The sequence below is a fragment of the Gemmatimonas sp. genome, from assembly GCF_036405635.1.
Lineage (GTDB): Bacteria > Gemmatimonadota > Gemmatimonadetes > Gemmatimonadales > Gemmatimonadaceae > Gemmatimonas.
In genome coordinates, this window is record NZ_DASWXE010000185.1 from 1 (window position 1) to 44,397 (window position 44,397).

A 44,397-nucleotide genomic window follows, 5' to 3' on the forward strand; every position below is an offset into this window, starting at 1 on the left:
GTCAAAGCCGACGGTGCCAAGACCCGCACTGGTCTTGTCACAGGTGACGTTGAACTGCTTGGAGCCGTACTTGAGCTTGCCCACGTCGGAGAGCTTCACGAAGCTCGTGCCGGCGTAGTTGGCCTCATAGCCCACGATGCGGTCCACTTCGGTGGCGTGCGCGACGATCTCGTGAATCGTGAGCATCGCGTGCGACGGCGAGAGAATGAGGTCCTTGAGGCCACTCGAACCCAACGGCTTCGCGGTGCACATCTCCACCGCATCGGTCGCCACTTTTTCGGCCTGATCGAGGAAGTCGCTCTTCTCGGCGAACTCCCAGCCGCCAGTGCCCGCCTCACCCGAGTAGTTGCGTGTGCGCGTGACTTCACCGACGCGCGCCGTCACCGAGAATGTGGGCGTGGTGGTGAACAGCTCCTGCTCGATGTACGAGCCTTCGCTGCTGGCGTAGTAGCGCCATTCATAGCCATGGTTGCACGCCACGTTCACCGCAGTCACGCCCTTCACGGCCGCCGCCTTGTCGGCGATGGCCTGCGCCCAGGCCTGCTTGTCCGTGGCCGACACTGATGTGGGATGCTTGAGCATCGGCGTGATGTAGTGCTCCTGATACGGCTTCACTGGCGCGAGCTTCATGTCTGCCTTCTTGGCGATGGCGCTGGCCTTCGCCACTTCGACGGCCACGCGCGTCACGCGACGCAGTTCGTCTTCGGTGAGGATGGGGCTGGATGCAAAGCCCCACACACCGCTGTGGATCACGCGCACACCAAAGCCACCGGGCTGACGCTCGGCGTCGGACGGAATGCCCTGCACGCGGCGCCCACCACCACGCCCACCTGGGCCACCACCGCCGCCACGACCACCACCGAAGCCACCGCCACCGGGACCCGCGGGCGCACCACCGGGACGGATGTTCACCGTGGCACCAGGCAACATGGACGTCATGGTGAAGCGCACATCGGTGTAGCTGCAGCCGGCCATCTTGCCTTCGGCCAACACGATGTCGGCGAGACCCTTGAAGCGGGTTTCGAGCGGACGGCCCTGCGGCGAATCAGCGAGCACCTGACCGAACAAGTCACGCGAATACAGCGTGAGCGCGGCACCGGCTCCGAACTTCTTCAGAAAATCACGACGGGAAGAGCTCATGGGAGGATTCTGTCGAAGAAAAAGTAGGGAGTCGGTCAGACCGCAGGAGAGACGGACGTCATGTAGAACTCTTCGATGCGCACCGGCGGCACCAGCGCCGCATTGCTGCTGTCGAAGGATTCACCGAGCAGCATCGGCACGGGCTTCCCCACGAGCGTGACGTTGTTGTAGCCAACGAGTGGGGACATGTTCCAGCGGAAGTTCTGCACCGGTCCGACGATCTCGCCGTTCTCGATGAGAAAGAGACCATCGCGTGTCATGCCGGTGTTGAGCAGCGGCTGCTCTTGCGACGGCACGCCGCGGATGTACCAGAACGAGGTGACGAGCAGACCGCGTCGCGTCTGCTTGATCATGTCCTCGACGGAGAGGTTGCTGCCTTCCTGCACGAGACTCTGGTTGGTCGTCGCGGCCGCACCGGTACCGAGCGTGCGCAAGACACCGTTCTCCACCCACGTCACCGGTGCCGATGGCTTGTTGTCGGGGCCAAACGTGGACTGGCGCAGCACCTGATTGCCGATGTCGCTCTTCAGCGTGAAGAGATCGCTGAAGATCTTGTCGCCCGGCTTCTTGCCGCGCATGAAGCTGTCGGGGCCACCGATGCCACCGAACATGCCACCGCCACCTCCGCCACCACCACCGCCGCCGCCGCCGCCGCCGCCCGGTGGGCCGCCCGCAGCACCGTCGGGACCACCACCTCGCGCCGCGAAGATACCCGTGACCAGCGACAGGAAGCGCGCATTGGCGCGGGACTCGAGAATGACGGTGTAGCGACCCGGCTCCAGCGCTTTGGCATTGCGGCTGCGCAGCGCCTTGTCTGACGCGCGCTCGGTGAGTGCCTTCACGTCGATCATGCTGAAGTCTTTCACGCCACCGATCGCCGCGAAGCCAGAGCCGCTCCCGTCCGCCATGCGGCATGTGAGCACGAAGCCCATGTCGGCCGAGCGATAGTAGGCGAAGAGGCCCTTGGAGTTGGCGGTGGCATTTGCCAGATCGTTCTTGGGCATGTAGCCCGCGCCCACCACTCCGCGTGATGCGGCAATGTCGATGCTCTCCTTCACCATGCGCCCCCGTTCAGCGGGACCGACGCTCACCATGTTCGGCAGTGCCGAATCGATGGGGATGTAGTCCTGTGCGCCGAGCAGCTCCGGCAGATTCTGCGAGTCCTGCGCCGCCTGCGCGTCGGCCATGGCCTCGGCGATCATCGTCTTGAGACCCGCGTCGGAGGTGTCGCGTGTGCTCGACGTGCCGACCTTTTGTCCGACCCGCACCGTGACGTTCACGTTGAGGTCGAACTGGACGAGGTTGGTGGTGATGGACGAGTTCGCCCATCGGGTGCCGGAACGTTCACCGCCGGTGAACTGCACCTCGACGGCGTCCGCCTTTGCCATGTCGATCACCTTGTCGGTGATGGCCTTCACTTGATCGCGTGTGTACATGCGCGGGTTACGCGGGGAAGAAAGGGAGTGCTGGGACGGGACGAGTCAAAATCAGGGAGAGCCGCGACGCCTACGTAGCCACCATTCCGTCCCAAATGCGAGGGCCAGCGGCACGATCCACCAGCCAATTCGCATGGGGTGCCACGGGGACGGGCGACGGCGATCGCCGATGGCCTGGGTGATGAGTGCGGGCAGGGAGTCGATGCCCTGGCCGGACAACATGCGTCCGCCCCGCGACTTCGCCCAGGCTGCCAATTGTTCGGTGGTGCGGCTGTCGGGGAGTTGCTGGCCATTGTCCACCAGCACCGGCGAGAAGACGGTGTCGCCTTGCCATGTGGCACGCAGGAGCGCGACGGGCGGGTTGGCGCGGGTGAAGGCAGGCCATGTCACGCGCCATGTGCCGGCCACGTTCGTCGGCAGGAGGCGCACCGATACGGTGTCGCCGGCGTGAGTCAGTCGCACCAACGGACGCTCGTTCCCCGATGCGCCGGATGCATTCGTGCGCAAGAGCACCGATCGTGGCCAGGCTTCGTCTGCCGGTGCCGCACTGATTGCGAGCAAGGGCGTGCGTCGGGCGGCCATGTCGGCAATCAGGTCGCGCCAGGTGGCGTCGAAGGTGGAGCGTGCCGCATCACGAAATCGCCACGCGTCGAAGGCGCCGTGCACCAGCAGCGTGCCGCGGCCGTGAGGCACACGCCACGCTACGGTGGATTGTGTACCGACTGAAGCGCCAGCCGATGTCGTGGCGACCGCTTCGGCGTCGTGGGGCATGACCAGCGGCGTGGCCACCGACGTGGCGAGCAGGTGCACCGAATCCATCGCCGTTCCGGGGGCGCCGGCCTGACGCACCACTCGCGGTGCGTTGGACGGCAGCGGTGGCAGCAGGCGCCATTCACGAGCCTGTACGAGCGCATCGAGACCAGTACGTGCGGCGGCGAGTGAACCGCCCGGCGCCAGGTGATCGGGGAGCAGCACAACGGCGACACCGTGAACCGTAAGCAGCCGGTCGAGCGCGTTGACATCGGCGGCGTTCAAGGCATCCGGCGCGCCGACAACCAAGACGTCGGGGAGCGGCGTTTGTCGTTCCACGGCGGCGAGCGATCCCGGGGCCAGCGTGGTGGCGCGGCTGACCTGCCGGGATGTGACAACGCGACTGCTCACACGAAAGCGTGCGTCACGCTCGACGGTGCGTCGCACGAACGTCGACAACCAGGATGGCCGTGGGTCGTACACCAGCACGTGCCACGGTTTGGACTGGATGTGCAGTGCGTGCTGCCAGTGCACAGTATCAGCGCCCTCGACAAGGCGCATGTCGAGCACCTGCGTGCCTTCACGGATTGGCACATAGGGCAAGGATACGCTCGCGCGCGCGCCAGCCGTCAGGCTCACCGACCGCTCGACAACCAGCACGCTGTCGTCACGCACTTCCACACGAACGCGCACCGAGTCGGCGGCATTCGCTGGTGCGATCGTTGCGGCATCGCGGGCCAGCCCGGTCTCCAGCACGATACGACCATCGAGTGTTGCAACATTGGGTGCCCGCCAGCGCTCGACATGCACACCGCGGGTGGTGCCGACGTTCACCACGAACGCAACCGATGTGTCTGCTGTCATTGCCGTAACATTCGTGGGCAGCGCAGCGCCAACGGTCACCTGCGCATCGGCTTCAGGCGCCGGGCCGAAGATCACAGCCGCATGTGGTGCGAGCGCTGCGTGCACGCGACTCAGCTCTGGGGCATACCGACTGCTGTCGGCAGACCATACGGCGACCACTGGTGGCACCGATCGGGTGATCGTGAAGACTGGGTCGATGATGCCCAGGAGAATGATGACGATCGCCACCATCCTCGCCGCCTGTTCGCGCAGGTGCCGGGTCGTGCCGGGTGTATCGATCACGGGGGCGTGCTCCGGTTGCGACTGCGCCCGAGCTCCTGCTGAATGTCGCGCACGAGGCTGGCCTCGTCCGCGGGCCACTGGCGACGGGACAATGTGGTCAGCCAATCCGAAAGGCCCAGCGTCGCCGAATCTAGCGCGGTGCGTGCGGCTCCCGAATTGCCGCCTGCCTGCTGCAACCAGCCCGCGATGCGCTGCGCCCGTGCATTGCTTGCATCCAGCTGCAATACCCGCAGCGCGAGGCTGTTGTACGATGGGCCCGTCGTGCTGTTGCCGCGCGCGCGTACCTGATCGAGCACATCGCGAACGGCCACACGCTGAGTCTCCACCTCGCCGACTGGCGTGGGGCGAGTCTGGCGGGCGATGCTGTCGAGCGATCCGGAAAGGCGCCGTGAGAAGTCGAGCGCCTCCCGCTGCGTGAGCGCCCGCATGAGGAAGCGCTGCCGGGAAAAGGCTTCCTGCAGATTGTTGAGCGCGGTCTTCTCGTGGCGTAGCGCGGTCGCGAGATCCTGATCGCCGAGTGTGAGTGCGGCGCGGCTCATCGCACGAATGGCGGTAAGCAGTGCGGTGCGCCCGCGGTTCACCATGCGACCAGCGGCCAGGTCACCTTCACTCTCCGCCTCGTGTGATTCGTCGAGATCGGCGATGCCGTTTTCATCAGCAATCATCGCCTGTTCGAACTCGCCGCCCATCATGAACACGAACTCGGCGCGTACCCGGCGCTGTTCGGCGGCCAACTGGCGGGACTGTTCTTCGACAGCCGGGCGGGGCAGCGACTTCTGGGCTGCGATCAGGCGTTCCGTCTTGAGAATGACCATCTGCTGGCTGACGGCATACCGGTCTTCATCCGGATCGAGCGCAAAACCCGCTGCGGCGATGCCACCGGCTGCCGCGCGCTCGGCGATGAATGCATCGGATTCGATGGGTGGTACACCCGGCCGTGCATCGGCCACACGCGCGCGGTAGACGACCAGGTCACCCGGCTCGCGCAGTAGTGTGTCGAGCGGCAGCGTACCGGTCGCGCGCCACGCGGTGAGGGCACTGCGCGTGACCTGCAGTGGAATGCGCGCTTCGTCAAAAGTGAAACGTTCACCCGAGCCAGACACCTTGGTGATGTGCAGTTCCAAGGTGCGGAGCCCGATATCATCGCTCGCTTCGATCGTGACCGCGAGCGGTGCGCGCGTGCTGTCCACGATCATGTCGCGCGCCGGTGCCGTGATGCGCGCCGAGGGCGCCGCATCCACCTGCATGGCGATCGCGATGAGACGCGGGTCGGCGGTGTTGCCTGATGAGGCGGGTGAGAGCGCAAGAAAGCCGTCGCGCTGTACGGTTGCCCGCCAGGTGAAGTCACCGCTTGCCGGCCGCGGGACGTGCACTTCACCGGAGTCGGTAGCCACGATCAACGAATTGCCTGTCGCGGCAGCGGTCACGACGATCGTGCTCCCTTCGAGCGCCTCGATGCGCGAGGGGTTGCGCAGTCGCTGCGTGGCGCGGCCGGTATAGGCCGGCGGGATCACGGTGACGTCGACGCGCGAGATGGATGCCGTTCCCGATGCGCGGGCAATGACGTTGCGAACGCTTCGGTCAGGGGCACCTGCGGGAACGGCTCGTGTAGCCACCACCGCCATCACCCACAACACCAGCGACACTGCGATGGCCCGACTCACGGATGTCCACGGAAGCAAGACCGGCACGTCGACCGCGGTGGCCAGCTGCGATGCACGATGGCGCAGGGTGGCATGGGCTTCGGCCGAAGCCAGGCCTGCGGGCTCCTGTTCGTCGGTAGCTTCGAGCGCCGTGAACAGCAGGTTGCGTGATGCGGGGATCAAGCGCTCCATGTCGGCTGCGGCGATGGCGCGTGTACGGCGCGCCCGCACGATCACGTAGCCGACAGCCGCCCCTGCAGCGCCACACAGAGCCGCGCGTAGCAGAGCCCACAGCACCGCGGCGACCGGCCCGGCGTGCGACGTCACCAGCGGCGTGACAATGAGGTGGCGCAGTTCCCACAGCACCGCAACATCCAATCCGATGGCCGCGCCCATGCCGGCGCTCAGCAACGCGCGTCGTGCACTGATGGTGTGCAGTAGCCGTTCAACCGATGCCACAGCCGAGGCGGATCGAGTCATGACCGCCGCCGCATGAGCCACTCCACACCAGCCAGGGCGAGTACGGCCGCCCATACCCAGCGCGCCCACGTCTCCGTGGAATGCCGATCGGTGACTGAGCCGAGGCCGATGGACGGGCCGGATGGCAACGATTGCCACTGTGAGATGGTGGCCGCGCTGTGCAGATCACGGTCGATGCCGTTGTGCGCGCGCAAAGCTCGGATGACCGGATTGTCCGACATCGCCAGCAGTGTGGCGGTGGCCAGCGTGGGTCGTTCTGCGGTCCTGACAATGACCACTGGTTGGCCGCCTTGCACCACACCCACCAGCACGGGCTGGCCCGAGACATCGAAATGCAACGGGAAGTGCAGAGCGGCAGGTGAGTGGCCGGTGCTGTCTGCCGAAGCTCCCGACCATCCATTCACGATAGACGCGATGGTTCGATCACTCGCCACCGCCAGCAGTCGTGCCACGGCGGGGGCGCGGCGGGGCGCTGCGATGGTGTCACCGAACGTGCCAATGTCGCTGACGGAGTTGCTGGTCAGCAGAGGATAGCGGAGACCGTTTGCCACAACCGAACGGTCCACTGACAGCACCACCGCTCCACCCAGGGCGTGCACCGCCGTCACTACCTCGTCGGTCGTACGTGCGTCCAGCCCGGTGATCCACTGCAGCGTATCGCGTGCGACACGGAAGTCGATGACGCCAGGACCCGCACTCGGTGAGGGTGGCTCGTGGATCAGCGTCACCCGCACATCGCCCGGGAGCGCGGCAATGTCGGCGGAATCGAGCGCGCTCACCGGAAAGCTGCTGCGCACAACCAGCGCGCGGGGCGATGGCCGCGTGCGCAACCAGGCCACCGCGCGCGACACTGCGGGGCGCAGGGCAAATGGTTCGGCGAACAACAGCAGCGAGTCACCAGTCTGCGACACATGATCCGTTGCGCCGCCGTTGGTGGAATTCTGCGGTGTCCGACGCTCGGCGATCATCGCGGTGGAAGCCGTCGCGCCGCCCTCAGCGACACCGGTACCGTCACGCGTTGGCGCGCCGCGTTTCACCCACAACGGCTGCGCCAACGCCAGTACCGCAGTGCCGAGTAGCAGCATACGCACGCACAGCAACGGCAGGTCGCTCAGCACCGAACGCCGTGTCGGGCGTAGTGGAGACGCGTCGAGAAAGCGCAGCGACGGGAACTCCACCGTGCGCGGTGGCCGTCGGCTGAAGAGGTGCACCGCAATGGGAATCGCGAGCGCGGCCAGTCCGGCCCAGGCCCACGGATTGAGCCACTGCATCATGCGGCAGTCACCGGCGGCTCAGGGCGGCTCACGGCGCACTGTGTTCATGCCCCGCCGCTCCGCGGGAACGGCGCAGCAGGTAGTCGCGCAACGCCTGTTCCGGTGCGTCGCCACAATCGAACAGGCCGTAGTCGATGCCTTCCTGCTGCGCGAACCGATGACAGCGTCCGAGAAATGCGGTGTGCGCCGCCGCGTAGGTGGCGCGCACTGCCGGCTCCACGAGACGTTCACTGCCCGACTCGAGGTCCCGCACGCTGACCTGCTCATCGAAGGACCAGGTGCGCTCATCAGGCGACAGCAACTGCAGCATGGCCACGTCATGGCCGCGTTGCACCACATGGCGCAACTCCCGCTGGGTCTCGGCTTCCTGATCATAGAAGTCCGACAACACCATGATGAGGCCCCGGCGCTGCAACAACTCCGCCGCGCGACCGATGGCGAGCGGTGGGTCCCACACACCGTTGGCAGTGATGCCGCCGAGTCGTGCCAGCAGCGCGCGCAGGTGCACACGGCCACTGCGTGCCGGCAGGTAGTGCATGGCGGCCTCGCGCGCATTGTCCGGGCGGGACAGCGTCATGAGACCAACGGCATTGCCCTGCTCGATGGCGAGATACGCCAATGCCGCGGCCAGCAGGATGGCGTAACGCAGCTTGGAATTTGCCGCGCCGCTTGGGTGGTCCATCGAGCGGCTGGTGTCGAGCACCAGCATCATGCCGACGTTGGTCGTCTCGCGGGATTGCCGCGTATAGAGGCGGTCGCTGCGCGCGTACACCTTCCAGTCGAGGTGCTTGAGATCATCGCCCGCGCGATACAACCGATGCTGATGAAACTCCGCGCCCGCGCCATTGAACGGACTGCGATGACCACCCACGCGCAGCCCTTCCACGACCACGCGCGCCGCCAGCTCGAGATCATCGATGGCGGTGACGAGCGTCGGTGGGAGACCGGACAGGTGTGTCTCCACTTCGGTCGACCTTACGGACGGACGGCGTCGAGCAACCGGCCGATCACGCGATCGACCGGTACCCCTTCCGCTTCGGCACGGTAGTTCACGAGCAGTCGATGGCGCAGCACGGGCAGTGCCACCTGTGCGATGTCGGCGTGAGACGGCACGACACGGCCATCGAGCAGTGCGGTCGCCTTGGCGCCGAGCAGCAATGCCTGACCCGCGCGAGGGCCGGCGCCCCAGCGCACCCACTCGCGCACCTCCGGCGGGCAGGTGGCATCGGCAGGACGCGTCGCGCGCACCAGTCGCAGCGCATAGTCCACCACGTTGGACGCGGCGGGCATGGCACGCACCAGATGCCTTGCCGACTCGAGCTCTTCGCCACTCGCCACCGGTGTCACCGCAGTGGGCGTGCCTCCCGTGGTATCGGCCAGAATGCGGCGCTCGTCGTCGATGTCCGGATAGTCGATCACCACGTTGAACATGAACCGATCGAGCTGCGCCTCGGGCAGGGGATGGGTCCCTTCCTGCTCGATGGGGTTCTCGGTGGCCAGCACGAACAGTGGGCGCTCGAGCGCATGCCGCACCCCTCCCACCGTCACCTGATACTCCTGCATCGCCTCGAGCAGCGCCGACTGCGTGCGCGGGGGCGTGCGGTTGATCTCGTCGGCGAGGATGACGTTGGCGAACACGGGTCCGGGGATGAACCGCACGTGGCGCTTGCCGGTGGACGGATCTTCCTCGATCACCTCGGTGCCGAGGATGTCGGACGGCATCAGGTCGGGCGTGAACTGGATGCGGCTGAAACGCAGGTGCACCGCGTCGGCGAGCGTCTTGATCAGCAGCGTCTTGGCCAACCCCGGCACCCCGCGCAGGAGACAGTGGCCACCCGCCAGCAGGCACGTCAGCACCTCTCGGCGCACCGCCCGTTGTCCGATGATGACCCGGCCGATTTCCTGGTCGAGCCGATGGGCCAGCGCCACGGCGGATTCGAACTGTGCGTCGGGTGTCGTCATGAGTCCGGCGAGGCGTCTCTGGAGCGTGAGCGGGTCGAAGGCGGTACGACGGCGAAACAGCTACAGCATGGGTACGTGGCGGGAGACGGAAGATACGCCGATGTCTGTCCGATGTCTGGAGGAGCGCCGCGCCGAGTGGTAACGTCGGTGCATGACGAACCGGAATCGCCTCGCCCTGCTGCTGTCCGTGATTTCACTCGCGCTGCTCTGGCCCGGGCTGGTTGAACCCGTCCTGACCATCAAGGCGACGATGGACCTGTTCGGCGTGACGCGGGAGCTCACCAACGAGACACGCAGTGTGGTGGGGGCCATTCGCAGTCTGCACGCCTCGGGCAACGATTTCGTGGCCGGACTGATCCTGCTGTTCAGCGTGCTGGTGCCGCTCACCAAGGCCGCGCTGCTCATCCCGATCCTCGCCCTGCGGGGTTCGCCGTGGTCGTATCGGCTCTTCGTCTTCGTGCGGGCGATCAGCAAATGGTCGATGGCCGACGTGTTTGCCGTCGGTATGCTGATCGCGCTGCTGGTGGCGAAGGGGACCGCCAACCTGTCGGCTATCGCGGGCGTGGGGTTCTACTACTTCACTGCCTACTGTCTGGTGTCCAACGCGGCGTTTCAGTTGCTGCAGATGGAGCGACCGCTCACCGGCGGTCGCTGACTCACACGCCGGCCCACCGTCGATTCAGCGTGGTGCCGGCGTCGCCTTGGCGGGCGTGATGCGAAACTTGGCGATGGGCTTGTTGTCGAGATTCACCATGCCTTCGATGACGCGCGCTGCCGACAAGGTGCCGTCATGCTCCAGCAGGCGATTCTCAGGTGCCGTGACCACGAAGCGCACGCGCTGACCCTCAGTGACCACCTTGCCGATTGGGCCCGAGCCCTGTCCCGGTACCATGGCCACGCCGCCCAGTGCGCCGTTGGTCTGCGTGAAGTTGTAGGTCACCGGTACCACGATGGTGCTGTCGCCCAGCGGAATCGTGGCTGTGCCGGACCAGGCGCCAAGCAACGCCGACGCATCACCAGCCTTGGTTGCACTGCCGGCGATCTTGGCCTGCGATTTGGTTGGCGCTTTCGCCTGGGCCTCGCTGCTGCGCGGTGCGACAACGACGATGGTGGCGAGCAAGGTGGCCAGTACGGTCGAACGGGGCATGCAAAAAACTCCGGGGCAGGGCGTCGAAGCCAATACACGAAAATTGTCCCGCAGTGCCCATGTCGGGAAAGGTCTTGGGACGCATGGCAGCGCGTGCGTGGCGCGTCACATGCGCAGTGGGGCAGATTTCCCTGCATGGCAGAACCGTTCAAGAATTTCATCAGTGCGGAACTCGTGCAGAGTGCCGCCAATCACCTGCAACGCACCGACGCGCGATTCAAGGCGAAGCCGTTTGTGGCGCGAGTGGTCCCTCAACTCGACGCGCTCGAGCTGAAAGCGCGGGCCATGTGTGTGGCCGACGCACTCTCCGATGCGCTGCCGCCGGATTTTGACGATGCGGCCACGCTCCTCGAGCGGGCGCTGGCGCCGGTGGGTGTGCGTGAAGACGCGCCAGCCATGCATCTCGCCAAGACGGGCTTGAGTGGCTGGTTCCTCTGGTCCGTCGGTGAATACGCGGCTCGGCGTGGTGTCGAGCACCCGGAACGAGCGCTGGCGTTCCTGCATGCGCTCACACAGCGCTTCACCGCGGAATTCGCCATCCGTGCGATCATCGTGGCGCATCCCGAGCTCGCGTATCGCACACTGGCCACATGGGCACATGATGACAGCGAGCATGTGCGGCGCCTGGTGAGTGAGGGCACCCGTCCACGATTGCCGTGGGGACTACAACTGCGTGCCCTGATTGCGGACCCGTCACCGTCGTTGCCGTTGCTGGAAGTGTTGCTCGACGACCGCAGCGAGTATGTACGGCGCAGTGTCGCGAATCATCTCAACGACATCGCCAAGGATCATCCGGCGCTGGTGGCGGAGTGGGTGGAACGTCATCTGCCAGGTGCCTCTCACCAACGTCGCGCTCTGCTCAAGCACGCCTGCCGCACGTTGATCAAGAAGGGTGACGCGCGGATCCTCGACGCGTGGGGACTGGGTGCGCGGTTCAAGGGCAGCGCTGTCCTGTCGCTTGCGCCACGTCGCATCACGCTGGGTGGTTCCACACAACTGACGCTGGAACTCACATCGTCGGCGAAGCAGGCGCAGTCGTTGGTGATCGACTACGTGGTGCACCATGTGAAGGCCGATGGCAGCACCTCACCCAAGGTATTCAAGGGGTGGTCGCTGACCCTGCCGCCGCGCGGTGCACGCACGCTCACTCGCAAGCACACCGTGAAGCCGATCACCACCCGTCGCTACTACGCGGGCGTGCACCGCGTGGAGGTACAGATCAACGGGACGGTGGTGGCCGAGGCGGAGTTCAGGCTGTCGCTGTAACGGTGTCGATCAGCTCGGCGTCTCTGCGCGCCAGGGAACGGGCGTGAGCGCCTGCTGCAGTGCGCGCACAAAGGCGGTGGTGCGCGCGCTGCGTCCCTTGCGTGGTCCAACCAGCGCAACGACGGGCGCATCGGGGAGAGTGTAGGCGTCGAGCAGCCGCACGAGGCGACCTGCGCGCAGGTCATCGGCGATGCTCCACTCCGAGCGCACGATGATCCCTTCACCGCTGAGGGCCCATGCGCGCACGACATCGCCGTCATTGCTGGCCAGCACAGGCTCGATGCGCACCTGAACCGCTGGGGCCCCACGTCGACCAAAGCGCCACAGCGTGACGTCCTCGTCGTTCTCCCGGAGCGCTATACAACGATGCGTCAGTAGATCGCGCGGCGCGTCCGGAGTGCCATGGCGTGCGAGGTACGATGGCGCGGCGCAGAGTACCCGATCGTTGGCCGCCAGCGGACGTGTCACGAACGACGATTCCGGCAGCTCACCGATGTGCACCGCCACATCCCAGGAATGGTCGGTGACCTTGCCCCGACGATCGGAGAGCATCAGGTCGATGGTCACCGCCGGATGTTCCTGCTGAAACGACGCGACCACTGGGGCGACGTACGCCCGCCCGAACCCGAAGGGGGCCACCACGCGCAGATGACCGGCCACGGCGCCGCCGCGGGCGGATAGCGTCTCCGTCAGCTCGGCGATGTCATCGGCGAGTGCCCGTCCACGCGATGCGAGCAGTTCCCCTTCGTCGGTGAGGGCGATGTGCCGCCCGCTGCGATCGACCAGGCGCACGCCCAGTCGGCGCTCGAGCTCCTGCAGGCGCTGCGTGACCGCAGAGGGCGTGACATCGAGTTCACGCGCTGCGGCGGCCAGCGACGGGGACCGCGCCACGGTGCTGAAGAAGTCGAGATCGGCGGTGGTGAGCATTCAGGTCAATCTACGTATGCCAGCGCGGATAGTTACGTCGCACCTTCATGGCTCAGCAGTGACAGTGACGCTATGTTGGGAGACCGCCGCTTCGTCCCCTCCGCCCCGGGCTCATGGCCAAAGACCTCATGCTGGACGCGGAACTGAAGCGCCGCGGCGAGCCTTGAGCGGGGTGAGCGACATGCCGCCGTTGCGCGCGCCGTACTTCAGCGTGCCCGATGGCGTGTGGGTGATGGAAAGACCCGCCGACATCCGGGTGATTCTGCGGGACGCGCGTTTCGGCATGCTTGGTGAGACCGCCATCGACCCGGCGGCCGTGGCCGAGGTGGCGGATCAGCCGTTCCGGTGGTGGCAGGCGTCGGCGAGTGCTAGTCTGCTCAACCCCAATGCCGAGGTCATTGATGATCTCGTGAATCAGTTGCGCGCGGCGTCGCAGGCGCTGGCCGCTGCCTTGGACGCCGCTGACCAGCGCGCGATGGGAGACGATCCCGCGGTCATGGACCTGATGGCCACCGTACTGCGCCCGTGGAGCCATGCGGTGGCGGCCCGGTTGCTGGATATCCCGTTGCCGGTGGTGGTGGAGGCCGAGCCGCTTGCCCGGCGGGTCTTCGAGGTGGCGGCACAGGTGGAAGATTCGACCGGCCTTCCTGCCGATGCGACGCCGGCGACGTTGGGGCTGCTGGAGCGCCTGGCTCCGTACCGCCGAGCCGATCGCCCGGGCGACGGGCTGGATATTCAGGCGTGGGTCGCGCTCACCCAGACGCTGCCAGCGCTCATTGCGGCCGGAGTGCTGGGACGATCGCCGGAGGGGGGCCATCGCCGTTGTCCGGCAGGAGCGACCGCTGACGTTCCCACGCGATCGGAGGAGGCGCGTCTGGCCTCCGCGTCTCCGGTGCGGGCGCTCTTCCGCACGGCGCTCACGGAGGTGGCACTGGGCGAGGTCGTCATCGCCCCGGGCGACCGGGTGATGCTCTTGGTGGCGCACGACCCGCAGTTCCTCTTCGGGGACGGCCGCCATCGCTGTGCGGGCGCGTCGCTGGTGCGCACCCTCTTTGGTGCGGCCATGGCCGTGTTCGATGCCTCCCCATTGGTGGCCAAAACCGACGTCATTACAGAAAATGACCATTTCCTCATACAGCGGGTCGATGGTCGGGCGATGCGGACCGTGGGTGTTCTTCCTGTGCAGCTGGCAGGGTCATTGTAAGTCACTTGTAAGCCATTTTCGGACATCCGGCTCTCAAGCCGTCCACAGGAATTCCGACACTGAAGTGAGTAAGCAGTACGCCGGCGCTGACGTCGGCACCGGCATCGCAGCGCGATGCCTTCTTCATCTCGGTTGGTTTTGTTCGTGGAGGTCTGTATGTCGCTTCGTTTGTCCAACCCGCTGGCTGGGCTGCGCGCGTTTCGTTTGTCTGCTGAATTGATCATTGCGGTTTCCTTGGTGCTTCTGATGTTCGACGCCGGTCGCCTGCAGGCGCAGACGTCGGCCAGTGCCAACGTGACGGCCTCGGTGTCGCAGCCTTTGTCGGTCAGCGCCACCAATGGCCTGGCGTTCGGCACCTTGTTCCCGGGCAACAACAAGACAGTGGCCGTCACGGATGCCGCCGCTGCCGCGTTCTCGATCTCCGGCGCTGCCAATGGCAACGTCAGCATGACGTTCAGCATTCCCACGACGATCACGAGCGGTGGCAATTCGCTCACCGTGGATTCCTGGGCCGCACGTCGCAACACGACGAACAGCGCCAGCGCGGGCACGGACTTCACGCCCAGCGCCTCGGCCACCCAGGCGGTGCTGAGCGGCTCGGGTAACCTGTACGTCTTCGTGGGTGCCACCGCGCACCCCGGCAGCTCACAGGCGGCTGGTGCGTACACCGGCACGCTGACGCTCACCGTCGTCTACTTCTAATAGCATCCGACGATGAAGATCCTCGCATTCAATGATCGAGTCCACACCAATGTGTGGCGCGCAGGTGAATGGGTACGCGACGCGATGCGGCTGATGCGGATTGCAGCGGGTGTGGTCGCCTTGGCGGCCACACCGCTGTCCGCGCAGTCGGTGTTGATCGCCCCCACCGCCATCATCATTGATGCGAATCGCCCGTCCACGGCCATCACGCTCGTGAACACCGGCACCGCTCCGGCAGAAGTCTCGCTGTCGTTCACGTTCGGACTGCCGGCGACGGACAGTGTTGGGAACATGCACATCACGCTGGACGAGTCCCCTGCCGACAGCATGCCGTCGGCGGTGGATTTTGTGCATGCATACCCGTCGCGGCTGGTGTTGCCGGCCGGCGGTCGTCAGGTGGTACGCCTGGTGGCCGCTCCGCAGCGCAAACTCGAGGCGAAGGAATACTGGGCTCGCCTCATCGTCACGAGCCGACAGGGTCGGCCGATGGCGGTGGGCACATCGACCGATGCTCCAGCCGATGCGCAGGTGGCGCTGGATCTTGAAGTGCGTTCGGTGCTGGCGGTGTTCTATCGTCCGGCGGGACTCTCCACGGCGCTCGACATGTCGGCGCCGAACACCCGTGTGGCGAATGGTCAGATCGAAACCCGTGTACGGCTGCAGCGCGGTGGCAACGCGGCGTTTGTCGGCTCGGTGTCGGCGGTGCTGCGTGACAGCACCGGCCGCGTGCATGGCAAGAAGGACATTCCCCTCGGCGTGTACTATGATCTCGAGCCGCTGATCACGCTCGGTCTCGCCTCGGTGCCGAAGGGGACTTACGAGCTCGAATTGTCCGCGCGCCCCGAGCGCCCGGATGTGCCGAACGGCATGCTGCTGCCCGCGAAAGTGGTGAAGCAGCGCACCGCGGTGGTGGTTCCCTGATGCCGGTGCTCCATCGCTGGCCCCGTACGCTGGCCTTGGTCAGCAGCCTCGTGCTGCTGCTCGGGCCTGTGCGTGTTGCCAGCGCGCAGACGCAGGTGACGGCCCTGAGCGGGCTGGATTTTGGTGCGATCATCAGTGGCACCACATCCACGATTGCACCGACGGCGGCGCAGGCCATGTCATTCCGCATTCGCGCGAACGTGGGCTTGAGTCTGGGTTTCACCATGACCCTGCCGACGGTGCTTACGCGCGTCGGTGGTGGGGCCACGATGCCGGTGTCGTTCTGCACGACCTGTGCGCGTTATCGGCTCAACAACACCAATCCTGCGGGCGGGGTGACGTTCAATCCCAATGTGGGTGTGCTCGCGTTGGTACTGCTCGTGGCGGGAGATGTATATGTCTGGGTGGGCGGGTCGACGTCGCCGCCACTCAACCAGCCTGCGGGCAACTATACGGGGACGGTCACGTTGACTGTCGCCGCAATCATCTGAGGCCACAGTGCCGGCCGCACGTCGTTCGGGAGTCATGCACCCGGCCAAACTCCTGATGGCAGGGGGGGGGCTCGCCGCGTGCGTGGTTGCCACGCCGGTCAAGGCCCAAGCGCCTGTGGGGGTGCTGGGCACACCGGTCGTCGCGGCGGTTGAGGAGACGGGGAACCGGCGCTACCTCGAGATCGCGCTCGAACTCAGCATCGAAAACGCGCACCGCGCGACCGTGTTGGCCCATCAGCAGTTCGATGGAGTGGTGCTGCTTGACGCCCGTGACATCCTGGCGCATGCCGGATGGCGCCGTACGGTACCTGGTGCGGCCGTCCGCGTGAAGCCGCATGCCAACTCTCCGGCTACCACGCTCTGCCGATCGGCCTTCGATCGCAAGGAGCCGAGCTGCTACGTGCCTGTCGCCACGCTGTCGACGGCGCTCGATGCGATCGTGGAAGTGGATCTTGCCTCGGCGGTGGTTGTCATCCGCGAAGCGAACCATCTACCTGTGGTGCGGCGCGCGAAGCTCCTGCGCGACAGCCGTCTGCCCAAAGCCGGCCGCATCACGTCGGACTCTTCGGCCATTCGCGTCGCCAATGATTCGTCGGCGTCGCAGCCGCCTGCCGCGGTGACGTTCGCGGCCGCACCGCCCATGCTCGTTGCACGCCCGGTGGGCGGTACGCTCGGCGTACTGCAGCTTGACTATCTGGTGTCGGCGCAGCATGGCATGTCGCGCAGCGGCTCGCTGAATGGTGAAGCCTTGCCGGGCGCATGGCAGTTCGGTTCGCTGGTTCGTGCTTCCACGCATATCGTCGGCGGCGACCTCGGTGTCGACGTGCGTCATGACTTGAGTGGTACGCACGTCGACAACACCACTTGGACGTTCCGTCCGCGTCCCGGTAGTTCACGTCCGATGGTCAGCCTGGGGGTGGTCGACGATGCGAGCCCGCAGCCGGTGCGCCTCGATGGTATCACGTTTGGTCGCCCGGTGCGCGAGACCTATCAGCCGCGGATGGTCTCCATCGCGAAGTCGGCGCATCCCGAGTGGAGCTATGTCGGCATGGTCAACGACCAGTTGATCAGCATGCAGCGCCTTGGTGATTCGAGTATGGCGATGGCCATCCCGGTCACCGGTGAGGCCGTGCGCTATGACGTGGTGGGATGGGGCGCCGATGGTCTCGAGCGCCGCTATTCGCGCATGGTGCACGCGCCGGCGGCCCAGCTCGCACGTGGTGATGTCCGCTACCTGGCCTCGGTCGGCCGTTGCACGGCGTCGATCACCCTGTTTGTCGCGGACAGTGCGCCGTGCCAGTGGCGCGCCGCCACCGACTGGCGCTTCGGCATTTTTCCGCGCTTCACCGGACGCGCGGGTACGACGTGGACCGATGGGCGCTGGCAGCCGTACGTGGGTGCCAATGCGCTGGTGGGCTCCTCCATCGTGCTGCAGGCGCTGTTCGGTGTCCCGCATGAAGGCGACGCGCTGTCGCGGTGGCAGGCCACCTGGAATCCGACGCCGTTTCATCTGCTCACCGTGAGCGGCAGCCGCTCGCTTGGACGGACGCTGCATTCGGCGCAGTGGCAGGTGGGCGTGCCGGCCATCGAGCGCCTGTCGCTGATGGGCATGTGGAACCGTGCGAAGGGCACCACGGACCAGCTCGATCTGGGACACCTGGGCCTGGTGGGGCAGGTGGGTGCGTTTCGTACGGAATTCTTCGGTCGCTACACGCGCATGCATCTGGGAACTCCGGGGCGCACGCCCGCCATCGTGATGGCGTGGGATGCGCAGAGCCGCCTGTCCACCCCGCTCGCGATGCAAACGATGGTGATGAACACGCCGTCGATCAGCACGCCGACGGCAACGAGCGCGAACCTGGTGGCGTCGAACAACAACGTCACAACCACGCGTTCGGTGGGTGTGGACGTGAGCGCGGCGCCCAAGTGGATGTCGACCGGCACGACGCAGTGGTGGATGCGCGGTTCGGTGTCCTTGGACAACCGGCAGAATGGCACCACCAGCCAGACCGGGGCCGTGCGCCTCGACCTGCGACTCAACGGTTCGCTGCCGCTGGCCGAGGTCGAGGTGGGTCGGTCATACTCGCAAGCGGAACGCAGTGGTCGGTGGATGGTGATGATCTCCCCACGCCTGCCGCAGGCGCGGTTGACCACCTCGGCTTCGCACAACACCGCCGTGGGTGACGTGAACGGTCAGCGGTGGACCGAGCGCGCGTCGACGATCACACAGATGGCGACGGGTTCGGTTGTGCTGAATGCCCGTGAGCAGAGCGTGCGGGCCACGGCCGACCGCGCGATTCGTGGTGGCGGCCTGCGGATGCGGGTGTACCTGGACCTGGACAACAACGGCCGCTACGACGAGAACGAGCCGGTATTGCCGCAGGTCAGCGTGATCGCCGGCAATCGCCGTGCGGATACCGACGTGTCGGGCCGAGCCGATATCCTCGGGCTGGCGGCCAGTGAGCCGGTCACGGTGCTTGTCGATTCCACCTCGCTGCCGCTGCCGTGCTGGCGCCCCATCTCGCAGCAATGGCTGGTGCAGGTGCCGTCGGCGGGCATTGGTGAGATCGACCTCGGTCTGCGCTACGGCGCTATTGTCGAGGGACAGGTCGTCATGGACCCATCGGGCACTGGTGTACGGCAGGGGCTGCCTTCCCGCCTGCTCGTCGCCAACGTCGAGCGCAATGAACGATTTGAAGTGGACGTGATGAACGATGGCGGCTTCTATCTGCTCGGTCTGCCTGCGGGACGCTATCGTGTGCAGCGCACGGCTGTGCCCGGTGGTGGCAGTGCGCCGTCCGTTTCACAGAGTGGAATATCCGACGAATTGGTCGTCCCCGCGCCACCGGCCGGGCTCGCCGCTCCTTCGATGTGCCAGATCGTGACGACACAGTTGCGTCTTGCATCCGTCCCACTCGCGCCCGCACGTTCCGCACCATAGAGTACCGGCAGGGATGTATTGGGGTCGTACACCCCGTGTGCCCGGTGCTCGAGGTAGGTGCCAATGAAGCGTTTGCTTGCCCTGATGGGAGTTGAGGATTTGGTGGAGATGCGATTGCGCCATCTCCACCGCGTGGCGTTGTTGTCCCTCGCCATCGTCGCAACCATCACGGTGTTTGGCGGTCTGGCGCTGGAGCGGGCGACGGGATGGGTGGCGCACACGCGCGAAGTGATGCGGCACGTGCGCTCGGTGCAGGCGCACTTGTTCGAGCATCAGAAGGTCGTGGTGCCAATGGCACCGCCAACGCCAGCGCCAACACCTGCTGCTTCGGTCGCCACGGCCTCGGTCGCTGCACCGCTCAGTCCGGATCTGTTGGCTGCGCTGGACTCCATGTTGATCCTGACCAAGGACAACCCCGCCCAGTATCGTCGGGCGACGGCAGTGCTCGAAGCCGTGCATCGGTGGAACAACGACATGCACCTGATGGCACGCGAGGGCAGTGCGGCAGCAGCTATCGAAGCGAAGCTGTTGCTGCAGCAGACGCTGCGGGAGTTTCAGGAAGAGGAGAATCGCCTGTATCAGGCGCGTATCTCCGTGGAGCGCCGCTGGCGCATCGCGCTGCTGATCACGATCATCGCGTCGCTGGTCGCGATCTGGTATGCGCTCACGCGATTCGTGCGCACCACCGTGCGTGAGGCGCGCGAGGCCCAGGAAGCGAAAGCCCTGCGTGATCGCACGGCCGACCGCCTCACGGTGCTGATGAACATCTCACCAAATCCGTTTGCCATTATTGGCGTCGAAGATGAATTGGTGTTGGTGAATACCGCGTGGCGCTCGCTCGAGCAGTCCAATGCGGCGGGCAGGGGGCCGCTGGGCAGCCTCGATCCCGGCTTCCACGCACCGCTGCGGGCCCTCATCGACCAGGCCCGCAGCACGCACGAAACCCAACGCATCGAAATCAACGATCCCTCCAACACGGTGGAGGTGTCGGGCATGCGCACGCCGCGTGTCTGGACGGCAACCGCCTACCGGGTGGACCACGGCGCCGATCTCGAGGGCGCGATCTGTCTGACGCTGGCGGATGTCACGTCCATTCGGGCCATCGAGCTGCAGATGCGGCAGACGCAGCGTCTCGAATCCATCGGACGCCTGGCTGGCGGTGTTGCGCACGACTTCAACAACATCCTCACGGCAGTAATCGGGTTTACCGATATGGCCACTGCCGAGGCGGGTGAAGACGGCCGACTGCGCGCCGATCTCAATCAGGTACGCAAGGCCGCTGATCGCGCGTCATTGCTCACCAGACAGCTGCTTTCATTCAGTCGTCAGCAGGTGCTGCACCCCAAGGTGCATGGACTTGGCGATGTCGTGCGCGATCTCGAACTCATGATCCGGCGCCTCATCGGGTCACACATCACGGTTTCGGTGCGCATCGCCCCGGACACGGGCAATGTGCACATCGACCTCGGCCGCATCGAGCAGGTGATTCTCAACCTTGCCATCAACGCGCGCGATGCGATGGGCGCCGGCGGTGGTGCGTTGACGATCGAAGTCGGCAATGCCACGCGCGAAGACCTGTCGGCGGCTCACGAACGCGGCGATACCCCTGCGAGTACCGTCGATGGATCGTTCACGATTCTGCGCGTGCGGGACACCGGCGTCGGCATGACGCCGGACGTGCAGCAACGCATCTTCGAGCCGTTCTTCACCACGAAGCCGGTGGGCCAGGGCACTGGACTCGGGCTTGCCACGGTGCTCAATGTCGTGCGCGAATCCAACGGATTCATCGGCGTGGAAAGTGCGCCCGGGTGGGGAACCACCTTCGAGCTGTTCCTGCCGCGCACCATGGAAGAGCCCGCGGCGATGACGGTCTCCACGGCGGCGCGGCGCATGCAGCGTCAGAGCGGCACCGTGCTGGTGGTGGAAGACGATCGCGACGTGCGCCAACTCACCGAGTATGTGTTGAGCGAGGCGGGCTATACCGTCCACGTGGCGAAGAACGGCGTGGACGCACTGGATATGCTCAAGCGCAAGGGCGACGAGATCGATTTGCTGGTCACTGACCTCGTGATGCCGGGCCTTGGCGGTGTGGACCTCGCCAAGCACGATCTGGTGACGTCACGCAATATCCCGGTGCTGTTCCTCACGGGCTACGCCGCCGACAACACCATGCGCATGACGGTTCTGCCCGCTGACGCGCATGTGATTGCCAAGCCGTTCACGCCGACACAGCTGGTTGAAGCAGTGGCTGCCGCGCTCTAGCGCACAACAATCGGCAGCTTGGGACAGCGATGGAAACGTCCGGCGTTCACGATACGAACGCCAGACGTTTTGTTCAGTTGGCGGTGATTTGCACGCCCACATTGCGGACGCTCACAATCGTCGACTGGGCCGAGACTGACGCGACCTTCTGCCGAATACGGGAAAGCGCCACGTCGAGCACGCTCGTGCCCGGGTCAAAGTCGTATCCCCATACGTCGGCGAGCAGCGTCGACCGTGCGAGCACTTCGCCTGGCCGACTCATGAGTGTCGCCAGCAGCTGATACTCCTTGCCGGTGAGCTGCACCTCTCCGTTCACGCCCGCGAGTCGGCGCGACTGACGGTCGAGCTGCAGGTCACCAACGGCGAGCCGATCGGGCAGCGTGTGCCGTCGCATCACCGCGGCAATGCGGGCGCGAAGCACCGTCGCCGAGACCGGCTTGTGCATGAAGTCGTCGGCACCCGCCATGAGTCCGTTCACGACAGCGTCGTCATCTGTGTAGCCGGACAGCATCAGGATGGCTGCATCGGGAGCCGCGAGCCGCAGCGATTGCACGGCTTCCGTGCCGCGGCCGTCGGGCAGTTCGAAATCGACGATGGCCACCTGGATGGGGACGTTGCCGATCATGGCCAGTGCGGCGCGCACGGAGGTCGCCACATGCACCTGCCAGCCATCCTCGCTGAGCAGTTGCGTGATCCACGCGACCACCGACGGGTCGTCATCAACCACCAGTGCTTCCATTGGCACCGGCTGAGAAGAGGGCAGGACGGGCATGCGATTCGGATTACGGGAGTGCGGCATTGATCACACAACCTGAACAGCAAACAACAGGCCGTTTCTTGCGCTCGCAAGTATCGCCGCCGCACGTATCAGTAGACTGACGGGTTCGCCATATTCCCCGCATGATCGAGACGATCGCCATCAGCGGATACCGGTCTCTGCGCGACATTCGTTTGGGGCTCGGTGCGCTCACCGTCGTCACCGGCGCGAACGGCACCGGAAAGTCGAGTGTGTATCGCGCCCTGCGCCTGATGACGCAGATCGCACATGGCCGGCTGATCAGTTCTCTCGCGGCGGAAGGTGGGCTGTCTTCCACTTTGTGGGCGGGCCCGGAAACCATCGGTGCGGCGGTGCGACGTGGCGACCATCCCGTGCAGGGCACGCGGCGCACGCAGCCGGTGTCACTGAAGCTGGGGTTCGCCGGCGAAGACTATGGCTACGCCATCGACATCGGTCTGCCCAAACCCAGTCAGTCGCTGTTCGCGCGTGATCCCGAGATCAAGGCCGAGTCGATGTGGTTCGGCTTGCGTCCTGGCCGGCACAATGTGATCGCCGAACGGAACGGCCCCAGTGTGCGTGTGCGCAACCGCGAGAACGAGTGGACGCAGGCGCTGACGTCCCTCGCGATGTGGGACAGCATGATGACGCACGCGGGTGACCCGCGCGAAAGTTCTGAGCTCATCGTCCTGCGGGACGCCATGCGCGACTGGCGTTTCTACGACCACTTCGATTGTGGGGCGGACTCGCCGGCGCGCCGCGCGCAGATCGGTACGCGCACACCCGTTCTGGCGTCCGATGGGCGTGATGTCGCTGCGGCCATCGAAACGATCCGTGAACTGGGTGACTATGGGGCACTCGCGGCGGCGATCACCGATGCCTTTCCGGGCGCCTCTCTCGAGGTGGCCACGCGCTCAGGCTATTTCGAGCTGGCGATGCACCAGCATGGTCTGCTGCGGCCATTGGGCATGAGCGAACTGTCCGATGGCACCCTGCGGTTCCTGCTGCTGGCGGCCGCGCTGCTTTCGCCACGCCCGCCGGCGCTGATGGTGCTGAACGAACCGGAGACCAGCCTGCATGGCGAACTGCTGCCGGCCCTGGCGCGACTGATCGCACGGGCGGCTGAGCGGAGTCAGATCATTGTGGTGTCCCACGCGCCGCTCCTCATTGGCGCGCTGGAATCGCACCGGGAGTGTCGCCGGATCACTCTCGTGAAGTCGTTCGGCGAGACGCGGGCCGACGGAGAAACCGAGCCGGCCTGGAGCTGGCCCAGTCGCTGACCGGAAGCGGGCGGAACACTGGGGCGGATGTGGGGTCGCTGGCGGATGGCCGCGTCACCTGCCAGCTTCGCGGGATCGACGTACGCGCCCCACCGGGTCCCACCCCTTACCGTCCCCCCATGCCCTCCATCCCGTACGAACAGCTTTTCGAGAACAGCGCCAAGTGGGCGGCGTCGCTGACCAAGAATGACCCCACGTATTTCGAGCGCCTCGCCTCGGAGCAGAAGCCGGACTACCTGTACATCGGCTGCTCGGATAGCCGTGTGCCGGCGAATGAAATCATGGGCGTCGAACCCGGCGATGTCTTTGTGCACCGCAACATCGCCAACGTGGTCGTGCACACCGACCTCAATGTCGGCTCCGTGATCGAATACGCCGTGGCGCATCTCGGGGTCAAGCACATCATCGTGTGCGGACACTACAACTGCGGTGGTGTGCAGGCCGCGATGCAGCCTCGTGACCTCGGGTTGCTCAATCCGTGGTTGCGCAACATCCGCGATGTGTATCGCATGCACGAGAAGGAGCTCGAGGCCATCCCCGACGAGAAGCGGCGGTACGAGCGTCTCATCGAGTTCAACGTGATCGAGCAGTGCATGAACGTGATCAAGACCGCCGTGGTGCAGCGGTCCTATCTCCATCACGGCGGCCCGATCGTACACGGCTGGGTGTTCGACCTGGCCAAGGGCAAGCTGGTCGACCTGAACATCGACTTCGAGGCGAGCCTCAAGAGCGTGCAGCGGCTTTACAACCTCGGGGCGGAACTGTCATCGACGCACTGAACCGATGCCCCTGCCGCGGGTCAGGAGGCATGTGCCACCACGCGCATCGATCCACTGACCCGCGACAGGCGGTCACCCTGCAGTCGCTGAACCAACGGGGTGTAGCCGTGGGCACGTGCCTGTACGAGCAGACGCGCGCGTGCGGCCGCCACCTCGGCGGTGTTGGCCTGAAACACGTACGCACACTCCGCTGCGAGCCACAACGCGGCATAGGCATCCTGGCTCTCCACGCGCGATAGCGTGGACAGCAGCCGGCTGCGGGTCATGGCGGCAGGCACCCGACGCGACTCGAGACGCAGCTGCAGGGCTTCCACCAGCTCGCGCCCCTGGAACCACGCGAAGCGGTTGTTCAGCATCGCCTCCACACGTTCTGCCAACTGCTCGGCCGCCGGCATCGAATTGAGATCGAGCTCGGCCAGCCCCGCGCCAGCGAGTGCGCCCACCTCGACATCGTGGTGCCCGATGTTGGCCGCCAGCAACGCGCAGGTATCGTAGAGCTCCAGCGCCGCCGCGGCATCGTTCTCGAGACGGGACAGGTGCGCCAGGTTGTACAGCGCCGCCAGACGGTAGCGATCGTGCTTGATCGATTCGAAATCGCGCAAGGCATCGCTGAACCGATGACGAGCCGATTCGGTACGCCCGGTTTTCATGAGCAGCACGCCCAGGTTGAGCGCGGCCACGCCACCCAGGTCGGTGGCGCGCAACTCGCGGGCAAGTTCGCACGCCGTGAGGAACGACACCTCGGCGGCCGGGTGATTGCCCGCACGATCGCACGCCGTGCCGATGTTGATGTGGCACCGCAGCTGGCCATGTCGATCGCCAGCCGACAGTGACAGGTCGAGCGAACGACGATAGTGCGGAATGGCAGCGGCGGGACTTTCCGTGAGCAGCACCGACCCAAGACGCAGGAGCGCTTCGGCCAGCACGGCGGGTTCATCCAATCGTTCTGCCGCGGTCACTGCTTCACGCGCCATGCGGTCTGCCTCGGCGATGGTCCCCGATTGTTGCAGCACCGAAGACATCATGATGCGCAGCGCGACTTCTTCGGCGTGATCGCCGGAGGCCAGCGCTTCGACGTGCAACGCGGTGCAGGCTTCCAGCACCGTCGCGTGATCGACCCCACGCTGCAGGCGCAGGCGTTCGCGCATGCGGCCAGTGGTGAGTGAACGGCCTGCCGCGGCGGTGGCGTGGGCATGCTCACCCAGTGCGCGGTCGCAATGCACCTCGGCCTGCGCGAGTTGTCCAGCAGCTTCGGCGACGGTGGCGAGCCGGAATTCGACATCAGCCTTGTCGGTTGCATCGTTGGCGTGTCGCTGTGCCACGCGATACCACTCGATGGCCATCTCGTACGCGAAGACCCGGTGCGCCTGGTCGCCCGCGACGATGGCGGCACTGAACGCATGCGATGACATGCCAGCCCGGTCGTAGTGTCGCGCCAGTGTGCCGGAATCGGCCGCCTCGCGTGTCGCGACGGCCTGCGCCACACGCGCATGCAGTTGCTGCCGCTTGAGCGGGTTCACTTCGGCCAGCAGCAGTTCCGTCAGCAGACCGTGCGCGAACGCCAGCGTGTGCTGCAGGTGGTCGGTAGTGATGAGCACCGAACTGGAGATGCCCTCGTCGAGCGCCTCGTGCACGGTCGATTCGGGCGCCTCGCACGCGGCGACCAGGACACTGGGGTCGAACTCACGGCCAAGCACCGCGGCCAGCGCGAGAATCTCACGATGCGGTCGCGATAACGACTCCACGCGCTGTGCCAGCAGGTCGCCGATGGCGGCCGGCAACGCCGAGGTGCTGTCGTCACGATACAACCAACCGTCGCTGGTCCACTGCAACCGACCATCGTCCGTCATGGCCCGCAGCAACTGCACGGCGAAGAGGGCGTTGCCTTCACTGCGGGTCATGATCGCGGTGAGCAGCTGCGGCGGTGGCGTCTGCCCGCCAAGCGCATCCTGCAGCCAGTGCGCGAGGTCGGCCTCGGAGAGCCGGCGCAGGCGCAGTGTGGTGCAACGTTCGGAACGGGTGAGACGCCGCACACGGCGCTCGGCCTCAGGCAGCGCACTTTCGGGACGCAGGGTGAGGCCCAGCAGCACGCGATGATCGTTCAGGCGCGCGACGAGATACTCGAGTGCATCCCAGCTGCGTGGGTCGGCCCACTGCAGATCATCGAACATGAGCACCAGCGGCCGTTGTGTCGCCGCCAGCCGCAGGCATTCCTCCAGCTCTTCGTGCAACGCCCGCGCAAAGGCGCGGCCTTCGGTGGCCGGCGTCGGTGTACCCAGTTCGGGCACGAGATGCGCGAGATACGGCCAGTCCCGCTGCGGCAGCAATCCGTTGCGGTGCATGGCCAGCAGGATGTCGCTCCACGGTCCGTACGGCGTGGCCATATCGGTTTCGAGGCAATGACCGATCAGGAAAGCACCACCACGTACGCCGAGGTCCGGTCCGAGCTGCTTGAGCAGCGTCGACTTGCCAACACCGGCTTCGCCCGTGACCAGGACGACGGACGGCTGTCCGCGTGAGGCATCGGCGAAGTGCTCGCGCAAGCGCGCCCGTTCCTGCTCACGACCAACGACAGTCTGCAATACGAGCTGCTGGCGACCACCCTGCAGGCGCGAGGCCGGTACCACCTGATTGCGGCCGGCGCGCTTGGCGCTGTACAGCGCGTTGTCGGCCGCACCAAAGAGGGCATCGAGCGTGATACCATGCTGCGGAGCGCAGGCCACACCCAGTGACACGGTCACCGAGATGGGTACCGGCTGACCGCCGTTGGCGATGCTGGGGAGCAGCACAATGGGCGATGCCGCTACCGTCGCGCGAATGCGCTCTGCGACGCGCGTCGCCTCCTCGAAGCGCACACCCGACAGCAGCACCACGAACTCATCACCCGCGTAGCGGCCCACGAAATCCGACGGACGCACGTTGGTGCGAATGGCCTGCGAGACGTGCTGCAGCACCTGATCGCCCGCCGTGGTGCCAAACTGTTCGTTCACGACGCTCAGGCGGTCGACGTCCAGAATGATCAACGCCACCGGCCGCCCGGTGGTGTGGCGGGCCTCCAGGGTACGCGAAGCCGTTTGACGGAAGGCGCGGCGCAGCGCCACGCCCGTGAGTTCATCCAGTGCGAGCCCAGACGTTTCCACGGCGGCGGGTTGGCCTTCCTGGCGTTCGTCGAGCGGCGCTTCGACAGAGGCGTACGAACGTCGTGCCCATTCCGCTTCGATCTGCTCGAACCACGCAAAGACGGTGGGATCGAACACGGTGCCGACATCCTTGCGCAGGATGGCCATGGTCTCCTCGTGCGTCAGGGCGCGCTTGTAGCTGCGCACCGACGTGAGGGCGTCGTACACATCGGCAATGGTGAGAATGCGCGCGACCAGCGGGATGTCGTTCCCGGCCAGTCCATGCGGATAGCCACGACCATCCCACCGCTCATGGTGCGACTCCACCATCGGGCGCACGTCCCACGGGAACTCGATTTCGTTCAGCATCTCGGCGCCGGCCGTCGTGTGGCCCTTCATGAGCGCCCACTCGGCGTCGTCCAGCTTGCCGGGCTTGTTGAGCACTTCCTCAGGAATCACCAGCTTGCCCACGTCGTGCAGCAGCGCGCCGATGCGGAACCAGAACAACGACGTCTGGTCCATGCCGCTCACCTCCGCGATCGCGCACGCGAGCTCGGCCACGCGCTGGCAGTGACCCTGCGTGTACCGATCCTTGGCTTCAATCGATTCACCCCAGCGCCGCGCGACATGCACGAACTCCTGCTCGAGCTGATCCACGCGCGCGCCGATATCGCGCAGCTCCGATTGGGCGCGGAGGTGCGAGAACAGTCGGTGGGCGCGATTGAGCTGTTGCAGCACATCGCGGTTGCGGCCGGTGCGGCGCGCGAGGGCCGCACGATCGCGCGCGATTTCCGCAAGCAACAGCTTCTCCCCGCGCGCGGTGGCCACTTCCTCAGCCTGCAGCAGGTGCTGTTCGGCCTCGGTGTACTTGCCTGTATTGCTGGCGATCACGCCCAGCAACTTGGTGGACTTGGCGATGGCCGATCCATCACCCAACTGCACGGCGGCGGCCTGCGCAGCGGTCACCGCGCCATGCGCACGCGCGAACTCACCCTGCGCCACCCACAGTTCGGCCAGGTTGATGTCCAGTTGCAGGCGCACATTCACATCGTTCAACGGCTCGCACACGCGCACGCCTTCGAGCAGAGCCTCTTCGGCACCTTCCCAGCGCTTCTGGGCGATGTACAACAGGCCAAGGTTGTTGAGCGCCACGCACACGTCGGTCAACAGCCCGAGCGAACGATAGTCTTCGAGACTCACGCGGTACTGTCGTTCGGCCAGCGCAAAGTCGCCACGGATATTGGCGAGCACCCCAAGGTTCTGCGCCGTCATGGCGGCGAGCTTGGCATCGCCGGCATGCAGCGCACGCTGGCGGGCCAGCAGATACAGACGTTCGGCCTCGTCGAGGTCGCCCGTCTGCCAATGCACCACCGCCTGCACGTTGAACGCATGACCGGCGGCCGCATGATCGTTCCATGCTTCCGCCACCGCCAATGCGGCATCGAGGCATTCGAGTGCCGCGTTGCCATCACCGTCCGCGATGTACGTGCGTGCAATCCAGCGCAGGACATCGCTGCTCTCACGCGCATCTTCGGGACGCGTGAACTGCATCAATGCCGACTCATATGCCTTGCGGGCGGCGAGGCGATGACCGGCTTTCTCCTCGCGCTGCGCCTGAGCAACCAGTTCGTGGAAAGTGCCGTGCGGCAACGACGTTCGGGACGAGTCAGTCATGGATCACCAACGAGGTGTTCAGGCGCTCTGCGAGTGCCGCGGTGAGGAGGATGGTGGCCAGCAGCGCCGCACAGGGCACGGCGAGTGGCCACCAGGCCCTGGCGAGGTCCGGCATTGCATCCTGAATCATTCGGCCCCAACTCACCGCGGGTTCCGGCACTCCAAGTCCCACCACGCCCAGCGCGGCTTCCGCCGCCAGCAGCTCGCCCACCAGAATCACGCCCAGGCCCAGCAGCACCGGCATCAGATGCGGCAGCAGATGGTGCGAGAACGCGCGCATCGGCGATACGCCGAGCGCCTGCGTGGCTTCGCTCCACGGTCTGGTGGATAGCTGCTGCAGCTCTGCGTGGATGACACGGCACACCAACGGTGCAGCGATACAGCCCATGGCGATCGCCAGCGACGTCGGCGACAGCGCGCCGCCAGCAACCGCACCGACGCCCAGCAACACCAGCAGGCGGGGGACACCGCGCAGTGCGTCCGAGACCGTGAGCAGTGCGCTCGCCAGCCATCGTCCGCCGTATTGCACGAGGGCAGCCCACGCCAGTCCGCCGAGCAGCGCGGTGACGGTGCCGAGGAACGCAATCGTCAGTGACGTGCGCGCGCCATGCAACACGCGACTCAACAAATCGCGCGAGGCGCCGTCGGTGCCAAGCCAATGACCGGTGCCCGGCATGCGCAGGGCCTGGTGCACGAGATCGAGCGGCGATGCGGGATCGTGCGGCGCGATCCACGGAGCACCCACCGCCATCACCGTGAGAGCCATGAGCGACAGCACCAGCCAATCGGTGAGCTGTGGCTGGGCACCTCGTGTGGCCACCCTCATGTGGAGGCCTCCGCGGTTTCGCGGTGTGCTCGCGCAGCAACGCGGGGGTCGGCCCACATCAGCAGCAGGTCGGTGCCCACACTCGCGACGGCCAGCAGGGTGGACGTCACCAGCAGCGCGCCCACCACCAGGGGGTAGTCGCGTGTGCCAATACCCTGCACAATCAGACGCCCGAGCCCGGGCCAGCTGAAGATCGTCTCGGCCACGATGGTACCACTCACCAGCGCGGGGAACATCATGCCGATGGTAGTCACGCTGGACGGAAAGGCGACGCGGGCGCCGTAGCGTGCCCACAGACTCGTCGGACCAACACCCCGCGAGATCGCCGCGCGGGTGGCCAGCGACTCGCGGGCTGACTGCGTGGCGATGGCTTGTTGGCGCGCGACCGCAGCAGACCAGGCCAGTGCAAGCGAGCCGGCCGGCAGCACCATATGATGCACGCGGTCGAGCAGCCGGGCCGTCGCGCTGCCAGTGTAGGCAATCAGCGGATCGGACACACCACCAACGGGAAACCACCGCGACTTCACGGCAAACAGCAGCAGCACACCCAGCGCCAGCATGAACTCCGGCAGTACGGTCAATGCCGTGACCGAATGGAATGCTGCACGCACCACGCGATGCTCGGCAAACCAGCCGCGCGCGCTGCCGAGCAGCAGTCCGAACAGCGACGCACCAAGCAGGGCGGGCAGGGCGAGTCGCAGACTCAAAGACGCCGCACGCGCGACCTCCGGCGCAATGGGCCGACCATCTACCAACGACGCCCCAAGGTCGCCTCGCACCACACGCGCGACATAGGACGTGGCTTGCTGGAACAGGGGAGTATCGAGACCATAGCGCGCACGCAAGGCGGCACGTGCTTCCGGAGTACGTCCACGCTGTTCAATGGATTGCGACAGCGGATCACCCGGCAACAGACGCAGCATGACAAAGCCTGCCGTCGTCGCGAGGGCGACGACGAGCAGGCAACGGGCCACACGCTGCGCGAACCAGATCACTGTGCGCCCGCTCCGGTGTTCACCTTCCAGTCCGGGATGCCGGACCACCAGGCGTCGGCACGCAGTGCCGTGGGCTGCACGCGGTCACGCAGTAAGGCCATGTTGCGCGGCTCATACAGCCACACCGCCGGCACATCGCGCACGATCTCGGCGAAGGCGCGGTGGAACAGCGCCCGGCGACGCGTCGGATCGAAGGTGGTTGCAGCGGTGTCGAATGCCGCATCCACGGTGGCGTTGCGATAGCGGCCGAAGTTGCCACCCACGTCGTTGCCGCGCGGCGAGCCCCACACATCGCGCACGGCCATGGGGCTCGGATCGGCATGCCACATGTTGAGCGCGGCCTCGAAGTCTCCGCTGCCAACACGCGCAAAGAATTGCGCGGGTTCGAGCGCGGCGATGCGCATGTCCACACCGCGGGCGCGGTACTGCGCCTGCATGAGCGTGGCCATGCGCTGCCGCGTCGCGCTGGACGCGGGCACGATCACTTCAAAGCGCAGCGGCACACCAGCGCGCGTGCGCAGACCATCGGCACCCCGCGTCCAGCCGAGTGAGTCGAGCGTACGGTCAGCGGCCGTGGTGTCGTAGGCGATTTGTGCCACCGTGGTGTCGGCAGCCGGTACCGCGCGCGTGAAGGGGCCAAGTGCCACCATGCCCAGTTCGCCGAGCACGTTGTGCACCATCGCCTGACGGTCGAGGCTCGCCGAGAGCGCGACGCGCATCGGGTGTGCGGCAAACAGCTGGCGCGTGGCTGCTGAACGCGCGTTGAAATTGAAGGCGAGGTAGGCGTAGTCGAGCGTGTGATACGGCACGAGCGTCAGCCCCTTGGTGGCCACCGCCTGCTCGTAGGCATCCAAACGAATCGCTTCGAGCATGTCAGCTTCGCCGGCGAGGACGCGTAGACTGGCCGCTGTCGCGTCGGGCGTGACATTCCAGATCACACGGGCGATGCCGGGCGCGCCGCGATAGTTGGCGGTGTCGGCCTCGAAGACGAGCAACTGACCACGCGACCAGGTGCCGAAGCGGTAGCGTCCGGAGCCGATGGGATGGCGCGCGAACTCCGACTGCGCGAGCGCTGTACGGGGCGCCTGCGCGAGCAGGTGCTCCGGCATGATCGCGAGATTGTACGCCACCTGAAAGAACTGCTCCGGGTGACGACGGTTCCACCACACTACGGCTGTCGACGAGTCGCGTACCGTGACAGAATCGATGCCGGCAAAGGCTCCAGCGTGTGGTGACGCGACGGCGCTATCTGTATAGAGGGCGTACGAGAACGCCACGTCGCTCGCGCGCACCGGCTGGCCGTCATGCCAGCGTGCTGCCGAGTCGATGGTAAAAGCAATGGAGAGCGAATCGGCCGCCCAGTTCCAGCGCGAGGCGAGCTGCGGAGCGAACCCGCCATCGCCAACGGTTTCGATGGGGCCGGTGGGACGCGCCAGCATATCGAACAGCAGGTCGACGGCCTGCTTGCCCTGGAGCGACGACACGATGGGCGGAATCAAGGCATCGGCGTCCGCGGGCGTGGCGATGGTCAGCACACCGGACGAGCCGCTCGCCTGCTTGGCCGCATCACCGCAGGCAGCCGTGAACACGGCGCCAATGGCCATCGTTGCAAAGAACGCACGACGGCACACGGCTTTCGCGCCATCGGCCGCCCGATGGGCAGGGGGTCTCACTCGAAGCATCGTCGCTTGGGGTCTGGGCGAAAATCGGCCGATGTTGGACGGGCGGCTCTCTGCCGAATCCCGCACCGATTCATCGTCATTCAATGATTTCGGCTGCTGCCCCCGCCGACTTGAGGCCGCATGTCGTTGTCAGGGCACGACCTGCGCATAAAACCGTGCCGAGAAAGTGACACTCGCCCGTCCTGACGAAACGTGCTGGGGGCGTGACGAAGCTCTCAAGTTGGTAAGTCAGCGTGACGAATCTCACCAGCAGGTGGGCCATACCTACCGCATTGACGCGATGTCGCGTCGAAAACTTTTCACTCCAAGGATGGACATGCTTATCGGAACCACCACCTCGCCCAAGGTCAGTTTCTTCCGTCGTGCACGTCGCACGGCAGCAGTGCTCGGCCTGAGCTTGTCCGCTGGTGCGTGCGCAGTCGACGCGCCTTCGGCCCCGGTTGCGCCTGAGACTCAGGCGTCGAACGGGTTGCTCGGTTCCACGCTCGGACTCGTGAATGGACTGCTGTCCAATGTCACGGCACTTCTCCGCATCACGCCGCTCAGTGCGCCGATCACGCGATCGGTCACGGTCAACAACGCGACCGGTGGTGTGCTGCTCGTTCCGGAGACGGGACTGGAAGTGATCATTCCGGCTGGTGCGCTGCCAACGAGTCAGATGACGATCACCGTCAAGGCGCTTGCTGGTCGCGCCGTGGCCTACGACTTCGAGCCGCATGGCACGCAGTTCGTGAAGCCGCTGCAGTTCCGTCAGTCACTTGGGCTGACGCTGTACACGCTGCTCCCGATCAAGCCCGTGCTTGCTGGCGGCTACTTCGCCAACGCCAATCAGGTCAACACCGCGACGGGTCGTTCGACGCTCAACGAGGTGATCAACGCCTCGGTGGTCGGCGGTACGGTGCGTTTTAACATTCAGCACTTCTCCGGCTACATGGTCTCAACGGGACGCTCCTCGGAGCAGTTCGATGAGTTCTGATATGACGCCGGGTTACAATGTGATCGTCGGGTGATTGCCCGCCCGTGAGTGATATAGAACGGGGCGATGCGTCTTGATGGCGCATCGCCCCGCATTGCTTCTGAGCCCTTCAGGCGTGCTTCACGGTGTGCGCAACGCACGTCCCTTGATGAAGACCTGCCGAATGCGCGTGGTGGCTGAAATGTCGATGAGCGGATTGGCGTCGAGCAGCACGAGATCGGCTACGCGACCCGGTGCGACCAGACCGTGCGTTCGACCACGGCCCATCGCGCGCGCGGGGATGATCGTCGCGCTCGCCAATGCCGCACCCGGCGTGAGTCCTGCTTCCACCAGACGGACGAGTTCCTTGTGGACATTGGGCAGCGCATCCGCGTCGTTGCCGATCATGCCATCGGTGCCGGCGAGAATGGGAATGCCGATCGCCTGTGCACGGCGGGTGACGGCAAGGCTCCATGCGCGCATCGCGGGCGCCGTCGTCGGTCGCCCGACAAAGACCTCGAGCGTGGGTTCGAGATAGGTGCCGCGAGTTTTCATCGCCTGCAGCAGTGACTCGATGGCGGGCGCATCGGCCGGCACCTGCTCGTAGGGGCCGTTGGCGCGATTGAAGGAGTCTTCGGGCTTTACTGTGGCCGCACCCTGCCACGACAGGTACGGCACATGGGTGAGGATGTCGACGCCGCCCGCCACCAGTTGTGATGGCCGCGCGGGAAACACGGTCCCATGCGCCACCACGCGCATTCCCTGGCGATGCGCTTCGGCCACCAATCGGTCCGCGAGTGCGCTGTCGATCATCGCGTACAGCTTGAGCACCTCGGCGCCCGACCCTCGCGCTGCGCTGACCGCCCGCACCACATCGGTGGAGGCGGTCACGGCTTGTGCCCACGGCGCGGTGCCAAAGGCAAATCCCACGCTGGCGCCGCGAAAACGCGGGTCCACGAAGAAGTCGGGGCCGGCCATCACCGAGGCGTATGCGATTTCGGGCCCCATCAGCTCGCGGGCCAGCACCGCGCGCGCATACTCACCTGCGGTACGGTTGTCGCCGGCCATGGCGTTCACCATCGTCACACCGCCGCGGGCGGTCTGTATGAGCGCTCTGGTCATGCCGGGCGTCAGGTGCACGTGGTGGTCCACCAGCCCCGGAATCAGATAGCCGCCCTGTCCGGCGACCCGCACGTCCACGGTGTCCGGGAGGCGGTCGGTGAGCGCGCCGACCGACAGGATGCTGTCACCCCGCAGGACGACGCGACGATTCGGCGTGACCGCAAGCTTCTCCACGTCGACGACCTGCACGTCGTCGATCACCGTGATGGGCACGCGACGGGCCGCTGCGCCTCCCTGCGCATGCAGGTTGGTGCCCGCCATGAACGAGACGGGCAACAGCAGGACCGCGGCGAGCAGCTGGCGCATGGAACGGGGGGTGACGGTCGACAGAAGATCCGGGGGATTTCGGGAAGCTACGGGGCCCGTCCAGCAGCGGCCAGCAAGCGTGGCGTGTACGTGGGGTGCTTGCACTCGCCTTCGGCGAAGACCCTATTTGACAGGTTGCGTGACTCGCCGGACTGGTGTGCTGCCGGACGGCTGAACCCCGGAGGATCTCCCGTGTTGCGATCGCTGTCGTTGTCCGCCCTCACATTGGCGGTCTCGTTGCTCCCCGCGTCGTTGCTGGAGGCACAGGCCGCTGCTGGCGGCGCTCGTCCAGCACCACCGCGCCCATTGCCACTCGAAGCCACGCGCAGTTATGCGCTGGACACGCGCGAAGGGACGTGGCTGTCGGTCGATATCAGTCCCGACGGCAAGCAGATCGTGTTCGACATGCTGGGTGATTTGTATCTGATGCCGTTCACCGGTGGTGAAGCCACGCGCATCACCAGCGGACTCGCCTTCGACGCGCAGCCACGCTTCAGCCCCGATGGCAAGTCGGTGGCGTTCATCTCCGATCGACAGGGTGCCGACAACGTGCACACCATCGATCTTGCCACGCGCGAGATCAAGGAGATCACACGCGGCCGCACCAATGTGTATCTCTCGCCCGAGTATTCGCCTGATGGCCAGTACATCGTGGCCAGCAAGGGCGGCTTCCGCGGCTCGCTCCCCACACTGTGGATGTATCACGTGCGTGGTGGCAGCGGTGTGTCGCTGTACACGGCACCGGCGAATGCGGCCCCCGGCACCGCGGTGCAGCAGTCCGGCGCGGCGTTCAGCGCGGATGGGCGTCACCTTTGGTTCACGCAGCGTACGGGCGCGTGGAACTACAACGCACAGTTCCCGCAGTATCAGGTGTGGACGTACGATCGCGAGACGGGCGAACGCGAGATCCAGTCCACACGCTATGGTTCTGCCGTACGGCCCACGCTGAGCCCCGACGGCAAGTGGATGGTCTATGGCTCACGCTATGAGAACAAGACCGGCCTGCGCATCCGCGACCTGACCTCGGGCGACGAGCGCTGGCTGGCGTATCCCACGCAGCGCGATGAAATGGAAACGCGCGCGCCGCTCGATGCACTGCCCGGCATGAGCTTCACGCCGGACTCCAAGGAGATCGTGGCCAGCTACGGCAAGAAGCTGTGGCGTGTGGCCGTGGATGGCAGTGGTCAGGTGGAAATTCCCTTTCACGTGAAGGCCGATGTCGCGGTGGGCCCCGAAGTCTCGTTCACCTATCCGATCTCTGACAGCACGCAGTTCACCGTGCGCCAGATTCGTGATGGTGTGATGTCACCGGACGGCAAGCAACTGGCGTTCATCTCGCTCGACAAGTTGTACGTGATGGACTGGCCGTCTGGCACACCGCGCCGGGTGTCCACGCTGAATGACATCGAAGCCGAGCCGGCGTGGTCGCCCGATGGCCGTTCGCTCGCCTGGGTCACCTGGGCCAACAACGGCGGCCGGTTGTACAAGGCCGCGATGACGGCTGGACGTGCCACCCGCGTGCTGCCGGTGAGCGCGAGCACGGGTGTGTTCCGTCAGCCGGTGTGGTCGCCCAATGGCGCGCGCATTCTCGCGCTGCAGTCCGGAGCGCAGGGACGCCGTGATCAGACGGGTGTAACGGGTACCACGCAGCTCATGTGGTTCTCGGGCAACTCCACCAACGCCAATGGAGAAGCCGGCACGCTCATCGCGCGCACGGGTGGCCGCAGCAAGCCGCATTTCACGCGCGACACCACGCGCATCTATCTCTCGTCCAACAACGGCCTTGTCTCCATCCGCTGGGATGGCACTGACGAACAGCGACATCTCCGCGTGGTCGGTGGTGGTGGTGATGGCGCGGCCGACGATGATCATGCGCACACCGACATGTCGGTGGCCGAACTCGAGCTGCAGCGCACGCCCGAGGAACCCAACTCGCCGGGGCCGCCAGCGCAGCTGGTGATGATCTCGCCCAATGGCGATGTCGCGCTCGCGCAGATCAATCAGGACTTCTACACGGTCACCATCCCGCCGCGTGGTACGCAGGCGACGGTCAACATCGCCGATCCCAACACGGCGAGTTTCCCGGCGCGCAAGCTGACCGACATTGGCGGACAGTTCCCCGCCTGGTCGGCCGACGGCAAGAAGCTGCACTGGTCCATCGGCAATGCGTTCGTGTCCTTCGATGTGGATTCCGCCGCTGCGCGCGATGCCGCCATTGCCATCGCGCGCCGCGACAGCGTGCCCGAGGCTTCGCGTCCGCGCCCGTATGTGCCGCTCGAGCAGCGTATCATCATGCAGGGCACGCGCGACATCCCATCGGCCACGGTGGTGCTGCGTAACGCCAAGCTGGTGACCATGAAGGGCGACGAAGTGATCGCCCGCGGCGACGTGGTGGTGAAGAACAATCGCATCACCGCGATCGGCGCCGCAGGCACGGTGACGGTGCCGTCGGGCGCCACCGAAATGGACCTCGCCGGTGCGACGATCATCCCGGGCTTCGTGGACACCCACGCGCACCTGCGCGCGGAACGTGGCTCCATTCACGAATCGCAGCCCTGGGCCTACCTGGCCAACCTCGCGTTCGGCGTGACCACCACACGCGATCCGCAGACGGCCACCACCGACGTGCTCACGTATCAGGACCTGGTGGAAACGGGGCAGATCATCGGCCCGCGCATCTACTCCACCGGCCCCGGCATCTTCAGCACGGACGTCATTCGCGACCAGGAGCATGCGCGCAGCCTGCTCAAGCGCTACAGCGCCTACTACGACACCAAGACCATCAAGATGTACGTGTCGGGTGTGCGTCAGGTGCGTCAGTGGATCATCACGGCGGCGCGTGAGCAGCAGCTCATGCCCACCACCGAAGGCTCGCTCGACGTGAAGCTCAATCTCACGGAAACACTGGACGGCTATCCGGGGCTCGAGCACTCCATCGGCATCGTGCCGCTGGGCGCAGACATCACCAACTTCCTCGCCTGGTCGAAGCGCACCTACACGCCCACCTTGCTCGTGAACTACGGCGGGCCGTGGGCCGAGAACTACTTCTACACGAAGGAAGATCCATGGGCCAACCCGAAGCTGCAGCGCTTCACGGCCTACGAAGAGCTCGCGCTCAAGACACGGCGTCGCATGGCCAGCATGCCCAACGGCGGTACGGCCGGCGGCTGGTTTCGCGATGATGAGTACATCTTCCCGCAGCTCGCCACCGACGCGGCCAGCGTGCTGCGGGCGGGCGGTCGTATCGGCGTGGGCAGCCACGGTCAGTTGCAGGGCCTCGGCTACCATTGGGAACTCTGGGCCATGGCGAGCGGTGGCCTGACCACGCTCGAAGCGCTGCGTGTGTCCACCATCATCGGTGCCACGGCTATCGGCTTGCAGAACGACCTGGGTTCGCTCGAAGTGGGCAAGCTGGCCGATCTGCTCGTACTCGATCGCGACCCGACCGCGGATATCCGCAACACCAACAGCATCCGCTACGTGATGAAGAACGGTCGTCTCTACGACGGCAACACGCTGGCCGAGCAGTATCCGACCAAGCGAGCGGGTCCGGACGTGCCGAACCGTCCGATCACGCCGAGCACGAAGGCCGGCACGGGCAATTGAGGAACAGCGGGTGCCGGGGAGGTTTTCATGACCTTCCTGGCACCCGGCAATGCTGTCTGCATTGATGCCTTCCCGCGTTGTCGGACATGAATGACGGCTGGACTGCGGATCCTGCGCAATGCAGGGAGAACGTTCTCTCGCGTCTCCCACCCGCTGCGCCATGTCTGCTTCTTTTCGCCTCTCCCTCCTGGCCCGTCGCGTGCGCGCGTTGGCCGGTCTCTCTCTACTCTCGGCGTGTGGAGGCGGAGGCGATGAAACGCCAGTCACGCCACCTCCTCCACCGCAGCCGAGCGGCAGCTTCACACTGTCGGTGCTCGCACCGCTGAGCGTCACGGCGGGGCAGTCGGGTACGGCGACGGTCGTCATCACGCGGGTAAACGGCTTCACGGGCGAAGTCACGGTCGCGGCGCCCTCCACACCGGCCGGCATCACCGCGTCGGTTACGGGATCGCCCACCACACTCACCGGTGTGTCGGTCACGGTGAGTGTGGCGTCGACGGTGGCTGCCGGCAGCTACGCGATTCCCCTGCGCGCTACGGCTACGGGACTTGCTGAGCAGAGTGCCAGCATCGCCGTGACCGTGACTGCCGCACAACCTGCCGCGTTCACCATGACGGTCGACCCGGTGGAGTTCGAGCTACCAGCCGGGAACGGGTGGACCGCGAACGGGATTGTGAGCATCGTGCGTAATGCGGGATTCACCGGTGCGGTGAATGTGTCGGTCACGGGACTGAGTGGTGCGACCGGCGCGGTGGTGGCGACATCGCCATCCAGTATTGCGGCGACAGAAACCGCCAGCAACCTCACGGCACTCACCCTCGAAGGCGCGGCGCCTGGCGTGTACACGGGCACGGTGCGGGCCACCGCAACCGGGTTTGGTGAGCAGACCGCCACAGTGCGCGTGCGCGTTTCGGCGCCAAGCACCGGCACCGTGCGCTGGACCTTCTGCAATGCGAGCCGGGTCCCGCGCTTCTTTGCGGTGCGCGATGGCAGCGGAGCATGGCGGCACATCGTTCCCGCCGGGCCAGCCGCTGCGACCACCGGCAACCCGACCACCTTCTCCTTCACACCTTCGCAATCCACCGCCGGCATTGCCATGGTCAGTCTCGGCGAGAAGACCAGCGCTTCACCCCTCATCCAGGGTTTCCGTTGGGACGTGTTCTACCTGACAGCGCAGGAAGTCGTGGAACAGGCCGCGGCCGAGTGCGTGCGTTGGCCTGATGTCACCACCCGCACGGCAACAGCCACTGTGAGCGGCTATCAGTCGTTCGATGCCATGGTGGGTTCGGCGAGTCGGTTTGCACTGGTGAACACGGGCAGCACCGGGACGGCCAGCACCACGCTGACCGCGAGCAATCTCAAGGCCGGCAGTTTTGATCTGTTTCTCACGCGCTCCTCGTTCACGGGCGGCGTCAACACACCCATTGTGCCGCAGGGCATCATCCTGCGCCGCGCGCTCGACCCGGCCAGTGGCACGGTGTTGCCCGCGCTCAATTTCGGCACCGAAGGTTTTGCGCCCACCGTGAGTACAGTGAGCTATGGCAACACCAACGGTGAGTCGTTCTTTGTTGCGCAGAACTTCCTGACGACCAACGGACTCAATGGTCTGTTCAATGCGGTCGCCTCGTACGCACAAACAGCGCGCCCCTGGTACGGTGTGCCCGCGTCGCGTCTGCAGGCGGGCGACTTGCATCAGATCGTGGCCACCACGAGCACTGCCGCCGCGCGCCGCTCCGTGATCGCGTTTGCCGATCAGGTGTCCACGCGCATGCTCGATTTTGGGCCGGTCTTGCCAACGCCCACCGTGAGTGCGGGAGCTCCCGCTGCACCATGGCTGATTCGCGCCACCGGCACGGTGCCCACGGAGTACAACGCGCGTGCTGCGCTGTACCTGCGCGAGACAATCGCCGATCCGCGCGCCTTCATGATCACGGCGTCGCGTGGGTATCTCGGTGGCGCGGGCACCTACGACCTGGCGATCCCTGATTTGTCGTCGGCCACCGGATTCACGGCGTTCTGGAATGCCCGGCGTGGTGCGGCGCTGCGCTGGACGGTCACGGGTGGAGAGGGCGATCCGGGATCATCGGAGGAAACGTTCTGCATTCAGGTGGGCATCTGCGCCGTGAAGGCGGTGAGTGGCGCGGTGTACAAGTCGGCGCAGGCAACAGGCACGGTGACGGTGCCGTAGCCGGTTCGAGATGAGAGGGCCAGCGGTGGCCACCCTCCCATCCCGGCGGTACAATGGCCACATGACAACACGCCGGGATCATCTGGTCGCGCTGCTGGTTTGCAGCGCAGTCGCAATGACGTTGCTCTGGCCGCTGCTCGGCGGCCAGATCCTCTTCGGCGGTGGCCGATCGGACATGTTCATTGCCGGCTATTCATTCCGGTTGTTCGGTGCCGAGACGTTTCTGCAAACGGGACACATTCCGCAGTGGAATCCATACCTGTTTGGCGGGTTGCCGTACATCGGCGCCATGCATGGCGACATCTTCTATCCCACGGCGTGGCTGCGGTGGATCATGCCCGTCGATCTCGCCATCACGTTCGGCATGGCCGTGCATTTTGTGCTGGCCGGCTGGTTCACGTATCGCTTTGCGCGCGCGCTTGGACTGACATTCAGTGCGGCGCTGCTCGCCGGTGTGGCATATGAACTGACGGGTATTGTGGCGTCGCAGATGAGTCCCGGGCACGACGGCAAGCTGTTTGTCTCGGCGCTCACACCGCTGGCGTTCTGGGTATTACTGCGGGCCATTCGCGAAGAACAGCGGTGGGCTTTCGGTGCGTTCGCGCTGGTGGTGGCTCTCAGTGTGCTCGGGCACTACCACATGGCGTACTTCCTGTTGCTCGCTCTGGGTCTGTGGGCGCTCTATCTCGCGTGTTGGGATCCACAGCGACCGCAAGGCGTTCCGGCGTGGAGGCCGTTGGGGTGGTCCCTGCTGGCCGTCGTGGTCGGTTTCGGTATCACGGCACTGCAGGTGATGCCCTTCCTCGCCTACATCCCGTTCTCCCCTCGCGCTGATGGCGGTCCGGATACGGGATGGCAGTTCGCCACCAGCTACGCGCTGCCGCCCTCCGAGGTCCTGTCGCTGGTCCTTCCGCAATTTCACGGTGTGCTGGACCGCTACTGGGGCAGCAATCCCATCAAGTTCCACACGGAGTATCTGGGCGTGTTGCCTGTTGCACTCGCCGTGTTGGCGTTCGGCGAGCGGAAGCAGCGCCGTCTGGTGATCGCGCTGGTCACGGGTGCCTTGCTCTTTCTGATACTCTCCTTCGGGGGACACACACCCATCTATCGGCTCTTTTATGAGCTGTTGCCGTTGATCAAGAAGATCCGCGCGATGGGGATGGTGTTCTATCTGCCCGCCTTCTTCCTGTGTCTCCTGGCCGGTATCGGAGCGGACCGGTTGCTGGCGAAGCAAGTGAGCATGCGATCCGCATTGGCGTGCGTTGGTGGAATCGCTGTTGTGGCCGCGTTGGGCGCGATGGGTGCCCTGCAAGGGCTTGCCGAATCCCTGGCGCTGACCGAACGGGCAGGGGAGGTCGTCGCCAACGCCGAGGAGCTGCGCAGTGGTTCGTGGCGATTGCTGGGTTTTGCCCTCGCATCAACGGCCGTGTTGTGGGGCATCGTATCAGGGCGCCTCACGCGCAGCACCGCATTGGCCGCGCTCGTGGTCGTGTTGACCGCCGACCTCTGGAGCATCGATCGCGCCTTCTATCGTTTTTCGCCGCGCGCGAAGACGTTGTTCGCGGACGATGCGATCACGACGGAGTTGCGCCGTGCGGCCGCTCCCTATCGGGTGCTGGATGCCGGCGACAGCTACGGCTGGTCTTTGCTCATGGCCTATGGCGTACCCGTGGCTCGCGGCTACCACGGCTTTTCGCTGCAACGATACAATGAGCTTGGTGGGGCGGCAGAAGGCTGGCGCAATCTGTATTCGCCCACCGTGCTCGATCTGCTCGCCGTTCGCTATCTCATCCTTCCGGACACACAGGACGTGTCGGGATTCCGGAAGACGGTGGGACCCATCACCACCACGTTCGGTACACCGGCAGTGCTGTATGAACGGGAATCGCCACCACCGTATGCGCGCGTGGTCTCGGCAATCGCGAAGCTGCCCGAGTCGCAGATCGTGCCCACGCTCGTTGATCCCCGTTTCCCGGTCCGTGAGTTGGCGTTGTTGCCGGACACCTCCACGACCACTGTGCCCGTGGCCACCACTGCGCCATTCCCCGCACCGGTGGTCACTGCGCAGGTGACAGCATGGAGCCCGGGCGAGATGCGCATTACACTGTCCGGCCAGGAAACGACAACCAGCCAGCTGGTGGTGTCGGAGAACTGGTTCCCCGACTGGCATGCCGAGGTGGATGGCAAGGCCATCACGGTGCGACGAGCGGATCACACCTTGTTGGCCGTGGATATCCCACCCGGTGCGACCACGGTACGACTGTGGTTCGAATCGGCCGCCTACGCTCGCGGCAAGATCGTCAGCCTGATCGCCTTGCTCACAGCGATTGGCATGATCGCGCTACCCGTGTTCACCGCGAGACGGCGCGCGGTGCCGCGCACCTAACTGGCGGCGATTCGCTCTGCCAAATCCAACAGCATTTCGTCGTTGCCGCGTGAGGCAATCAACGACAATCCCACGGGGCAGCCGTCGATGGTGCCCATAGGCAACGACACCTGTGGCAAGCCGCCGAGACCGGCGATGCACAGCAACGCCAGTGATCGCTCACGCACCACCACCGTCTCGCTGAGCGGCAGCCCGCGCAGTGGGGCACTGCCTGGTACGGTGGGCAGCACCATCACGGCGTTGTCGGCCAGCAGGGTGTCGAGGCGCTGCTGAATGCGCACACGCGCCGCCGTCATGGTTGCCACTTCTTCGGCGGTCACCTTCGAGGCAGCGTCGAAACGTGGCGCGATCTGCGGCCCAAAGGTGGGCTGCACTTCACGCACCCATGCACCATGTGTCTGCCAGATCTCGGCGAACTGCAGCACGCGGAATACCTCGTACCACGCCGGCAATCCGTCGGGGCTCACGGTGACGGGCTTGAGCGCGCCCACCACACCGCTCACGCGGCTCACCGCCGGCATGAGCGCGTCGTCCACGCCTGGCATGGTGTGCGCAAAGGCATCGGCCGCGTAGAGCAGGGCACCGGGCTCCTGCGCCTGGGCGGGCGTGTCGAACAGCACGCGTCCAAGTCGACCAAGCAGTGCTGCGTCGCGTGCAAACCAGCCACACGTATCGAACATCGGTGCCAACGGACAGGCACCCTGCAACGAGATGCGACCATGCGTGGGGCGAATGCCGTAGATGCCGCAGAAGCTCGCCGGTGCCCGCACGGAGCCACCCGTGTCACTGCCGATCGCAAAGTCCACCAACCCGCCTGCCACCGCGCTCGCTGATCCGCTCGACGATCCACCCGGTACGCGATCCGGCGCGGCCGGATTGATCGGCGTGCCGTAGTGCGCGTTCTCGCCGGTGAGACTGAACGTCATCTCCTCGGTGTGGGTCTTGCCCACCATCGTGGCGCCGGCAGCCAGCAGTCGCGTCAGAACGGGCGTGTGTGCAACTGCTGGTTCGT

At 65.7% G+C, this 44,397-nt stretch carries 30 protein-coding genes; 14 read left to right on the top strand and 16 right to left on the bottom strand.

Annotated elements, in window-relative coordinates:
- The 7 genes from VGE27_RS14695 to VGE27_RS14725 form a co-directional block, all read right to left on the bottom strand.
- A partial coding sequence (locus VGE27_RS14695) for a PmbA/TldA family metallopeptidase (RefSeq protein ID WP_331050422.1) occupies positions 1 to 1,140 on the bottom strand: 1,140 nt, incomplete at its 3' end.
- 35 nt (positions 1,141 to 1,175) lie between these two features.
- A complete protein-coding gene (locus VGE27_RS14700) occupies positions 1,176 to 2,576 on the bottom strand; it encodes a metallopeptidase TldD-related protein (protein ID WP_331050423.1) in 1,401 nt (466 codons plus the stop codon).
- A 51-nt stretch (positions 2,577 to 2,627) separates the two neighbouring features.
- Positions 2,628 to 4,472 (bottom strand): hypothetical protein, encoded by a 1,845-nt coding sequence (locus tag VGE27_RS14705; protein ID WP_331050424.1) that lies wholly within the window; start codon positions 4,470 to 4,472, stop codon positions 2,628 to 2,630.
- Positions 4,469 to 6,595 (bottom strand): hypothetical protein, encoded by a 2,127-nt coding sequence (locus VGE27_RS14710; RefSeq protein ID WP_331050425.1) that lies wholly within the window; start codon positions 6,593 to 6,595, stop codon positions 4,469 to 4,471. Before VGE27_RS14710 ends, VGE27_RS14705 begins: the two co-directional genes overlap by 4 nt.
- Positions 6,592 to 7,869 (bottom strand): BatA domain-containing protein, encoded by a 1,278-nt coding sequence (locus tag VGE27_RS14715; protein WP_331050426.1) that lies wholly within the window; start codon positions 7,867 to 7,869, stop codon positions 6,592 to 6,594. The genes VGE27_RS14710 and VGE27_RS14715 overlap by 4 nt, the downstream gene beginning before the upstream one ends.
- A 28-nt stretch (positions 7,870 to 7,897) precedes the next feature.
- Complete coding sequence (locus tag VGE27_RS14720) at positions 7,898 to 8,833, bottom strand: DUF58 domain-containing protein (RefSeq protein ID WP_331050427.1); 936 nt, start codon at positions 8,831 to 8,833, stop codon at positions 7,898 to 7,900.
- Positions 8,834 to 8,844: 11 nt separating this feature from the next.
- On the bottom strand, positions 8,845 to 9,831 hold the full coding sequence (locus VGE27_RS14725; protein WP_331050428.1) for a MoxR family ATPase: 987 nt from the start codon (positions 9,829 to 9,831) through the stop codon (positions 8,845 to 8,847).
- Between the two features lie 151 nt (positions 9,832 to 9,982).
- On the opposite strand from VGE27_RS14725, the gene VGE27_RS14730 reads away from it, so the two are divergent.
- Entirely contained in the window at positions 9,983 to 10,486 is a 504-nt protein-coding gene (locus tag VGE27_RS14730; protein ID WP_331050429.1) for a paraquat-inducible protein A, read from the top strand.
- Positions 10,487 to 10,510: 24 nt separating this feature from the next.
- Here the strand turns inward: VGE27_RS14730 and VGE27_RS14735 are convergent, their stop codons facing one another.
- On the bottom strand, positions 10,511 to 10,978 hold the full coding sequence (locus VGE27_RS14735; protein ID WP_331050430.1) for a hypothetical protein: 468 nt from the start codon (positions 10,976 to 10,978) through the stop codon (positions 10,511 to 10,513).
- A gap of 135 nt (positions 10,979 to 11,113) precedes the next feature.
- Between VGE27_RS14735 and VGE27_RS14740 the strand changes: the two genes are divergently transcribed.
- Positions 11,114 to 12,244, top strand: a complete 1,131-nt coding sequence (locus tag VGE27_RS14740) for a DNA alkylation repair protein (RefSeq protein ID WP_331050431.1) — start codon at positions 11,114 to 11,116, stop codon at positions 12,242 to 12,244.
- Positions 12,245 to 12,253: 9 nt separating this feature from the next.
- Here the strand turns inward: VGE27_RS14740 and VGE27_RS14745 are convergent, their stop codons facing one another.
- A complete protein-coding gene (locus tag VGE27_RS14745; RefSeq protein ID WP_331050432.1) occupies positions 12,254 to 13,171 on the bottom strand; it encodes a LysR family transcriptional regulator in 918 nt (305 codons plus the stop codon).
- A 172-nt stretch (positions 13,172 to 13,343) separates the two neighbouring features.
- Between VGE27_RS14745 and VGE27_RS14750 the strand changes: the two genes are divergently transcribed.
- The 6 genes from VGE27_RS14750 (at position 13,344) to VGE27_RS14775 (ending at position 21,692) form a co-directional block, all read left to right on the top strand.
- Entirely contained in the window at positions 13,344 to 14,375 is a 1,032-nt protein-coding gene (locus VGE27_RS14750) for a hypothetical protein (protein WP_331050433.1), read from the top strand.
- A 156-nt stretch (positions 14,376 to 14,531) separates the two neighbouring features.
- On the top strand, positions 14,532 to 15,077 hold the full coding sequence (locus VGE27_RS14755; RefSeq protein WP_331050434.1) for a DUF4402 domain-containing protein: 546 nt from the start codon (positions 14,532 to 14,534) through the stop codon (positions 15,075 to 15,077).
- Positions 15,078 to 15,089: 12 nt separating this feature from the next.
- Complete coding sequence (locus VGE27_RS14760; RefSeq protein ID WP_331050435.1) at positions 15,090 to 15,998, top strand: hypothetical protein; 909 nt, start codon at positions 15,090 to 15,092, stop codon at positions 15,996 to 15,998.
- A complete protein-coding gene (locus VGE27_RS14765; RefSeq protein ID WP_331050436.1) occupies positions 15,998 to 16,489 on the top strand; it encodes a DUF4402 domain-containing protein in 492 nt (163 codons plus the stop codon). Before VGE27_RS14760 ends, VGE27_RS14765 begins: the two co-directional genes overlap by 1 nt.
- A gap of 55 nt (positions 16,490 to 16,544) precedes the next feature.
- A complete protein-coding gene (locus VGE27_RS14770; RefSeq protein ID WP_331050437.1) occupies positions 16,545 to 19,430 on the top strand; it encodes a hypothetical protein in 2,886 nt (961 codons plus the stop codon).
- 63 nt (positions 19,431 to 19,493) lie between these two features.
- The gene (locus VGE27_RS14775; RefSeq protein WP_331050438.1) at positions 19,494 to 21,692 is read left to right on the top strand and encodes a response regulator; all 2,199 of its coding nucleotides are present in this window, start codon (positions 19,494 to 19,496) and stop codon (positions 21,690 to 21,692) included.
- A gap of 73 nt (positions 21,693 to 21,765) precedes the next feature.
- On the opposite strand, the gene VGE27_RS14780 is transcribed toward VGE27_RS14775, so the two are convergent.
- Positions 21,766 to 22,464 (bottom strand): response regulator transcription factor, encoded by a 699-nt coding sequence (locus VGE27_RS14780; RefSeq protein WP_331050439.1) that lies wholly within the window; start codon positions 22,462 to 22,464, stop codon positions 21,766 to 21,768.
- A gap of 128 nt (positions 22,465 to 22,592) precedes the next feature.
- Here VGE27_RS14780 and VGE27_RS14785 point away from each other — a divergent pair, with 128 nt between their 5' ends.
- Together VGE27_RS14785 and VGE27_RS14790 are read left to right on the top strand one after the other, a co-directional pair.
- Positions 22,593 to 23,747 carry an AAA family ATPase gene (locus VGE27_RS14785; RefSeq protein ID WP_331050440.1) on the top strand — a complete coding sequence of 385 codons (1,155 nt, stop codon included), beginning with the start codon at positions 22,593 to 22,595 and terminating at the stop codon, positions 23,745 to 23,747.
- Between the two features lie 119 nt (positions 23,748 to 23,866).
- Positions 23,867 to 24,526: a carbonic anhydrase gene (locus tag VGE27_RS14790; protein ID WP_331050441.1), complete on the top strand. Its 660-nt coding sequence runs from the start codon at positions 23,867 to 23,869 to the stop codon at positions 24,524 to 24,526.
- A 20-nt stretch (positions 24,527 to 24,546) separates the two neighbouring features.
- On the opposite strand, the gene VGE27_RS14795 is transcribed toward VGE27_RS14790, so the two are convergent.
- Genes VGE27_RS14795 through VGE27_RS14810 form a run of 4 tightly spaced genes read right to left on the bottom strand, consistent with a single transcriptional unit; the run spans position 24,547 to position 32,813 of the window.
- Complete coding sequence (locus VGE27_RS14795) at positions 24,547 to 29,319, bottom strand: diguanylate cyclase (protein ID WP_331050442.1); 4,773 nt, start codon at positions 29,317 to 29,319, stop codon at positions 24,547 to 24,549.
- Entirely contained in the window at positions 29,312 to 30,145 is an 834-nt protein-coding gene (locus VGE27_RS14800) for an ABC transporter permease (protein ID WP_331050443.1), read from the bottom strand. Before VGE27_RS14800 ends, VGE27_RS14795 begins: the two co-directional genes overlap by 8 nt.
- Positions 30,142 to 31,140, bottom strand: coding sequence for an ABC transporter permease (locus VGE27_RS14805; RefSeq protein ID WP_331050444.1), 999 nt, complete (start codon positions 31,138 to 31,140; stop codon positions 30,142 to 30,144). Before VGE27_RS14805 ends, VGE27_RS14800 begins: the two co-directional genes overlap by 4 nt.
- Positions 31,137 to 32,813, bottom strand: a complete 1,677-nt coding sequence (locus VGE27_RS14810) for a peptide ABC transporter substrate-binding protein (RefSeq protein WP_331050445.1) — start codon at positions 32,811 to 32,813, stop codon at positions 31,137 to 31,139. The genes VGE27_RS14805 and VGE27_RS14810 overlap by 4 nt, the downstream gene beginning before the upstream one ends.
- 325 nt (positions 32,814 to 33,138) lie before the next feature.
- Here VGE27_RS14810 and VGE27_RS14815 point away from each other — a divergent pair, with 325 nt between their 5' ends.
- Positions 33,139 to 33,798 carry a hypothetical protein gene (locus VGE27_RS14815; protein ID WP_331050446.1) on the top strand — a complete coding sequence of 220 codons (660 nt, stop codon included), beginning with the start codon at positions 33,139 to 33,141 and terminating at the stop codon, positions 33,796 to 33,798.
- Positions 33,799 to 33,918: 120 nt separating this feature from the next.
- Here VGE27_RS14815 and VGE27_RS14820 read toward each other — a convergent pair whose 3' ends face one another.
- Entirely contained in the window at positions 33,919 to 35,205 is a 1,287-nt protein-coding gene (locus VGE27_RS14820) for an amidohydrolase family protein (protein ID WP_331050447.1), read from the bottom strand.
- A 192-nt stretch (positions 35,206 to 35,397) separates the two neighbouring features.
- Between VGE27_RS14820 and VGE27_RS14825 the strand changes: the two genes are divergently transcribed.
- The 3 genes from VGE27_RS14825 (at position 35,398) to VGE27_RS14835 (ending at position 43,385) form a co-directional block, all read left to right on the top strand.
- Positions 35,398 to 38,811 (top strand): amidohydrolase family protein, encoded by a 3,414-nt coding sequence (locus VGE27_RS14825; RefSeq protein ID WP_331050448.1) that lies wholly within the window; start codon positions 35,398 to 35,400, stop codon positions 38,809 to 38,811.
- A 160-nt stretch (positions 38,812 to 38,971) separates the two neighbouring features.
- Positions 38,972 to 40,999, top strand: coding sequence for a hypothetical protein (locus VGE27_RS14830; protein WP_331050449.1), 2,028 nt, complete (start codon positions 38,972 to 38,974; stop codon positions 40,997 to 40,999).
- A 61-nt stretch (positions 41,000 to 41,060) separates the two neighbouring features.
- The gene (locus VGE27_RS14835) at positions 41,061 to 43,385 is read left to right on the top strand and encodes a hypothetical protein (RefSeq protein WP_331050450.1); all 2,325 of its coding nucleotides are present in this window, start codon (positions 41,061 to 41,063) and stop codon (positions 43,383 to 43,385) included.
- Here VGE27_RS14835 and VGE27_RS14840 read toward each other — a convergent pair.
- A partial coding sequence (locus VGE27_RS14840) for an amidase (RefSeq protein WP_331050451.1) occupies positions 43,382 to 44,397 on the bottom strand: 1,016 nt, incomplete at its 5' end. The two genes, VGE27_RS14835 and VGE27_RS14840, sit on opposite strands and share 4 nt — an antisense overlap.

Excerpts from the sequence above, each read along its gene's own strand:
- VGE27_RS14700 (WP_331050423.1), bottom strand. The coding sequence starts at position 2,576 with ATGTACACACGCGATCAAGTGAAGGCCATCACCGACAAGGTGATCGAC.
- VGE27_RS14710 (WP_331050425.1), bottom strand. The coding sequence starts at position 6,595 with ATGACTCGATCCGCCTCGGCTGTGGCATCGGTTGAACGGCTACTGCAC.
- VGE27_RS14715 (WP_331050426.1), bottom strand. The coding sequence starts at position 7,869 with ATGATGCAGTGGCTCAATCCGTGGGCCTGGGCCGGACTGGCCGCGCTC.
- VGE27_RS14725 (WP_331050428.1), bottom strand. The coding sequence starts at position 9,831 with ATGACGACACCCGACGCACAGTTCGAATCCGCCGTGGCGCTGGCCCAT.
- VGE27_RS14730 (WP_331050429.1), top strand. The coding sequence starts at position 9,983 with ATGACGAACCGGAATCGCCTCGCCCTGCTGCTGTCCGTGATTTCACTC.
- VGE27_RS14735 (WP_331050430.1), bottom strand. The coding sequence starts at position 10,978 with ATGCCCCGTTCGACCGTACTGGCCACCTTGCTCGCCACCATCGTCGTT.
- VGE27_RS14740 (WP_331050431.1), top strand. The coding sequence starts at position 11,114 with ATGGCAGAACCGTTCAAGAATTTCATCAGTGCGGAACTCGTGCAGAGT.
- VGE27_RS14745 (WP_331050432.1), bottom strand. The coding sequence starts at position 13,171 with ATGCTCACCACCGCCGATCTCGACTTCTTCAGCACCGTGGCGCGGTCC.
- VGE27_RS14755 (WP_331050434.1), top strand. The coding sequence starts at position 14,532 with ATGTCGCTTCGTTTGTCCAACCCGCTGGCTGGGCTGCGCGCGTTTCGT.
- VGE27_RS14760 (WP_331050435.1), top strand. The coding sequence starts at position 15,090 with ATGAAGATCCTCGCATTCAATGATCGAGTCCACACCAATGTGTGGCGC.
- VGE27_RS14765 (WP_331050436.1), top strand. The coding sequence starts at position 15,998 with ATGCCGGTGCTCCATCGCTGGCCCCGTACGCTGGCCTTGGTCAGCAGC.
- VGE27_RS14770 (WP_331050437.1), top strand. The coding sequence starts at position 16,545 with ATGGCAGGGGGGGGGCTCGCCGCGTGCGTGGTTGCCACGCCGGTCAAG.
- VGE27_RS14775 (WP_331050438.1), top strand. The coding sequence starts at position 19,494 with ATGAAGCGTTTGCTTGCCCTGATGGGAGTTGAGGATTTGGTGGAGATG.
- VGE27_RS14780 (WP_331050439.1), bottom strand. The coding sequence starts at position 22,464 with ATGCCCGTCCTGCCCTCTTCTCAGCCGGTGCCAATGGAAGCACTGGTG.
- VGE27_RS14785 (WP_331050440.1), top strand. The coding sequence starts at position 22,593 with ATGATCGAGACGATCGCCATCAGCGGATACCGGTCTCTGCGCGACATT.
- VGE27_RS14790 (WP_331050441.1), top strand. The coding sequence starts at position 23,867 with ATGCCCTCCATCCCGTACGAACAGCTTTTCGAGAACAGCGCCAAGTGG.
- VGE27_RS14795 (WP_331050442.1), bottom strand. The coding sequence starts at position 29,319 with ATGACTGACTCGTCCCGAACGTCGTTGCCGCACGGCACTTTCCACGAA.
- VGE27_RS14800 (WP_331050443.1), bottom strand. The coding sequence starts at position 30,145 with ATGAGGGTGGCCACACGAGGTGCCCAGCCACAGCTCACCGATTGGCTG.
- VGE27_RS14815 (WP_331050446.1), top strand. The coding sequence starts at position 33,139 with ATGCTTATCGGAACCACCACCTCGCCCAAGGTCAGTTTCTTCCGTCGT.
- VGE27_RS14820 (WP_331050447.1), bottom strand. The coding sequence starts at position 35,205 with ATGCGCCAGCTGCTCGCCGCGGTCCTGCTGTTGCCCGTCTCGTTCATG.
- VGE27_RS14830 (WP_331050449.1), top strand. The coding sequence starts at position 38,972 with ATGTCTGCTTCTTTTCGCCTCTCCCTCCTGGCCCGTCGCGTGCGCGCG.
- VGE27_RS14835 (WP_331050450.1), top strand. The coding sequence starts at position 41,061 with ATGACAACACGCCGGGATCATCTGGTCGCGCTGCTGGTTTGCAGCGCA.